The sequence below is a fragment of the Rhodanobacter sp. Root179 genome (assembly GCF_001428465.1).
Classification (GTDB): Bacteria; Pseudomonadota; Gammaproteobacteria; order Xanthomonadales; family Rhodanobacteraceae; genus Rhodanobacter.
This window is the reverse complement of the sequence record NZ_LMHR01000086.1, coordinates 57,672-114,107: the sequence shown is the minus strand read 5'-3', so window position 1 is coordinate 114,107 and position 56,436 is coordinate 57,672. Positions and strand designations below refer to the sequence as shown.

Annotated in this window: 55 protein-coding genes and 1 other RNA gene (2 of these 56 running past the window's edge); 32 read left to right on the top strand and 24 right to left on the bottom strand. The window is 67.7% G+C overall.

Going from position 1 to position 56,436, the window contains the following annotated elements; all coding sequences use genetic code 11:
* From ASD82_RS14340 to ASD82_RS14325, 5 genes are all read right to left on the bottom strand, one after another.
* Positions 1-28, bottom strand: partial view of an EVE domain-containing protein gene (locus ASD82_RS14340; RefSeq protein WP_200950320.1) — the beginning only. 410 nt of this gene lie to the left of the window's left edge; only the first 28 of its 438 coding nucleotides appear in the window; the start codon lies at positions 26-28; its stop codon lies beyond the left edge, outside the window.
* Positions 29-39: 11 nt separating this feature from the next.
* Positions 40-660, bottom strand: a complete 621-nt coding sequence (locus ASD82_RS14335; protein WP_056718492.1) for a 5-formyltetrahydrofolate cyclo-ligase — start codon at positions 658-660, stop codon at positions 40-42.
* 66 nt (positions 661-726) lie between these two features.
* Positions 727-913: non-coding RNA, 6S RNA (gene ssrS / locus ASD82_RS17455), on the bottom strand.
* A 67-nt stretch (positions 914-980) separates the two neighbouring features.
* The gene (locus ASD82_RS14330; RefSeq protein ID WP_056718491.1) at positions 981-1,295 is read right to left on the bottom strand and encodes a cell division protein ZapA; all 315 of its coding nucleotides are present in this window, start codon (positions 1,293-1,295) and stop codon (positions 981-983) included.
* Positions 1,295-1,534 carry a TIGR02449 family protein gene (locus ASD82_RS14325; RefSeq protein ID WP_056718490.1) on the bottom strand — a complete coding sequence of 80 codons (240 nt, stop codon included), beginning with the start codon at positions 1,532-1,534 and terminating at the stop codon, positions 1,295-1,297. Before ASD82_RS14325 ends, ASD82_RS14330 begins: the two co-directional genes overlap by 1 nt.
* 110 nt (positions 1,535-1,644) lie before the next feature.
* Here ASD82_RS14325 and ASD82_RS14320 point away from each other — a divergent pair, with 110 nt between their 5' ends.
* Positions 1,645-2,208 (top strand): UPF0149 family protein, encoded by a 564-nt coding sequence (locus ASD82_RS14320; RefSeq protein ID WP_056718489.1) that lies wholly within the window; start codon positions 1,645-1,647, stop codon positions 2,206-2,208.
* Positions 2,205-3,545 carry an aminopeptidase P N-terminal domain-containing protein gene (locus ASD82_RS14315; protein WP_056718488.1) on the top strand — a complete coding sequence of 447 codons (1,341 nt, stop codon included), beginning with the start codon at positions 2,205-2,207 and terminating at the stop codon, positions 3,543-3,545. Before ASD82_RS14320 ends, ASD82_RS14315 begins: the two co-directional genes overlap by 4 nt.
* On the opposite strand, the gene cydX is transcribed toward ASD82_RS14315, so the two are convergent.
* The 7 genes from cydX to ASD82_RS14280 form a co-directional block, all read right to left on the bottom strand.
* A complete protein-coding gene (cydX, locus tag ASD82_RS14310) occupies positions 3,542-3,682 on the bottom strand; it encodes a cytochrome bd-I oxidase subunit CydX (protein ID WP_056718487.1) in 141 nt (46 codons plus the stop codon). The two genes, ASD82_RS14315 and cydX, sit on opposite strands and share 4 nt — an antisense overlap.
* A 15-nt stretch (positions 3,683-3,697) precedes the next feature.
* Positions 3,698-4,828 (bottom strand): cytochrome d ubiquinol oxidase subunit II, encoded by a 1,131-nt coding sequence (gene cydB / locus ASD82_RS14305; protein WP_056718486.1) that lies wholly within the window; start codon positions 4,826-4,828, stop codon positions 3,698-3,700.
* Positions 4,829-4,945: 117 nt separating this feature from the next.
* A complete protein-coding gene (locus ASD82_RS14300) occupies positions 4,946-6,523 on the bottom strand; it encodes a cytochrome ubiquinol oxidase subunit I (RefSeq protein ID WP_056718485.1) in 1,578 nt (525 codons plus the stop codon).
* Positions 6,520-6,750, bottom strand: coding sequence for a cytochrome oxidase putative small subunit CydP (gene cydP / locus ASD82_RS14295; protein ID WP_056718484.1), 231 nt, complete (start codon positions 6,748-6,750; stop codon positions 6,520-6,522). Before cydP ends, ASD82_RS14300 begins: the two co-directional genes overlap by 4 nt.
* 82 nt (positions 6,751-6,832) lie before the next feature.
* Complete coding sequence (pepQ, locus tag ASD82_RS14290) at positions 6,833-8,149, bottom strand: Xaa-Pro dipeptidase (protein WP_056718483.1); 1,317 nt, start codon at positions 8,147-8,149, stop codon at positions 6,833-6,835.
* A gap of 133 nt (positions 8,150-8,282) precedes the next feature.
* Complete coding sequence (locus tag ASD82_RS14285; protein ID WP_056718482.1) at positions 8,283-8,630, bottom strand: PilZ domain-containing protein; 348 nt, start codon at positions 8,628-8,630, stop codon at positions 8,283-8,285.
* Complete coding sequence (locus ASD82_RS14280; RefSeq protein WP_056718481.1) at positions 8,627-10,993, bottom strand: DUF1631 family protein; 2,367 nt, start codon at positions 10,991-10,993, stop codon at positions 8,627-8,629. Before ASD82_RS14280 ends, ASD82_RS14285 begins: the two co-directional genes overlap by 4 nt.
* A 378-nt stretch (positions 10,994-11,371) precedes the next feature.
* Between ASD82_RS14280 and ASD82_RS14275 the strand changes: the two genes are divergently transcribed.
* On the top strand, positions 11,372-12,217 hold the full coding sequence (locus tag ASD82_RS14275; RefSeq protein ID WP_235580728.1) for a LysM domain-containing protein: 846 nt from the start codon (positions 11,372-11,374) through the stop codon (positions 12,215-12,217).
* Between the two features lie 48 nt (positions 12,218-12,265).
* On the opposite strand, the gene ASD82_RS14270 is transcribed toward ASD82_RS14275, so the two are convergent.
* The 5 genes from ASD82_RS14270 to rph all read right to left on the bottom strand — a co-directional run bounded on the left by ASD82_RS14270 (position 12,266) and on the right by rph (position 17,234).
* Positions 12,266-13,990, bottom strand: coding sequence for a protein kinase (locus ASD82_RS14270; protein ID WP_056718479.1), 1,725 nt, complete (start codon positions 13,988-13,990; stop codon positions 12,266-12,268).
* 10 nt (positions 13,991-14,000) lie between these two features.
* Positions 14,001-14,615: an FHA domain-containing protein gene (locus ASD82_RS14265; RefSeq protein WP_235580727.1), complete on the bottom strand. Its 615-nt coding sequence runs from the start codon at positions 14,613-14,615 to the stop codon at positions 14,001-14,003.
* 69 nt (positions 14,616-14,684) lie between these two features.
* Entirely contained in the window at positions 14,685-15,851 is a 1,167-nt protein-coding gene (gene hemW / locus ASD82_RS14260; protein WP_056718477.1) for a radical SAM family heme chaperone HemW, read from the bottom strand.
* Complete coding sequence (gene rdgB, locus ASD82_RS14255; protein WP_056718476.1) at positions 15,848-16,450, bottom strand: RdgB/HAM1 family non-canonical purine NTP pyrophosphatase; 603 nt, start codon at positions 16,448-16,450, stop codon at positions 15,848-15,850. The genes hemW and rdgB overlap by 4 nt, the downstream gene beginning before the upstream one ends.
* A gap of 52 nt (positions 16,451-16,502) precedes the next feature.
* Positions 16,503-17,234 carry a ribonuclease PH gene (rph, locus tag ASD82_RS14250; RefSeq protein WP_056718475.1) on the bottom strand — a complete coding sequence of 244 codons (732 nt, stop codon included), beginning with the start codon at positions 17,232-17,234 and terminating at the stop codon, positions 16,503-16,505.
* Between the two features lie 91 nt (positions 17,235-17,325).
* On the opposite strand from rph, the gene ASD82_RS14245 reads away from it, so the two are divergent.
* The 7 genes from ASD82_RS14245 (at position 17,326) to ASD82_RS14215 (ending at position 22,548) form a co-directional block, all read left to right on the top strand.
* Positions 17,326-18,186, top strand: a complete 861-nt coding sequence (locus ASD82_RS14245) for a YicC/YloC family endoribonuclease (protein WP_056718474.1) — start codon at positions 17,326-17,328, stop codon at positions 18,184-18,186.
* Positions 18,187-18,306: 120 nt separating this feature from the next.
* Positions 18,307-18,939, top strand: coding sequence for a guanylate kinase (gmk, locus tag ASD82_RS14240; RefSeq protein ID WP_056718514.1), 633 nt, complete (start codon positions 18,307-18,309; stop codon positions 18,937-18,939).
* Positions 18,940-19,013: 74 nt separating this feature from the next.
* Entirely contained in the window at positions 19,014-19,850 is an 837-nt protein-coding gene (locus ASD82_RS14235) for an ATP-binding cassette domain-containing protein (protein WP_056718473.1), read from the top strand.
* Positions 19,847-20,623: a lipid asymmetry maintenance ABC transporter permease subunit MlaE gene (gene mlaE / locus ASD82_RS14230; RefSeq protein WP_056718472.1), complete on the top strand. Its 777-nt coding sequence runs from the start codon at positions 19,847-19,849 to the stop codon at positions 20,621-20,623. The genes ASD82_RS14235 and mlaE overlap by 4 nt, the downstream gene beginning before the upstream one ends.
* 34 nt (positions 20,624-20,657) lie before the next feature.
* Positions 20,658-21,509, top strand: a complete 852-nt coding sequence (gene mlaD, locus ASD82_RS14225; RefSeq protein ID WP_056718471.1) for an outer membrane lipid asymmetry maintenance protein MlaD — start codon at positions 20,658-20,660, stop codon at positions 21,507-21,509.
* A gap of 50 nt (positions 21,510-21,559) precedes the next feature.
* Complete coding sequence (locus ASD82_RS14220) at positions 21,560-22,237, top strand: ABC transporter substrate-binding protein (RefSeq protein ID WP_056718470.1); 678 nt, start codon at positions 21,560-21,562, stop codon at positions 22,235-22,237.
* The gene (locus ASD82_RS14215) at positions 22,234-22,548 is read left to right on the top strand and encodes an STAS domain-containing protein (RefSeq protein ID WP_056718469.1); all 315 of its coding nucleotides are present in this window, start codon (positions 22,234-22,236) and stop codon (positions 22,546-22,548) included. The genes ASD82_RS14220 and ASD82_RS14215 overlap by 4 nt, the downstream gene beginning before the upstream one ends.
* Before the next feature lie 98 nt (positions 22,549-22,646).
* Here the strand turns inward: ASD82_RS14215 and ASD82_RS14210 are convergent, their stop codons facing one another.
* Positions 22,647-23,474 carry a VacJ family lipoprotein gene (locus tag ASD82_RS14210; protein ID WP_007807236.1) on the bottom strand — a complete coding sequence of 276 codons (828 nt, stop codon included), beginning with the start codon at positions 23,472-23,474 and terminating at the stop codon, positions 22,647-22,649.
* 195 nt (positions 23,475-23,669) lie between these two features.
* On the opposite strand from ASD82_RS14210, the gene rpoZ reads away from it, so the two are divergent.
* From rpoZ to ASD82_RS14175, 7 genes are all read left to right on the top strand, one after another.
* The gene (rpoZ, locus tag ASD82_RS14205) at positions 23,670-23,960 is read left to right on the top strand and encodes a DNA-directed RNA polymerase subunit omega (RefSeq protein ID WP_007509529.1); all 291 of its coding nucleotides are present in this window, start codon (positions 23,670-23,672) and stop codon (positions 23,958-23,960) included.
* Between the two features lie 126 nt (positions 23,961-24,086).
* Positions 24,087-26,252, top strand: a complete 2,166-nt coding sequence (locus ASD82_RS14200; protein ID WP_056718468.1) for a bifunctional (p)ppGpp synthetase/guanosine-3',5'-bis(diphosphate) 3'-pyrophosphohydrolase — start codon at positions 24,087-24,089, stop codon at positions 26,250-26,252.
* Between the two features lie 91 nt (positions 26,253-26,343).
* Complete coding sequence (locus tag ASD82_RS14195; RefSeq protein ID WP_056718467.1) at positions 26,344-26,727, top strand: RidA family protein; 384 nt, start codon at positions 26,344-26,346, stop codon at positions 26,725-26,727.
* Positions 26,728-26,822: 95 nt separating this feature from the next.
* Entirely contained in the window at positions 26,823-28,937 is a 2,115-nt protein-coding gene (gene recG, locus ASD82_RS14190; RefSeq protein WP_056718466.1) for an ATP-dependent DNA helicase RecG, read from the top strand.
* A 94-nt stretch (positions 28,938-29,031) separates the two neighbouring features.
* The gene (locus tag ASD82_RS14185) at positions 29,032-29,967 is read left to right on the top strand and encodes a nucleoside hydrolase (RefSeq protein WP_056718465.1); all 936 of its coding nucleotides are present in this window, start codon (positions 29,032-29,034) and stop codon (positions 29,965-29,967) included.
* An 81-nt stretch (positions 29,968-30,048) separates the two neighbouring features.
* Positions 30,049-30,303, top strand: a complete 255-nt coding sequence (locus ASD82_RS14180) for a type B 50S ribosomal protein L31 (protein WP_007807226.1) — start codon at positions 30,049-30,051, stop codon at positions 30,301-30,303.
* Between the two features lie 300 nt (positions 30,304-30,603).
* Positions 30,604-31,899: a citrate synthase gene (locus ASD82_RS14175; protein ID WP_007807225.1), complete on the top strand. Its 1,296-nt coding sequence runs from the start codon at positions 30,604-30,606 to the stop codon at positions 31,897-31,899.
* A 64-nt stretch (positions 31,900-31,963) separates the two neighbouring features.
* Here the strand turns inward: ASD82_RS14175 and ASD82_RS14170 are convergent, their stop codons facing one another.
* The gene (locus ASD82_RS14170; protein ID WP_056718464.1) at positions 31,964-32,638 is read right to left on the bottom strand and encodes a hypothetical protein; all 675 of its coding nucleotides are present in this window, start codon (positions 32,636-32,638) and stop codon (positions 31,964-31,966) included.
* A gap of 66 nt (positions 32,639-32,704) precedes the next feature.
* The gene (locus ASD82_RS14165) at positions 32,705-35,230 is read right to left on the bottom strand and encodes a penicillin-binding protein 1A (RefSeq protein WP_056718463.1); all 2,526 of its coding nucleotides are present in this window, start codon (positions 35,228-35,230) and stop codon (positions 32,705-32,707) included.
* A 272-nt stretch (positions 35,231-35,502) separates the two neighbouring features.
* Here ASD82_RS14165 and ASD82_RS14160 point away from each other — a divergent pair, with 272 nt between their 5' ends.
* The 11 genes from ASD82_RS14160 (at position 35,503) to ASD82_RS14110 (ending at position 47,868) form a co-directional block, all read left to right on the top strand.
* Positions 35,503-36,561 carry a pilus assembly protein PilM gene (locus tag ASD82_RS14160; protein WP_056718462.1) on the top strand — a complete coding sequence of 353 codons (1,059 nt, stop codon included), beginning with the start codon at positions 35,503-35,505 and terminating at the stop codon, positions 36,559-36,561.
* The gene (locus ASD82_RS14155; protein ID WP_056718461.1) at positions 36,561-37,280 is read left to right on the top strand and encodes a PilN domain-containing protein; all 720 of its coding nucleotides are present in this window, start codon (positions 36,561-36,563) and stop codon (positions 37,278-37,280) included. The genes ASD82_RS14160 and ASD82_RS14155 overlap by 1 nt, the downstream gene beginning before the upstream one ends.
* A 2-nt stretch (positions 37,281-37,282) precedes the next feature.
* Entirely contained in the window at positions 37,283-37,942 is a 660-nt protein-coding gene (pilO, locus tag ASD82_RS14150) for a type 4a pilus biogenesis protein PilO (RefSeq protein WP_056718460.1), read from the top strand.
* Positions 37,939-38,481, top strand: a complete 543-nt coding sequence (locus tag ASD82_RS14145) for a pilus assembly protein PilP (RefSeq protein WP_056718459.1) — start codon at positions 37,939-37,941, stop codon at positions 38,479-38,481. Before pilO ends, ASD82_RS14145 begins: the two co-directional genes overlap by 4 nt.
* A gap of 55 nt (positions 38,482-38,536) precedes the next feature.
* The gene (locus ASD82_RS14140; RefSeq protein ID WP_056718458.1) at positions 38,537-40,696 is read left to right on the top strand and encodes a type IV pilus secretin PilQ; all 2,160 of its coding nucleotides are present in this window, start codon (positions 38,537-38,539) and stop codon (positions 40,694-40,696) included.
* Positions 40,697-40,875: 179 nt separating this feature from the next.
* Positions 40,876-41,871, top strand: coding sequence for a MoxR family ATPase (locus ASD82_RS14135; RefSeq protein ID WP_056718457.1), 996 nt, complete (start codon positions 40,876-40,878; stop codon positions 41,869-41,871).
* Positions 41,868-42,803, top strand: a complete 936-nt coding sequence (locus ASD82_RS14130; protein WP_056718456.1) for a DUF58 domain-containing protein — start codon at positions 41,868-41,870, stop codon at positions 42,801-42,803. Before ASD82_RS14135 ends, ASD82_RS14130 begins: the two co-directional genes overlap by 4 nt.
* Entirely contained in the window at positions 42,800-43,306 is a 507-nt protein-coding gene (locus ASD82_RS14125) for a DUF4381 domain-containing protein (RefSeq protein ID WP_056718455.1), read from the top strand. The genes ASD82_RS14130 and ASD82_RS14125 overlap by 4 nt, the downstream gene beginning before the upstream one ends.
* Entirely contained in the window at positions 43,299-44,285 is a 987-nt protein-coding gene (locus ASD82_RS14120) for a VWA domain-containing protein (RefSeq protein ID WP_056718454.1), read from the top strand. Before ASD82_RS14125 ends, ASD82_RS14120 begins: the two co-directional genes overlap by 8 nt.
* Positions 44,282-46,171, top strand: coding sequence for a tetratricopeptide repeat protein (locus ASD82_RS14115; RefSeq protein WP_056718453.1), 1,890 nt, complete (start codon positions 44,282-44,284; stop codon positions 46,169-46,171). Before ASD82_RS14120 ends, ASD82_RS14115 begins: the two co-directional genes overlap by 4 nt.
* A complete protein-coding gene (locus ASD82_RS14110) occupies positions 46,168-47,868 on the top strand; it encodes a BatD family protein (RefSeq protein ID WP_056718452.1) in 1,701 nt (566 codons plus the stop codon). The genes ASD82_RS14115 and ASD82_RS14110 overlap by 4 nt, the downstream gene beginning before the upstream one ends.
* 33 nt (positions 47,869-47,901) lie before the next feature.
* On the opposite strand, the gene ASD82_RS14105 is transcribed toward ASD82_RS14110, so the two are convergent.
* On the bottom strand, positions 47,902-48,420 hold the full coding sequence (locus tag ASD82_RS14105) for an O-acetyl-ADP-ribose deacetylase (protein ID WP_056718451.1): 519 nt from the start codon (positions 48,418-48,420) through the stop codon (positions 47,902-47,904).
* A 71-nt stretch (positions 48,421-48,491) separates the two neighbouring features.
* On the opposite strand from ASD82_RS14105, the gene ASD82_RS14100 reads away from it, so the two are divergent.
* The 4 genes from ASD82_RS14100 (at position 48,492) to ASD82_RS14085 (ending at position 53,902) form a co-directional block, all read left to right on the top strand.
* A complete protein-coding gene (locus ASD82_RS14100) occupies positions 48,492-48,947 on the top strand; it encodes a MarR family transcriptional regulator (protein WP_056718450.1) in 456 nt (151 codons plus the stop codon).
* Positions 48,948-49,154: 207 nt separating this feature from the next.
* On the top strand, positions 49,155-50,267 hold the full coding sequence (locus ASD82_RS14095) for an efflux RND transporter periplasmic adaptor subunit (protein WP_056718513.1): 1,113 nt from the start codon (positions 49,155-49,157) through the stop codon (positions 50,265-50,267).
* Between the two features lie 4 nt (positions 50,268-50,271).
* Positions 50,272-53,397 (top strand): efflux RND transporter permease subunit, encoded by a 3,126-nt coding sequence (locus ASD82_RS14090; protein ID WP_056718449.1) that lies wholly within the window; start codon positions 50,272-50,274, stop codon positions 53,395-53,397.
* Positions 53,398-53,512: 115 nt separating this feature from the next.
* Positions 53,513-53,902 carry a hypothetical protein gene (locus ASD82_RS14085; RefSeq protein WP_056718448.1) on the top strand — a complete coding sequence of 130 codons (390 nt, stop codon included), beginning with the start codon at positions 53,513-53,515 and terminating at the stop codon, positions 53,900-53,902.
* Positions 53,903-54,037: 135 nt separating this feature from the next.
* On the opposite strand, the gene ASD82_RS14080 is transcribed toward ASD82_RS14085, so the two are convergent.
* From ASD82_RS14080 to ASD82_RS14070, 3 genes are all read right to left on the bottom strand, one after another.
* Positions 54,038-55,474, bottom strand: coding sequence for a M20/M25/M40 family metallo-hydrolase (locus tag ASD82_RS14080; protein WP_056718447.1), 1,437 nt, complete (start codon positions 55,472-55,474; stop codon positions 54,038-54,040).
* Positions 55,475-55,688: 214 nt separating this feature from the next.
* On the bottom strand, positions 55,689-56,102 hold the full coding sequence (mscL, locus tag ASD82_RS14075) for a large-conductance mechanosensitive channel protein MscL (protein WP_056718446.1): 414 nt from the start codon (positions 56,100-56,102) through the stop codon (positions 55,689-55,691).
* Between the two features lie 77 nt (positions 56,103-56,179).
* Positions 56,180-56,436 carry the end of a fumarylacetoacetate hydrolase family protein gene (locus tag ASD82_RS14070; protein WP_056718445.1) on the bottom strand. It continues 430 nt past the right edge of the window, so the window shows 257 of its 687 coding nt (coding positions 431-687); the start codon falls outside the window, past its right edge; the stop codon is at positions 56,180-56,182.

The following is a 56,436-nucleotide window of genomic DNA, read 5'->3' as shown; positions in this document are numbered from 1 at the left end:
TCGAGAACGCGTCCGGTTCGGACTTCATCAGCCAGTGGTTCACGCGGGAGTCTCCGGTTCTGAATCAGGCGTGGTGCAGTCGATCAGCTCGCGCTCGGTGGCGATGAAGTCGAGCGGGACATCCCAGTCCTCTTCCTCGACTTCTGGCAATTCCTGGAACGCATAGGCGATGCCGACCAGCAGCGGCTCGGTGGGGCGCACCTGTTCGTTGAGGAAGGCGAAGCTGCGGTCGTAATAGCCGCCGCCGTGGCCGAGCCGGTTGCCGCGGCGGTCGAAACCGAGCAGCGGCACCAGCACCAGGTCGATCTGGAACGGCTCCAGCAATTCGGGCGGATCGACCGGCTCGGGAATGCCGTAACGATTGGGCTGCACCCCGTCGCCAGCCTTCCATGGCGCGAAACGCAGTTGCCGGCCCGCGCCGATCACCGGCAGCAGGAATTGCTGGCCACGCGTGGCCAGCGGCGGGATCACCAGGTTCAACGGCAGTTCGCCGTGGCTGGCCCAGTAGCCGGCCACGCGGGCGTCGGTGAAATACTCGGGCAGTTGCTCCAGGCTGCGGCGCAGGCCCTGGGCGGCGGCGATGCGTTCGGCCGGCGGCAAGGCGCGGCGACGTTCGGCCAGTTGCTGACGCAGATCGCGGCGTTGGGCGTTGACGTCCACGTGGCGCGCGGCTCCGGCGTGATCGTCCCGTTCGTGGCTCGAGGAACGGGACGGGGGAAAGAAGTGGCGCAGACCGCGATGCCGCTGCCCACCGAACGACCTTGATCCAAGATGGATCAGGTGGGAGGGTTACATGGTCTAAAGGCTTTCCGCACGCGGCGGACATGCACAACAACCGATGTGAAACCGACCCGGGGCCGTATGTAGGAACAAGGCAAATGTAAGAGTGTGCTGGCGCACATCGCAGAAAACGCCGGGGGTCATTTTAGGCGCTTGATCCGCAATGTGCCACTGGCGCGATGGATGTCGCAGGCTGCGGTTCAGCGCCTAGGCACTTCGTGCTCGAACGCGTCGTCGAGCTTGCGCTGCAAGATGGCAAGACCGTCGCTCAGGCGCTGTTCCTGGCTTTCGTGCTGCTTGCGCAGGCCGAGGAATTCGTGCGCGACGCTGATCGCGGCCAGCACGGCCAGTCGTTCGAAGCTGGGTGCCTTGGCGTTCGCACGCAGCTCGCGCATCTTGCGATCGAGAAAGCCGGCGGCTTCGAGCAGGCCTTCGCGCTCTTCCGGCGCGCAGGCGATCAGGAATTCTCGGTCGATCAGCCGCAGCGCGACCGGTTCACTGGCGGGTGTGCTCATCAGCTGTTGCTCTCCAGCGACTTCAGGCGCTGGATCATCGCTTCCACGCGGCTGCGGGCCTGTTCGTTGCGCGCCATCAAGCCGGCGCGCTCGCCGGACAGCTGTTCCTGGCTCTGCCGCAGGCTGCGGTTTTCCTCGTTCAGCCGACGCACCGTTTCCAGCAAATGGTCAAGCTGGCGGGCCAGCGCGGCCAACTGCTGGTGGACCGGATCGGACGGGGCGGGATCGGGCGTGCTCATGGCCGAAACTATAGCAGGACGTTGCGGGAAATCTGCGAGCCGGTCGACGGGTGCGGAGGGCGCCGCCCGGTGCATTAAACTGGCCGTCATTCTTGCGAAGGAGCACCGCCATGGCGGCTACCGGGCCGATCGGCCACGACGATATCGATGCGCTGGTCATGCGTCTGCGCCTGGGCACCGAAGCCAGCGAACTGCACGGCTCGCTGTGCGGCTACCTGGCCGGCGGCGCCCGTCCGCAGGGCGGCGACGTGCTTGCCGCCCTGCAGCTGGATGGCGAGGCGACCGACCCCACGACCGAGGATCTTGCGCTGCTGCAGCGGCTGACCCGCCAGTGCGAGCGCGAGCTGGCCGACAGCGAACTCGGCTTCGAGCCGCTGCTGCCCGATGACGACCGCCCGCTGGTCGAACGCGCCGAGGCGGTGGTGGACTGGTGTCGCGGCTTCCTCGGCGGCTTCGGCCTGGCCGGTACCGCGGCGCACGCGTCATTGTCGGAGGAGGCGCAGGAGATCCTGCGCGACTTCGGCACCATCGCCGCCTCGTCGTTCGACTTCAACAACGAGGACGAAGACGAGGATGCGCTGATCGAGGTGCAGGAGTTCGTGCGGGTCGGCGCGCTGCTGCTGCATGCCGAGTGCAACCGGCACGATCCGGCGTCCAGCGGCAGCGTGCATTGATACCGGTCGAACACGGCTCGACCCCTGCGGCGATCGACCCCGAGGAATTCGCCCGTCGCCGTCGCCAGCTGATGAAGATGGCGGGCGAGGATGCGGTGCTGCTGGTCGCCGCCGCGCCCGAGCGCATGCGCAACGCGGACGCCGCCTGGCCGTACCGGCAGGACTCGGATTTCCACTACCTGGCCGGCTTCCCGGAAAGCGACGCCGTGCTGGCGCTGTTGCCCGGGCGCCAGCACGGCGAAGTGGTGCTGTTCTGTCGCGAGCGTGATGCCGAGCGCGAGCGCTGGCACGGCCATGCGATCGGCACCGAACAGGCGGTGGCCGGTTACGGCATGGACGATGCGTTCCCGATCGACGACATCGACGACATCCTGCCCGGCATGATCGAGGGCCGCGCCCGCGTGTATTGCCACTTCGGCCGCGAGCCCCAGTTCGATGCGCAACTGCTGGGCTGGATGCGCCGCCTGCGCCAGTTGCGCGGCGGCGGCGTGGTGCCCAAGGAATTCGTGGCGCTGGGCCACCTGTTGCACGACCTGCGGCTGTACAAGTCGAAGGCCGAGCTGCGGCTGATGCGCGCGGCGGCCGGGATCGCGGTGGAAGCGCACATGGCGGCGCTGGGCGCGGCCACGCCGGGACGCCACGAGTACGAGGTGGAGGCCGAGCTGCTGCGGGTCATGCGCAGCCGCGGCGCGGTGCCGGCGTTCGTGCCGATCGTCGCCGGCGGCGCCAACGCCTGCGTGATGCACTATCAGAACAACCGGGCGCGACTGCGCGACGGCGACCTGCTGCTGATCGATGCGGGCGCCGAATGGGATTGCTACGCCTCCGACATCAGCAGGACATTTCCCGTCAACGGGCGTTACAGCCGCGAGCAGCGGGCGCTGTATGAAGTGGTGCTGGCCGCCCAGCTGGCGGCGATCGACGAGGTCCGTCCCGGCCGTCCGTTCAACGCGGCGCATCTCGCGGCGGTGCGCGTGCTGAGCGAGGGCCTGTGCGAACTCGGCCTGCTCAAGGGCAGCGCCGATGCGGCGGTGGCCGATGGCAGCTATCAGCGGTTCTTCCCGGCCAAGACCGGCCACTGGCTGGGGCTGGACGTGCATGACGTGGGCGACTACCGCATCGACGGCGAGTCGCGCCTGCTCGAGCCGGGCATGGTGTTGACCGTCGAGCCGGGTCTTTACGTGCCGCCGGACGACCGCTCGGTGGCCGAGCGCTGGCGCGGCATCGGCATCCGCATCGAGGACGACGTGGCGGTCACCCGCGACGGCAACGAGGTGCTCACCGCGGCGATGCCCCGCCAGGCCGAGGAGATCGAGGCGCTGCTGGCCGCGCGCTAGCTCAACTCGTCCGGCAGTTCGGCGTCGCTGCGCAGACGATTCGCCTCGTCCGTGGCGTGCACCTCGTACCACATGGCGTTGAGGATGGCGAAGGCGCAAGCTAGGCCCAGGCCGAGGATCCACGAGAAATACCACATCGGTTCGTACTCCTCTCAATAACCGCCGTGCGCCTTGCGCACCTGCTCCAGCGTCACCCGTCCGCGCATCACCCGATAGACCCAGCCGGTATATAGGATGACGATCGGCAACAGCACCGCGGTGACCAGCAGCATCAGTTGCAGGGTGCCGCGACTGGACGAGGCATCCCATACGGTCAGGCCGGAGCGCGGGTCCAGGCTGGAGGGCAGCAGGAACGGAAACAGCGCGAAGCCGGCCGAGGCGATCGTGCTGCCCACCATCAGGCTGCTGGCGATGAAGCCGGCCACGCTGCGTCGGCCGATCAGCGCCTGCACGCCCACGGCCGAGGCCAGCGCCAGCAACGGTGCCACCCAGAACCACGGATACTGCATGTAGCCCGCAAACCAGCTGCCGCCCACCGCGACCTGCTTGAACAATGGGTTGGCCGGGCCGTCGGTCACCACCGGTCCGGCGATGGCAAAACCGGGAACACCCCAGGCCAGCCACACCCCGGCCAGCACGTACAGCACGGCGAACAGCAGGGTGGTCCAGCGTCCGACCGTCACCGCCCGCGCCGCGATCGCGTGGTCAGCCTTCATCGCGGCGAAACAGCTGCCATGCGCCAGCAGCATCGCCAGCGAGACCAGGCCGCACAGCAGCGCGAACGGATGCAGCAGGTCGAAGAAGCCGCCCTGCCAGCTCATCCGCAGATCGCCGTCGAAACGGAACGGCAGGCCCAGGAACAGATTGCCGAACGCCACGCCGGCCACCAGCATCACCACCACGCCGGACGCGCTGAGCACCCAGTCCCACGATGATGCCCAGCGCGGGTCGTGGATCTTGCCGCGGAAATTGAAGCCGACCGGGCGCAGGATCAGTGCCAGCAGCACCAGCGCGATGGCGAAGTACATGCCCGAGAACGACACCGCGTACAGCATCGGCCAGGCCGCGAAGGTGGCGCCGCCGGCCAGGATGAACCACACCTGGTTGCCTTCCCAGGTCGGCTCGATGCCTTCCAGCAGCACCTGTCGTTCCTCGTTGTCGCGGCCCAGCACCTTCAGCAACGCGGCCACGCCGAAGTCGAAGCCGTCCATGATCGCGAAGCCGATCAGCAGCGTGCCGAGGATGGCCCACCAGATCACCCGCAAGGTTTCATAGTCAAACATCGCCGTTCTCCTTTGCCTCCTCTCCCCCTCGGGAAGAGGATTGAGGTGAGGGGCGGGTGCTCGCCATGGTGCTGATCGAAGCACGCTTCAATGTGTGCACGTCGCCAGCCCGGCCCATCATCCCAACCCTCTTCCCGCAGGCGAGGGGGAGCCATCCGTGGACGGCCAGATGCCCAGGCCATCCGGCCCCTTGCGCACGAACTTCAGCATCAGGAACACATCGATGATCGCCAGCGCGGTATAGAACAGCACGAAGCCGCCCAGCGACGTCAGCACCTGGCCCGCGCTCACCGACGACACGCCCAGCGCAGTGGGCAATACGCCCTCGATGGCCCACGGCTGGCGGCCGTACTCGGCGACGATCCAGCCCAGCTCGATCGCGATCCATGGCAGCGGCAGACTCCACAACGCCAGGCGCAGATACCAGCGCTGCGTATCGAGCTGGCGCGTGCTGGCCTTCCAGAACGAGAAGGCGAACAGCGCGATGAAATAGAAGCCGCAGCCGACCATGATGCGGAACGCCCAGAACAGCACCGGCACGTTGGGGATGGTGCTGTCGGCGGCCTTCTGGATGTCTGCCGGGGTGGCCTGGCGCGGGTCGTCCACGTACTTCTTCAGCAGCAACGCATAGCCCAGATCCTTGTCGTGCGCGGCCAGCGTGGCCTTGGCTTTTGCGTTGTCCCGGTCCTGGCGCAGCACCAGCATCGCGTCGTAGGCCTGGATGCCGGTGCCGATGCGACCCTTGGCGGTCTCCACCAGTTCGGCGATGCCGGGCATCGTCTCGTCGATCGAACGGGTGCCGATCAGGCCCATGACCCAGGGAATCTTCACGGCATAGTCCGTGCTGCGTCGTTGCACGTCCGGAAGGCCAAACACGGTGAACGAGGCCGGCGCCGGTTCGGTGTGCCACATCGCCTCGATCGCGGCCATCTTCATCTTCTGGTTCAGCGACACCGTGTAACCCGAGGCATCGCCCAGCACCACCACCGACAGCGCCGCGGCCAGGCCGAAGCTTGCCGCCACCGTCATCGAGCGTTTGGCGAAGTCCACGTTGCGTCCGCGCAGCAGGTACCACGCGCTGATCGACAGCACGAACATCGCGCCCAGCACGTAGCCGGCGCTCACCGTGTGCACGAATTTCTCCTGCGCCACCGGGTTGAAGAACACCTCGGAGAACGAGGTCACTTCCATCCGCATCGTGGTCGGGTTGAACGCCGAGCCGACCGGGTGCTGCATCCAGGCATTGGCGACCAGGATCCACAACGCCGACAGGCTGGTGCCCAGTGCGAGAAACCAGGTCACCAGCAGGTGCTTGATCCGCGAGATGCGATCCCAGCCCATGAAGAACACGCCGATCAGGGTGGCCTCCAGGAAGAACGCCATCAGTCCCTCGATCGCCAGCGGCGCGCCAAAGATGTCGCCGACGTAGTGCGAGTAATACGCCCAGTTCATGCCGAACTGGAATTCCATGGTCACTCCGGTGGCCACGCCCATCGCGAAATTGATGCCGAACAGCACGCCCCAGAAGCGCACCATCTGCTTCCACACCTCGCGCCCGGTCATCACGTAGACGCTCTCCATGATGGCCAGCATCCACACCAGGCCCAGGGTCAGCGGCACGAACAGGAAGTGGTACATCGCCGTCAGCGCGAACTGCAGGCGCGACAGCGTGACGACATCGGCGTCGATGATCATGGGCGGGTTTCCGCGGCGGCGTGGGACGCGGGGGCGAGCCGCTGCGCGATCGCCTCCGCGCTGGTGTCGGGCTTCGGCTGCGGTGCAAACACCACCCACCAGATCAGCGTCAGCGCCGCGATCTTCAGCGCGATGATCGCGAACAGTTCAAGGCTCAATCGCCGCAATGGCCGCGGCGACGTGCCGAAGGTCTCGGCGGAAGTGCTGGAAACCGGGGAGCTGGACATGCGACGAATCCGGGCCTTGCCTGCCCGTCAGCATACGCCGCGGGGATGTCTCGGCCATGTGGACGAATGTCGCAGCGGCGACTTACAGCATGCCGAACGCATCCCGGGTGAGGTTTTCCGGCGCGTCGTCGGTGCACGCCACGTCGTCCTCGATGCGGATGCCGCCGTACTGGCGGAAGTGGTCGACCTTCGCCCAGTCGATGTCGGCCGCGACCGGTTTGTCGCGCAGTTCGGCCAGCAACATGTCGATGAAATACAGGCCGGGTTCGATCGTCACCACCATGCCCGGCTCCAGCACGCGGGTCATGCGCAGGTACGGATGACCGTCCGGACGGGCGATGCTGCCGCCGCGTTCGCCTTGCTGGAAGCCGGCCACGTCGTGCACCTGCAGGCCGATCGGATGGCCCAGGCCGTGCGGAAAGAACGCGCCGGTCACGCCGGATTCGACCGCGCTTTCCGCGCTCATGCGCAGGAAGCCATGCTCGCGCAGCACGCCGGCCAGCACGTGGTGGGCATGGATGTGCAGCTCGGGGTAGCTCTGCCCGGCGCGCACCTTCGCCGCGAAGCCGCGCTGCGCGGCGTCGACACTGTCGATCAGCGCCTGGAATTCGCCCGCCTGCGGCGAGGCGTAGGTGCGGGTGATGTCGCTGGCGTAACCCGCCGCGCTGGCGCCGGCGTCGATCAGGAACGAGCGCGACGCCGCCGGCGGCGTGCGGTCGAAGTGCGTGTAGTGCAGCACCGCGCCGTGTTCGTTCAGGGCCACGATGCTGGCGTAGGGCAACTCGGCATCGATCTGTTTCGCGGCGGCAAGATAGGCCATGTGGATGCCGAACTCGCTTTCGCCGGCGCGGAACGCCGCTTCGGCGGTGCGATGGGCGCGCGTGCCGATGCGGCTGGCTTCGCGCATCAGGGCCAGTTCGTACGGCGTCTTGTAGCTGCGGTGCCAGTGCAGGTAATCGAGCACGGCCGGCGGGTTGTTCGCCTCCACGCCATCGGTGACGGGGCAGGCGGCGGCGATCACCGCGCGCCTGCCGGCGGGCAGTTGCGCGATCGCTTCGGCGGCGCTGCGCACGATCACGATGTCGAAGTGCTCCACCCAGTAGCCGTGCGGCGCCGCAGGCACCACGTGCCAGTAGTCGCGCGGCTGCACGAAGACCAGCTTCGGCTTGCTGCCCGGCGTGTACGCGACCCAGCTGCCCGGCGCGTCGGTCAGTGGCAGCCAGTGCTTGAAGTGCGGATTGACCACGAACGGGTAGTCCTGGTCGTCGAGGAACTTGCCCGGTGACGTGCCGGCGGCGACCAGCAGGTGGTCGTAGCCGCCCAGCGCAAGGGCGTGGTCGGCGCGTTCGCGCACGGTGGCGAGGTGCTGCGGATACAGCGGGGCGAACAAGTCGGACATGGAGACTCCTGCGACGACGAATCGTGGCGCGGCCGCCGCGCGGATGCGGCGGGAGCGAGCGTTTCGCGGTGGACCGGGGATGGGCGGGGCAGGCGTCATGATGACGCCGCCGCGCCGCAACTTCCAGTCAGGGTCAGGCCTGCGCCAGCCAGCTCTCGAGGCGTGCGGCGTCGGCGTCGCTGATCGCCACGATGCGATAACCGGCCCAGATCTGCCCGGAACTGGCGGCCGCTTCGTGCCACTGTTCCTGGATGCCGACCTCGATCGGTTGCGACTGGGTCAGCATCCGGCCCGAGCCGGGCAGGGTCATGCTGACCTGGTACAAGGCCTCGCTGCGCGGCGCCTGGGCGCTGATCAGCAGCATGCCGGTGCTGGAAAGATTGCCGAGGTGGCCGATCGGCAGGCCGCTGATCACGTCGGTGACGATCGCATTGACGGAGGCCCGCTTGCGCTCGGCGCGGCGCTGGTTGCCGGTGCTCATGAGCGGACGCTCCCGGACGGCGGGCGTCGTGGCTGCAGGCTGCCGGTGAGGCTGCGCCATGCGCGGTCGAGCAGGCTGTCCGGCTGGGCCGGCACTTCGCAGACGCGGCCGCTGGCGACTTCATGGGCAAGCTGGGTCAGGCTCATTTCCTCGCCGCGCTGGCCGCGCCGGCTGACCAGCAGGCAGCGGCCGGACATCGGTGAGTACCAGGCCAGCTTGCGTCGGGAGATTTGCCCGCTGGCCGGGTCGATGAACTCGAACCAGCTGCCGAACGGCAGTTCCTTCAGATGCTGTTCGATCCGCCGCACCCGCGGATCGACCGCGTCGTCCTGCTGCTGCGACGTCGCCACGGCGGCCGGCGCGTGCGGAGGCGCCGGTTCGCTGCGGGGCGCCGGCGCGGTCGTGCTCTTGCGCGGGGACGGCGGGGCGGCGGCCGGGCCTGCCATCGTTTCGTGGCTGGACTGTTGCTCGCCCAGCCGCTGGTGCTGCTTCAGGCGCAGCGCCAGGTCGGTGGCGCTGGGCAGCTCGGTGGAAGGGTCCGGCGTGCCGGCGCCCAGCAGCCGCTGGGCCACCTGCACCGCCTCTTCGGCGTGCATGCCGATCTGCTGCAGGCCCGATTCCACTTCCGTCTGCAGGTGCAGGCGGTCGTCGACCGGCAGGCGGCCGAGCAGCTGGTCGGTGATCTTCAGTTGCTCGCGGAACGCCTCGCTCTGTTCGCCGTGGCGCAGCAGGGTCAGCGCCAGCACGTCCGACCAGGCGCGGTCGAGCAGGGCGCGCAGCAGGCCACGCGGTGGCGATTGCGCGAACCGCTCGGCCATCAGCTCGCCGGCGCGACGACGCGCCTGGTCGAGTCGCTCGCGGCCTTGGGCCGCTTCCACGTGGCGCCGCTCGGCGGCCTGCGCCTTGCGCGTGAGCAGGGCCAGATGATGTTCGATGTCGGCCAGCAAGGTGGTGTACAGGCCGGCGCTGGGCGGCTCCTGGTTGGCGCGGCTGACCAGTTGCTCCAGCTTGCTCGCCAGCGGCCGGTTGCTTTCGTCGTCGCTGCCGTCCAGCCAGTCGTTGGCGGCGGCGGTGACGGTGTCCAGCAGCCGGCGTGCCGGGTGCTCGCGTTTCTCGAAGAAGCCGTGGTCGGCCACGGCCATGCGCAGCACCGGCAACTGCAGGTCGGTCAGCAGGTGGCTGGCGTTGCCGCCCTGCTGCAGCTGATGGCCGAGCTGTTCGAACAGGCGCGCGACCAGCTCCACCGTGTCGCCCTGTTCGTCGCTGAGCTGGGTGCGTGGCGCGCCGGCGGGCCTGCCGAAGTTGAGCTGGGCCACCAGTTCCTCGCGCAGGCGGGCGGCGGTGCGCAGTTCGCGGCTGGCCTGGTCGGTGACCTGGGCCAGGTGCTGCTGCAAGGCGCCCAGTGCCGACTGCAGTTCGTCCTCGCTGGCCGCGCGCCCGCCGGAGCCGCCGCTGAGACCGTCCTGGACGGCGCGTTGCTGCGCCAGCAGATCGCGCAAGGATTCCAGTACCTCGATCGGCGCTCCCGGTGCGCCGCCCGATGCATGGGCGGGCGTGGCGCTTGCGCCGGGGCTTGCCGGTGTCGTCGCGGCCTCGCCGGTGGCGTCGCCGCCTGCGCCGGCGGTGCGGGATCGCTTGCCGATGTTCCGCGGGATCGGGATGCTGCGCAGCTGCGGCAGGATGCCGTCGGCCTTGAGCTGGGCGTTGATGTTCTCGTACAGCGGGGCCAGCGGCTGGATCACCCATTGATCGAAGTGCTGCAGCAACAGCAGCTGGTGCTTGAGCGGCAGCTCGAACTCGCCGCTGGCGGCGTGGCAGGCCCTGGCCATGGCGTGAGGACCGAGCGGCAGCGCGGGACCTTCCAGCGGCGGTGCGCCAATCAGCACGGCCAGCCGGTAACCCAGCTCGTACAGGGCGTTGCTGTGGCGGACCTCGCCGCGGGCGCCCAGCTGTTCGAGCGTCATGGCCACTTCCTGCTCGCCCGGGTCGACCAGTTCGAGCACCTGCCACGACTTCTCGTTGCCGGCCGTCTCGGCCGAGTCGGGGTTGCGCTCGTCTACCCGATCGAGCGCGGCGCCAAGCTGCTCCATGAAGCGCTGGGCAAACGCGGCGCGATCCTGCAGCACGCGTTGCCGACTGGCGAAGCAATCCTGCTGGACGCCGGCATTGTGGGCGCGCTCGGCCAGCGCAAAAAGCTGTTTCTCGAATTCGCCCAGGCAGCGCCGCAGGGGTTCCTGCAGTCCTTCCACGCACAGCGTGTAACTGGTTTCGAACAGGCGCTGCGCACGCGCAGGCCAGCGCGCGCTAGTCCTACCGCCCTGATGCGACGCAAACGAGTGACGTCGATCGTGTCCGACATCCATGCAAGTGCCTGTGAATTCCCCCCGGAGCGGCCAGTTTATGCTGGTTCCCGCGGCTATGTCATGCGGAGGCTGGAATCCGGGGGAGGATGATCGACGGGTGCGTGGCGAAAGCGGGGACGCGGCGGTCGCCCCAAGCCGCCGGGGCGGGGCTATATTGGGCGGCCGGAAAGGTTCGCGACGACGTTGCGTTGATCCTCAGTTCGGGCAGGTTGGCGAATTGGCGGGCGATCGCTGCGCCGCGGTGTGTGGCACGGTGGCCGGACAGGGCAGGGAAAACAGGCATTGCAAACAACATCGACAAGATCCTGGCGCCGCCAGCCACGGCAATGGACGACGCCGTGCGCGACGCTTCTGCTGGTACTGGCGGTATCCGGTTGCGTGCGACCGACCCGTTCCGTGGTGGTCAGCCCTTCGGCCCCGCGCGCGTCGGGTGTTGCCCGCACGGTGGGCACCGATGCGTCGTTTGCGACGATCGTCGACGAGCTGCAGCATGGTCATTACGCGGAAGGCGAACAGGCGCTGCGCCAGCATCTGGCGAGGCATCCGGGCGATCGTGCGGCGCAGGCCATGCTGCGCCAGCTCACCGGCGATCCGCAGCAGTTGCTCGGCCGTTCGTCGCAGGCCCATGTGGTGCAGGAGGGTGAGTCCTACAGCTTGCTGGCGGCTCGCCATCTCGGTGATGCCAGCCGGTTCCTGATCCTGGCGCGCTACAACGGTTCGACCAACCCCTCGCGATTGCAGGTGGGCCAGACGGTGCAGTTGCCGATGTCCGGGGCCGCTGTCCCGGCGGATGCGGAGCCGTTGGTGGCTGACACCGGCGAAGCCGGTCGTGGCGGCACGGGCGAGCCGTCGGCACCGGCGCAGGCGGATGCGCGACGCCCCGTGGCGGCAGTCGCGGAATCATCGGCGCAGAAGGCGCGACGGTTGCAGAAGGAAAGCGTGGCCCTGCTCGGCCAGGGGCAACGGCAGCAGGCGCTGGCACGCCTCGACGAAGCGCTGACCATCGATCCGCGGCTGCCGCCGGGCGGGGCCGCGGCAGCGTCCCTGCGCAAGGATCTGCTGGCCGGATGCCACCAGCGGGCCATCGTGCTGTATCGCAACCAGCAGTTGGACCCGGCCATCGCGTTGTGGGACCACGTGCTGGCCATCGATCCGGGCTATGAGCCGGCCACCATCTACCGCGCCCGCGCGCTCGAGTTGAAGCAGCGGCTCAAGCAGTTCTGATCGTCGGGCACGGGCAGTTGGCGGGATGCCTCCGGATCGCGTCGTCGATCAGGATGGGTGGTATGTGTCGTCGTCGCCGTCTACTGCCTGGCCGTCCGCCACCGGCAGGATCAGGGTGGGTCGGGTGACGTCTTCCACGGTGGCGGCAGCCGTTTCTCCGGGATGTCGCCGCCGGCCCTGCAGCGCACCGTTCATCAGGTTGAATGCGGCGAACAGCCGGCCCAGTTCGTCGCGGCGAACCAGCCGGATGCGGTAACGGAAGTCGCCCCGCGCCACCCGCAGCATCGCGTTGCCGAGCAGGTCCAGCAGGGTCAGCAATTGCCGGGACAGCCAGTACGTGGCGCCGATCACCGCGACCAGCGTCACCACCAGCACGGCGATGATGACCCACAGGGTGGTCTTGCGGGCTGCCCGCAGCGGCGCGTCGCTGATGCCCAGATGCAGTTCGCCCACCGTGGCCGTCTGGTAATGGATCGGCACGTCGAACAGCAGCATCTCGTCGCGGCCGGGGGCGCCGGTATCGCTGCCCCGATAGCTGTCGATATCGTCCGATCGCGACAGCGGCTTCTTCCCGGTCAGCGCCGGCAGCCGGGTGCCGACCTCATCCGCCTGCGTGCTGGCGATGATTTCGCCATAACGATCGGCGATGGCCAGATAGTGGATCTGCTGGTTGCGGGCGATGCTCTCGACCAGTGCGCGGGTGGCGGCGCGATCGCCGAGCAGCAGGTTCTCCGCCGATTCGTTGGCGACCATGCGCCCCAGCGAGCTGCCGAAATCCAGCGCCAGGCCGGTGACGGCGGCGTTCTGCTTGGCGTGGATCGCCGCCAGTCCCAGCAGCAGGGTGAGGCTGAGCGTGGCGCCGAGGACGCCGACCCAGCGCAGGCGTAGCGAGGTGATGTGGCTGGTCAGTGGCCGTTCGTGCAGGCGCTCGTACTCGCGTCGGGCCAGCCGCAGGTCGGCGACGACTTCGCTTCCCCGCTGATAGCGCTCCGTTGCCGCGGGCGCCAGCAAGGTGTGCACGATGCCGACCAGGATCGACGGCGCGGACGGATCGCGTGGCTGGATCGACGGGTTGGGCAGGCGCTGGCGCGCATGGATCAGCTGCCGGATGTCGCCGGTCTCCGGCCATGGCAGCTTGCCGGTGAGCAGCCAGTACAACACCACACCCAGCGAGAACAGGTCGCTGCGTGCGTCGGTCGGTTCGCCGCGCAGGTGCTCCGGCGCCATGTAGGCCGGCGTGCCGGCGATCTGGGTGCGCGTGGCGCCGGGCCTGTCTTGCCCGCCGCGTCGTTCGGCGATGCCGAAATCGTTGACCTTGGCGTGTTGCCAGCCCTCGGCCAGCATGATGTTCTCGGGCTTGATGTCGTGGTGCACGACCCCCTGGGCGTGGGCGTAGTCGAGTGCGGCGGCGATCTGTCCGGCCAGCTCCATGATCGCCGGCAGTGAAGGAAAGCCCTCGCGACTGACGCGGCTGGCCAGCGTCTCGCCGGAGAGCCGCTCCATCGCGATGTACGGACTGCCGTCGTCGGTCTCTCCCACGTCGAAGATGGTGACGATGTGGGGATGGGTGAGGTGGCCGGCGGCTCGCGCCTCGACCAGGAAGCGGTCGCGATACACGGGGTCGGCGGCAATCTCCCGGTGCAGGCACTTGATCGCCACCGCACGCTGGATGTCCGGGTCGAAGCCGGCGTAGACGACGGCCATCGCGCCCTCGCCGAGGACGCCGTCGATGCGGTAGCGACCGACCTTCGGCGGGATCTCGCGCGCGGTCACGGCAGCGGGTTCAGATCAGCCACCAGGCCAGCGCGACCACGGCGATGAGCGCCAGCGCCCCGGCCGCGATCCGGCGCCCGTTTGCGGCGCGGCGTACATCGTGTTCGCGGGTCAGGAACACGAACTCCGCGTGACCCAGCCGGATGTGGTCGCTGTGCTTCAGCATCGTCATGTGGATGCGCTTGTCGTTCACGAACGTGCCATTGGTGGACAGCGTGTTCATGATGATGTGGCGGCCCTGCTTGTTGGTGATCCAGGCATGCGAGGCGGACACGCTCGGGTCGTCGACGACGATGTGGTTGTCGTTGCCCCGGCCGATGGTCTGCCTGCCCTCGTTCAGGGTGAAGCGCCGGCCTGCCAGCCCGGGACTGATTCCCTCGAGCACCGGCTGGTGCACGCTGGCCAGGCCATCCAGGGTCGCCTCGGCCTCGCTGGTGTACTGGCGCAGCATCTCGGTCGCAAAGAACCGCGTTCCCTGCGGTCCCGCGGAGTGTTTGTCGGCCGGGTCCGCTGGCGTTTGATTGTGGCCGTTCATGAAGATCCTGGGGACCGATTTCGTGGTCACTATAACCAACCGCCCGACCAAGCGAACACCTCCCGGCGAGGCGTGCCTGCGCAGGTTCACCCCATCATTCAGCAACCGCGTGAGGGTGGTGTCGACGGCTTGCCGAACCCATGCCGCCGGGCGATCGCTTCAATCGAGAAAGCTGGCAATGACATCGTTGAGGAAGCGCTGGCCCAGTGCGGTGGCGTGCAGGCGACCCGGATCGTCGCGCAGCCAGCCGCGCTGGCGGGCGGCGGCCAGGCCGGCAGCGATGCGTTCGGCCGGCAGGCCGGTGCGCTCGGCAAAGGCCGCCATTGGCACGCCATCGATCAGTCGCAGCGCGTTGAGCATGTATTCGAACGGCAGCTCGCTGGCCTCCACCCGGTTGTCGCCACCGATGCGTGCGGGGCCGGCGGCAGCATCCATGTAGGCGCGCGGGCCGCGGGTCTTCCAGCGGCGGTGAATGTCGCCGCTGGCGGCGTCGCTGAGCTTGCCGTGGGCCCCGGCGCCGATGCCGAGGTAGTCACCGAACTGCCAGTAGTTGAGGTTGTGCACGCAGCGCCGGCCGGGCCTGGCATAGGCGGAGATTTCGTACTGGCCGTAGCCGGCGGCGGCCAGACGCGCCTCGCAGGCTTCCTGCATCGCCCACGCATCGTCGTCATCGGGCAGCGGAGGCGGGTTCGCGGCGAACACGGTGTTCGGCTCCAGCGTGAGCTGGTAGTGCGAGACGTGGGTGGGCTGCAGCGCGACGGCGCGTTCCACGTCGGCCAGAGCGCCGTCGAGGTCCTGCTGCGGCAGCGCGTACATCAGGTCGAGGTTGATGTTGTCGTAGCCGGCGTTCTGTGCCGACTTCACCGCGGCCTCGGCCTCGTTCGCCGAGTGGATGCGGCCGAGCCGGCGCAGCTTGTCGTCGTCGAAGCTCTGCACGCCGAACGAGATGCGGTTGACCCCGGCGGCCAGGTAGCCGTCGAAGCGGCCATGCTCGACCGTGCCGGGATTGGTTTCCAGGGTGATCTCCGCGTCATCGGCCAGCGGCAAGCGCTCGCGCACGCCGTCGAGCAGGCGGGCGATCAGCTCCGGCGAAAACAGGCTGGGCGTGCCGCCGCCGAAGAACACGCTGATGACGGGGCGACCTTCCAGCGCCATGGCGAAGTCTGCGCGGTCCGCGTCGAGGTCGGCCAGCAGATGGTCGATGTAGCCGGCGTACGGCGGCGGCTCGCTGCGCAGGCCGTGTGAGTTGAAATCGCAGTACGGGCACTTCTTCACGCACCACGGCATGTGCACGTACAGCGACAGCGGTGGCGCGATCAGGCTCATGCGTGGTGGCGTTCGCGCAGCCGCTCGTGCAGCTTCACCAGGGCCTGGCCGCGATGGCTGAGCCGGTTCTTCAGCGCGTCGTCCATTTCGGCCACGCTTTGCTGGTAGCCCTCGGGCAGGAACACCGGGTTGTAGCCGAAGCCGCCCGTGCCGCGCCCCTCGGTGAGGATGCGGCCGTGCCAGCGTGCTTCGGCGATCAGCGGGGCGGGGTCGTCGGCGTGCTGCAGCAGCACCAGCACGCAGATGAAGAACGCGCCGCGCTGTTCGGTCGGCACGCCGTCGAGTTCGCGCAGCAGCTTCGCATTGTTCGCCGCGGCATCGCCGTGGCCGCCGCTGTAGCGCGCCGAGTACAGCCCGGGTGCGCCGTGCAGGTGATCGACGCACAGGCCGGAATCGTCGGCCAGCGCAGGCAGGCCGCTGGCCTGGGCGGCGTGGCGTGCCTTGAGCAGGGCGTTCTCGACGAAGGTCAGTCCGGTCTCGTCGGCGTCGCTGATGCCCAGGCTGGTCTGCGGGACCACGTCGAGGCCGCTGTCGGCCAGCAGCGCACTGAATTCCTTCAGCTTGCCGGGGTTGCTGCTGGCCAGCACGATGCGTTGCATGGTGATGTGGTTTCCTTGAGTCCGGTTGATTGTCGCGCTGCGCGCGACGGCTTCAATGGGATAAAAGCGCCGCACGTTGCGCGGCAACCAGTTCGCCGATGCCTTTCTCGGCCAGGGCCAGCATCGCGTCCATCTCTTCGCGGCGGAAGGCATGGCCTTCAGCGGTGCCCTGCACTTCGATGAAACCGCCGCCGTCGTTCATCACCACGTTCATGTCGGTGTCGCAGTCTGAGTCCTCGGCGTAGTCGAGGTCGAGCACGGGCTGGCCCTTGTAGATGCCCACCGAGACGGCGGCGATCGCGCCGATCACCGGATTGCGCTTGAGGTTCTCGCGCTTCATCAGCAGGTTCACCGCGTCGACCAGGGCCACGTAGGCACCGGTGATCGCCGCGGTGCGGGTGCCGCCGTCGGCCTGCAGCACGTCGCAGTCCAGCGTGATCACCCGTTCGCCCAGCGCCTGCCGGTTGATGCAGGCGCGCAGGCTGCGGCCGATCAGCCGCTGGATTTCCATGGTGCGGCCGCCCTGGCCGCCGCGCGCGGCTTCGCGCTGCATGCGGGTGTTGGTGGCGCGCGGCAGCATGCCGTATTCGGCGGTGATCCAGCCCTCGCCCTTGCCGCGCAGCCAGGCCGGCGCGCGATCCTCGATGCTGGCGGTGCACAGCACGCGGGTGTCACCAAAGCTCACCAGCACCGAGCCTTCGGCATGGCGGGTGTAGTGGCGTTCGATGCTGACGGCGCGCAGCTGGTCGCTGGCGCGGCCGCTGGGGCGGGAGACGGAATTCATGGGGCGGGTCCTGGGGTCAGCCTGGCCGGATTGGGCAAGCAGGATCGGAGAGTTTACCATTGCGTCCTTTCCCCACGCCCGGAAGGCGCCGATGATCCGCAGCATGACGGCCTATGCCAGCGCCGAAACCACCGGCCCCGCCGGTACGCTCGGCTGCGAGCTGCGCACGGTCAACCACCGCTACCTGGAGCTGAGTCCGCGCCTGCCGGACGACCTGCGCGCGTTCGAATCGCAGTTGCGCGAGCGGGTCGCGAGCAAGCTGTCGCGCGGCAAGCTGGACCTGACCGTGCGGCGTACCGGTGACGGGCGCAGCGAATCGCTGCAGGTGAACAGTGCGCTGCTGGCGCGCCTGTCGGAGCTGAACCTGGACATGGCCGCGCTGTTCCCCGGCCTGCAGGTGCAGTTCACCGAACTGCTGCGCTTCCCCGGCGTGATGCAGCAGGCCGAAACCGATCCCGAGGCGCAGCAGGCCGCACTGTTCGACGTGCTGGACCGCGCGCTGGATGCGCTCACCGCCACCCGCGAGCGCGAGGGCGCCAAGCTGGGCGAGATCCTGCGCGAGAAGCTGGACGGCATCGAGCGCGTGGTGGCCGACGTGCGCGGCTGGATGCCGGAGATCCGCGCCGCGTTGCGCACCCGCCTGGAAACGCGGCTGGCCGACCTGAAGCAACCGGTCGAGCCGGGCCGGCTGGAACAGGAACTGGTGCTGCAGATCACCCGCACCGACGTCGACGAGGAACTGGACCGGCTCAGCACGCATATCGCCGAGACGCGCCGCGTGCTTGGGCTGAAGGAGCCGGTCGGCCGCCGGCTGGACTTCCTGATGCAGGAATTCAACCGCGAGGCGAACACGCTGGGTTCCAAGTCGGTCGACGCGCGCAGCACCAACGCGGCGGTCGAGCTGAAGGTGCTGATCGAGCAGATGCGCGAACAGGTGCAGAACATCGAATGAACATGGGCTTGCTGATCTCGATTCCGCGCAGGCCGTGGCCCCTCACCCTCCGCAAGGGATTCCCTTCGGTCACAACCCTCTCCCCGGAGGGGAGAGGGGGCGAACGTGCTGCGCATCGTCATGAATATTGAGGCGGCGGGCACGCTGTTCGTGGTCGCCGCGCCCTCCGGCGCGGGCAAGTCCACCCTGGTGAACGCGCTGCTCGAGCGCGAGCACGCGATCTCGCTGTCGGTGTCGCACACCACGCGGCCGCCGCGTCCCGGTGAAATGTACGGACGGCATTACTACTTCGTCGAACGCGAGGAGTTCGAGCGCGAGATCGCCGAAGGCATTTTTTTGGAACACGCCGAGGTGCATGGCAACCTCTACGGCACCTCGCGCACCACGGTGCAGGAACTGCTGGCGCAGGGTCGCGACGTGCTGTTGGAGATCGACTGGCAGGGCGCCGAACAGATCCGCCGCAGCAAGCCCGATTGCGTCAGCGTGTTCATTCTGCCGCCGTCGCGGGCCGAGCTGGAACGGCGTCTGCGCGGCCGCGGTTCGGATGCGCCGGAGGTGATCGAGCGCCGCCTGCGCAACTCGCGCGGCGAGATCGCCCACGCCCATGAATTCGACTACGTCCTGGTCAACGACGTGTTCGACGATGCGCTGGCCGACCTGCAGGCGATCGTGCGGGCGGTGCGCCTGCGCAGCGCGCTGCAGTGGCAGCGCCACGAAGCCCTGATCGCCGAACTGCTCGCCCCCGGCGGCTGAAATGCCGGCCGTCGCATGGTCTTCGAACCGCGCATCGGCTACCTTGTCCGCTTTCTCCACGTCGTTTGCCGCCCATGACCGACCCCGTTCGCGCCACACCCGACGACGCCACCCTGGTGCGGATCCGTGGCCTGACCACGGTGCTCAACGGCAAGACCATTTTCGATGCGCTGGACATGGACATCCCCCGCGGCAGGATCACCGCGATCATGGGCCCCAGCGGCACCGGCAAGACCACCCTGCTCAAGCACATCACCGGGCAGATGCGCGCCGACGCGGGCACGATCCACGTCAACGGCGCGAACCTGGCCCAGCTGTCGCGCGAGCAGCTGTACAAGCTGCGCGAGGGGATCGGCTACCTGTTCCAGAATTCGGCGCTGCTGACCGACTTCGACGTGTTCGAGAACGTGGCGTTCCCGCTGCGCCAGCACACGAAGCTGCCGGAGGAGCTGATCCGCAACCTGGTGCTGCTGAAGCTGCAGGCCGTCGGCCTGCGCGGCGCGGCGCGGCTGAGCCCGGACGAGCTGTCCGGCGGCATGGCGCGGCGCGTGGCGCTGGCGCGGGCGATCGTGTTCGATCCGATGCTGATCCTGTATGACGAGCCGTTCGTGGGGCTGGATCCGGTGGCGCTGAACCAGGTGCTGAAACTGATCCGCACGTTGAACGAGACGCTGGGCATCACCAGCGTGCTGGTGGCGCACGAGCTGGAAGCGGTCAAGCGGGTGGCCGACCACGTGTACCTGATCGCCAACGGCAAGGTGGTGGCGCAGGGCGATCCGAAGACGATCGCCGATGACGGCTCGGCGTGGACGCGCCAGTTCTTCGGCGGCGAGGCGGACGGCCCGGTGCCGTTCCAGTATCCGGCTGGCGATTACGCGCAGGCGCTGGGTCTGGCGGGAGTGACGAAATGACCGCGCGCGGGCCACAAGCCAACAATGTCGTGCTCCGCTCGCTGGCGCAGATCGGGGCCAGCGGGCTGTTCCTGCTGACCCTGCTGGCGGCGGTTCCGCGCAGCTTCCGCCACGTGCGCGAGACAATCCGCCAGCTGTGGTTCGTCGGCGCGATGAGTCTGACCATCATCATGGTCTGCGGCCTGTTCGTGGGCATGGTGCTGATGCTGCAGCTGTACCACGTGCTGTCGATTTTCGGCGGCACTTCGGCCAGCGGCATGGTGGTGGCGTTGTCGGTGTACCGCGAGCTGGGTCCGGTGGTCACCGCGCTGCTGTTCGCCGGCCGCGCGGGCACCGCGATCACCGCCGAGATCGGTCTGATGCGCGCCACCGACCAGATCTCGGCGATGGAGATGATGGCGGTCGACCCGATCGCCTACGTCGCCACGCCGCGCTTCCTGGCCGGACTGATCGCGATGCCGCTGCTGTGCTGCGTGTTCTGCGCGATGGCGGTGTTCGGCGGCCACCTGGTCGGCGTCACCTGGCTGGGCATCGACAACGGCACGTTCTGGTCGAACATGACCGCAGTGGTCGACGTGCGCACCGACATCGTCAACGGCGTGCTGTCCAAGAGCCTGGCCTTCGGCGCGGTGGTGTCGCTGATCGCGGTGTTCCAGGGCTTCACCACCGCGCCCACCAGCGAAGGCGTGGCATATGCCACCACGCGCACCGTGGTCGCCTCGTCGATCGCCATCCTGGCGCTCGATTTCGTGCTCACCGCTTTCCTGATGTAACTGCCATGACCCATCGTTTTCCGAGGATTCTGCCGTGAGCCAACCCAGAAGTTCGTATGCCGTCGGCACCGGCCTGTTCATCGTGCTCGGCTTCGCCGCGCTGGCCTACCTGGCGACCCAGACCAGTTCGGTGGCGAACGTCCACCAGGGCGACAGCTACACCATCCAGGCACAGTTCACCAACATCGGCCAGCTGAAGGAGCGCGCGCCGGTGAAGATCGCCGGGGTGCGGGTGGGCCAGGTGCAGTCGATCACGCTGAAGCCCGATCACGACGTGGCCGACGTGACGCTGTCGATCGACAGGAACTACAACCACATTCCGCAGGATTCGGTGGCCACCATCTTCACCAGCGGCCTGCTCGGCGACCAGTACGTGGGCATCGAGTACGGCAGCGCGAAGCAGGCGGTGGCCGGCGGCGGCACGCTGGCTCGGACCAAGTCCACCCAGCCGCTGGAAGAGATGCTGGGCAAGTTCTTCGGCGCCGGCGGCGTGGTCGACAACGTGGGCGGCAGCTATGCGGTGAAGGCGAGCTTCACCAACGTCGGCACGCTCTCGGCCGGCGCGCCGGTGAAGATGGCCGGCGTGGTGATCGGCAGCGTGCAGTCGGTGCACGCCGATCCGGTCAAGCTCAACGCCGAAGTGGTGTTGTCGATCGACAAGCGCTACGACGCGATCCCCGACGATTCGGCCGCCGCGGTGTTCACCAGCGGTTTGATCGGCACCCAGTATGTTGCGATCCAGCCGGGCGGTTCACCCGATGCGCTCAAGGACGGTGACGAGATGATCCTGACCCAGTCCGCGATGCAGCTGGAGGACCTGATCGGCAAGTTCCTGGTGAACGGTTCGTCCAGTGACAAGAAAGACGCCGGCAACGGCAGCAAATAGCCCGCCATCCCTGTCGGCTCGACGAGCCGGTACCGCTTGAGGAGTTACCCATGTTGCGCAGACTGGCTCTTGCCACCGCGATCGCCTTCGGCACCGTCGTCGCCGCCCCCGCGTTTGCCCAGACGCCCGCGCCCGCTGCCGCCGATGCCACGCAGCCGACGCCGGCCCAGGTCGTGCAGACGATCGCCGACCAGCTGGCCTCGGCGATCGAGGGGCATCGCGACGAGCTGAAGAAGAACCAGGAGAAGCTCATCAGCGTCATCGATGAGGTGTTCCTGCCGCATTTCGACCTGGACTACGCCTCGATCCTGGTGCTGGGCCAGCACGCCCGCGAAGCGACGCCCGCCCAGCGCGAGCGTTTCGCCAAGGCGTTCTACAACTCGATCACCCACCGCTACGCCGAAGGCCTGCTCAACTACACCCGCGGCCGGGTCAAGGTGCTGCCGTTCAAGGGCGACCTCAACGACAAGCGCACCGTGGTGCGTACCCAGGTGGTGCTGGACGACGGCAAGCTGGTGTCGATCGACTACGCGTTCCGCAAGGGCCGCAATGGCGACTGGAAGGCCTACGACGTGATCATCGAGGGCATTTCCTATGTCACCAACTACCGCAACCAGGTGGATGCGGAAATCCGCAAGGTCGGCATCGAGCAGCTGATCACCAACCTCGAGACCCAGGGCGAGAAGGCGCTGGAGACGATGGCCAAGGACAACAAGGACAAGCCGTGACGAAGGCCGTCGCTGCTTCCGGCTTCCGCCTGGACGTGGCCTCGCCGGCGACCCTGGCGGTGGCCGGCGAGCTCGGTTTCGACACGGCGAAGGATGCCCTGCAGGCGATGCAGTCCGCACTGGTGGCCGACGTTCGGATCAGCCGGCTCGACCTGGCCGGGGTGACCCGCAGCGACAGCGCCGGGCTGGCCTGCGTGCTTGCCGTGGTGGCCGACGTCCGTGGCCGTGGCCGATCGCTGGAGGTCGACCACATGCCTGCGGGGATGCGGGCGCTGGCCCAGGTCTGCGAAGTCGACCGGATGATGGGCTGACCCGACAGAGCGGCAAAATGAAAAGGGGCCTCGCGGCCCCTCTTCGTGGTCATCCGGTCGCTCCCTTCTTGCGGGACCGCTCGGCGATGCCGGCCCGGTCAGCGCTGGCTCGATTGGCCCGGATGGCTGTTTTCCCACTGATGCTGCTGGTCGAGCAATTCCTCGGGATCGAAGTTCTGCTCGTCCAGGCCCTGCATCTGCTGGATGATCTCCACCGGCGGGTTGCCGTCGTAGATCTTGTACAGGCGCTGCTGCCGGTAGGCGTCGCGGATGAACACGTACGGGTCATAGGCGGACTGCAGGAAGCCCTCCGCGTCGATCGCGCGCGAGCGGATCGTCACCAGGTACATCATCTGCGGCATGTACTGCAGGCCGTTGTAGTGATGGTTGTTGGCGAACAGGGTTAGCGGATCGAAGAAATAGCTGTCCACCGGGCGCTGCCAGATGTCGCGCACGGTGCTGGGACCGAGCAGGGGCAGCATCAGGTAGTCGCCTTCCGGGGCGCCCCAGCGTGCCAGGGTGACGCCGAAATCGTTGTCTTCCAGCGGCAGGCCGAGCTGGCTGGCCGGATCGAAGAAGCCGCCGATGCCCAGGGTCAGGTTGACCAGGAACCGGCCCGTGCTCTGCAGCGCCTGCTTCGGCCGCGCCTGCAGCAGGTCGTTGGCGACCGTGATCGGCATCCGGATATTGGTGAAGAAGTCGCTGAACGAGCGGCGCACCGGCGGATTGGTCACCTTGCGGTAACCCAGTGCGACGGGACGGATCACCGCCTTGTCCACGGCGTCGTTGAACTTGTAGGCGCCGCGGTTGAACTTCTCCAGCGGATCGTCGGTGCGCGGCTTGGCAATCGTGCAGCCAGCCAGCAACGCGATCGCCAGCACGGGCAACCAGCGGCCAAGCAGGGAAGAGCGAAGCGAAGAAGGCATCAGTGCAGGGTTCGCGTCGGGGGACAGTTAAGTGTACTGTCTGGTTTTGTATCTTGCACGGTTTTCGGCAGGTTTTTGCCCAGCGCGTCCATCCGTGGCCAGCCGGCCATGATACGCGCCGTGCGCATTGCCAGCAAAGCATCCGCTCAACTACACTGTCAGACCATATAAGTCTCTATTCCCTAAGGAATTCGCATGGCCCGTATTACCGTGGAGGACTGCCTTGAGGTGGTCGACAACCGTTTTGAACTGGTATTGATGGCGACCAAGCGCGCGCGCCAGCTGGAAAAGGGCGCCGAACCGGCCGTCAATCCGGATCACGACAAGCCCACCGTGCTGGCCCTGCGCGAGATCGCCGCGCGCCGCATCGATCAGGCCACGATCGACCAGATCGACAAGGCCGAGCGCGAGCGCGCCGAGCGTGAGGCGCTGGAATGGGCGGCGGCCGAAGTGGACGACGATCTCTCCAAGGGTGGCGACGACTGATGGATGGCGGTTGCTGTAGCACGTGCTCGCGCGACATCGGCATGGCCGGTGTCATCCAGCGCGCACGTCCGGCAGCCGCACGCTTCACCCGACTCGAGGCAGGCGCCTGAACAGGCGCCGGCAACGATGACTGCGGCCACCCACCCCGCCACGGTCGACCTGTCCGCGCTGCCACCGTATGCGCTGGCCCTGAAGGAACGCATCAACTACCTGCCCGAAGCGCAGGTGACGCGGGTATTGCGCGCGTTCCAGATCGGCGCGCAGGCGCACGCCGGCCAGGAGCGCAAGAGCGGCGAGCCGTACATCACCCATCCGGTGGCGGTGGCGGGCATCCTGGCCGAACTGGGGCTGGATGCCGAGACGATCATCGCGGCCATCCTGCACGACACCCTGGAAGACACCGAGCTCAGCCGCGAGGACATCGCCGCCGAGTTCGGCGAGGTCGTGGCCGAACTGGTCGACGGCGTCACCAAGCTGGACAAGATGCGCTTCGGCACCCGCCAGGAGGCCGATGCGGAAAGCTTCCGCAAGATGCTGCTGGCGATGGCGCGCGACATTCGCGTGATCCTGATCAAGCTGTCCGACCGGCTGCACAACATGCGCACGCTGGGCGCCAAGGACGGCTCCTCGCGCCGGCGCATCGCCCGCGAAACGCTGGAGATCTTCGCGCCGATCGCGCAGCGCCTGGGCATGAACAAGTTCAAGGCCGAGTTGCAGGACCTGGGCTTCCACGCCCTGTATCCGGACCGCTATCGCGTGATCAGCGAGCGCATCCGCGCGGCGATCGGCAACCGACGCGAGGCGATGGGCAAGATCGAGGCGGCGCTGACCGCGCGCCTGCAGGCCGACCACCTGCCGGCCCTGGTGGTGGGGCGGATCAAGTCGCCGTGGAGCATCTATTCGAAGATGCGTGGCGAGCACAAGAGCTTCGCCCAGCTGATGGACGTCTACGGTTTCCGCGTGGTGGTCGACAGCGCGATGAGCTGCTACATGGCGCTCGGCATGGTGCACGCGCTGTACAAGCCGGTCGACAAGCGCTTCAAGGACTTCATCGCGATTCCCAAGGCGAATGGCTACCAGTCGCTGCACACCGTGCTGCTCGGGCCGTTCGGCGCGCCCATCGAGGTGCAGATCCGCACCGCCGAGATGGATTCGGTCGCCGAGAGTGGCGTGGCGGCGCACTGGGCCTACAAGACCGAGAGCGGCCCGGCCAACAGCGCGCAGGCGCGTGCGCGGGAATGGCTGTCCTCGCTGGTCGACAGTTCGGCCAACACGGTGTCGTCGTCGGAGTTCATCGAGAACGTTAAGATCGACCTGTTCCCCGACGAGGTCTACCTGTTCACGCCGCGGGGCGACATCCTGTCGCTGCCGCGCAATGCCACCGCTCTGGATTTCGCCTACGCCGTGCACACCGACGTGGGCGACCACGCGGTGGCCGCGCGGGTCGACAAGCGGCTGCTGCCGCTGCGCACCCGACTGGAATCCGGGCAACTGGTGGAGATCATCACCGCGCCGTCGGCGGTGCCCAACCCGGCATGGCTGGAAGTGGTGGTGACCGGCAAGGCGCGTGCTGCCATCCGCCAGTACCTGAAGCACCTGCAGCACGAGGACGCGGTGGATTTCGGCCATCGCATGCTCGATCGCGCGTTGGATGCCCTGGGCAGCAGCCTCGATGGCGTCCCGGCGGCGGTGCTCGACCGCTTCCTGGAGACCTCCAAGCTCAAGCGGCTGGAAGAGTTGCTGTCCGACATCGCGCTGGGCAACCGCATGCCCGACGTGGTGGCCAGCCAGTTGCTCGCCTCGCGCGGCAAGAAGGCCGGCAAGCCGCAGCTGCCGGTGCACACGCACGAGAAGATCCGCATCACCGGCGCCGAGCGCGGCGTGCTCAGCTTCGCCAACTGCTGCCACCCGCTGCCGGGCGACGACATCATCGGCTACCTGTCCTCGGGCAAGGGCATCGTGGTGCATCGCGAGGAATGCCCGAACGTGTTCGAGCTGAGCAAGTCGCCCGAACGCCGCGTGGCGATCGAATGGGACCGCGACGTGCAGGGCGACTATCGGGCCGAGCTGCGGATCGAGGTGATCAATCGTCCCGGCGTGCTGGCCACCGTGGCCGCCGCGATCGCCGCCGCCGATTCGAACATCGAGAACGTGGAGTACGTCGAACGTGACTCCGCGGCAGCCACCCTGCTGTTCGCGATGGAAGTGAAAAGCCGCAAGCACCTGGCCGACGTGATCCGTCGCGTGCGCCGCACCGGGGTGGTCAGCGGGGCGTATCGGTATCCCTTGTGATTCGGGATCGCGGGATGGGGATTGGGGATTCGTTCGGAGCGCGGACGCGGTAATCTTTCCGGATCCCCCATTCCGAATCCCGAGGTCATCCATGTCCCGCAGCATCATCACCACCGAACAGGCGCCGGCCGCGATTGGTCCGTATTCGCAGGCGGTACGAGCCGGCAACACCGTTTACTTCTCCGGCCAGATTCCGCTGGACCCGGCCACCGGCGCGCTGGTCGATGGCGATGTCACCGCGCAGACACGCCGCGTGTTCGACAACCTCACGGCGGTGGCCACGGCCGCCGGCGGCTCGCTGGCGCAGATCGTGCGGGTGGGCATTTATGTCACCGACCTGGCGAACTTCGCCGCGGTGAACGCGGTGATGGCCGAGTACTTCCAGCAGCCGTATCCGGCGCGCTCCACGATCGAGGTATCCGCGCTGCCGAAGGCGGCCCAGGTCGAGGTGGACGCGGTGATGGTGCTGTCCTGAGCGACATCGGCTGATCCAGCGCGAGGCCGACGCCGACAGCGTGCGTCGCCGTCCGTCTTACGATGGATGAGGATGCTCGGGTAGGCTTGTCGTTCATGGCCACACGTCCCGCCCGCCCCGCAGTCCCCATCGACACCGATCCCGGCCTCACGCCGGTCGGCAAGCTGCCGGGAGTGGGGCCGGCGCTGGTCGCGTCGCTGGCCCGGCTGGGCCTGGAACGGGTGCAGGACCTGTGGTTCCACCTGCCTTTGCGCTACGAAGACAAGACCCGGGTCACCCCGATCGCCGAGCTGCGTCCGGGCGACCGGGCCCAGGTCGAAGGCGTGGTCGAGGCGGTCGAGCGGGGCTTTCGCTATCGACCCCAGCTGAAAGTGGCGATCGGCGACGACAGCCGGCAGACCCTGCTGCTGCGCTTCTTCCATTTCAATCGCGCCCAGGCCGAGCAGTTGCTGCCGGGCGCGCGACTGCTTTGCTATGGCGAGGTTCGCCATGGCGCGCAGGGCCTGGAAATGGTGCATCCGACTTACCAGCGCCTGACCGGCGAGGCCGTGGCGGCCGTCGACGACCTGCTCAGCCCGGTCTATCCGACCACCGAGGGGCTGGGGCCGAAGCGGCTGGCCGGGGTGATCGGCAAGGCACTGGCGCTGCTGCCGCCCGCGGCCCAGCTGGAGCTGATTCCGTCGGCGCTGTGCGCCGAACATGGCCTTACGTCGCTGCGTGACGCACTGCTGTATGTGCATCGCCCGCCGCCGGACGCGCGCCTGGACCAGTTGGTGCTGGGCCGGCATCCGGCGCAGCAGCGACTGGCGTTCGAGGAGTTGCTGACCCAGCACCTGAGCCTGCGCCGCATGCGCGAGGCGGTGCGCCGCCGCCGTGCGCCGAAGCTCGGTGGTGACGGCGGGCTGCGCCGGCAGTTGCTGGCCAGCCTGTCGTTCCGGCTGACGGCGGCGCAGCAGCGGGTCACCGACGAAGTGGCTGGCGACCTCGCACGCAACCATCCGATGCTGCGACTGGTGCAGGGTGATGTCGGCAGCGGCAAGACCGTGGTGGCGGCGCTGGCCGCGCTGGCGGCGGTCGAAGCCGGCCATCAGGTGGCGTTGATGGCGCCGACCGAACTGCTGGCCGAACAGCACCTGCACAATTTCCGGCACTGGCTGCAGCCGCTTGGCATCGAGCTGGAGTGGCTGGCTGGCAAGGTCACCGGCAAGGCGCGCCAGCAGGCGCTGGCCCGGGTTGCCGGCGGTGCAGCGGTGGTGATCGGCACGCACGCGCTGATGCAGGAGGGCGTGGCGTTTGAACGGCTCGGTCTGGTGATCGTCGACGAACAGCACCGCTTCGGCGTGCAGCAGCGACTGGCCCTGCGCGACAAGGGCAGGGACGGGCAACTGGTGCCGCACCAGCTGGTGCTGACCGCGACGCCGATCCCGCGCACGCTGGCGATGAGTGCGTATGCCGACCTCGACGTCTCGTCGATCGACGAACTGCCGCCCGGACGCACGCCGGTGCAGACCATCGCGATCTCCAACGCGCGGCGGATCGAGGTGATCGAGCGCATCCACGCCGCTTGCGGCGAGGGGCGCCAGGTGTACTGGGTGTGCACCCTGATCGAGGAATCGGAGCAGCTGCGTGCGCAGGCGGCCGAAGTGGCGCACGCGGAACTTTCCGCGGCGCTGGTCGGCTTCAAGGTCGGCCTGATCCACGGCCGCATGAAGCCGAAGGAAAAGCAGGCGGTGATGGATGCGTTCAAGGCCGGCGAGCTGGCCGTGCTGGTGGCCACCACGGTGATCGAGGTCGGCGTGGACGTGCCGAACGCCAGCCTGATGGTGATCGAGAACAGCGAGCGGCTGGGCCTGGCCCAGTTGCACCAGTTGCGCGGCCGGGTCGGCCGCGGCGCGGTGGCCTCCAACTGCGTGCTGCTGTACCAGCCGCCGCTGGGCCAGCTGGCACGCGAGCGCCTGCAGGTGATGCGGGAAACCAGCGACGGGTTCCGCATCGCCGAGAAGGACCTGGAGCTGCGCGGGCCCGGCGAAGTGCTGGGTACCCGCCAGACGGGGCAGCTCAGTTTCCGCATCGCCGAGCTCACCCGCGACGCACACCTGTTGCCGGCCGTGCAGCAGGTCGGCGAACGGATGCTGGCGGAGCATCCGCAGCAGACCGGTCAGTTGATCGAGCGCTGGATCGGCGGCGCCGCCCGTTACGCGCATGCGTGAGGGGTGAGGCGGGAATCGGGGCGAAGCGCTGGCTTCTGTTCCCCGTTCCCGGTTCCCTTTAAGCTACCCCGTTGATCTCACCCGACCCGTCCACATGACCAAGCCGCAACTCCTGATCGACACCGATCCCGGTGTCGACGACGCCCTCGCCATCCTGATGGCTTACGCCCATGCCGATGTGGCCGGCCTCAGCATCGCCGCGGGCAACGTGGGCCTGGGCCACACCGTGCGCAATGCGCGCACCCTGGTCGACCTGGTGGGCATGACGACGCCGGTCTTCGCCGGGTGCGCCATGCCGCTGGTGCGCGCACCGGAAGAAGACGCCGCCTTCGTGCATGGCCAGGACGGTTTCGGCGATGTGGGTTTCGCCGAACCCGCCGCCGCGGTGTCGGCCGAATCCGCGGCGCTGGCGCTGTTGCGCCTGACCCGCGAGCGCCCCGGCGAGTTGACCCTGGTGGCGTTGGGCCCGCTGACCAACCTGGCGCTGGCGCTGCGGCTGGACCCGAGCCTGCCCGAACGGGTGGCGCGACTGGTGGTGATGGGTGGTGCGGTCACCGGTCACGGCAACACCGGCAAGGTGCCGGCGGAATTCAACATCGGCTTCGACCCCGAGGCGGCCCACGTGGTGTTCGAGGCGTTCCCGGCATTCGACCTGGTCGACTGGGAAGCCACCCTGCGGCACGCCTTCGACGATGCCGAGTTCGACCGCTGGCTGGCCGCCGGTGACCATCGCGCGGATTTCTTCGGGCGGATCGTGGCCACGGCGCGTCGCTACAACGCCCGGCACGAACGCACGGGACTGGTCGCCGCGGACGCCCTGGCGATGGCCGTCGCGCTGGACCCCTCGATCGTTACCCGCTGTGAAAAGCGGGCGGTGGCGGTGGAGCTGGATGGTCGCCTGACCCGCGGCGCCACCGTGGTCGACTGGACGGCGCGGCTGGGCCGACCGGCCCAGGCGAACATCGTGCTGGAGGTGGACCAGGCCCGCTTTGCGGCGATGGTGAAGCGCGCGCTGGGCGTTCCGGCCTGATCCGCGGGTGGGGGCGACTTGCGCAGCCAGGCGCATCCTCGTTACAATGCCGCTCTTTTCACCACCGCTTTAGAGCCAGCCATGAAGCCTGATATCCATCCGAATTACGTCCCGGTGGTGTTCCAGGACCTGTCGTCCGACTTCTCGTTCCTGACCAAGTCGACCATGTCCAGCAAGGAAACCATCAAGTGGGAAGACGGCAACGAGTACCCGCTGATCAAGGTGGATATCTCCAGCCATTCGCACCCGTTCTACACCGGCAAGCAGAAGACGCTTGACGTGGGCGGCCGCGTCGACAAGTTCCGTCGCCGTTACGCGGGCTCCGTCAAGGAGTAATCGCCGGTTGCTGCGGGCCGGTCGCTGCAGGCGCCTGGCGCCGGTCAGCAGACCCGATCGCCAACGCGGTTCGAAGACACGGGGCAGGCGCAGGCCTGCCCCGTGTCTTTTCGTGTCCGGCATTCGACCATTCGCCATCGAATGCGCGCGTGGCCTTGTGCGATAATGGCGGGTGAGCTGACGCCAAGGCGTTCGTTGCTTCGGCTGTTTTCCCCGGCCGCCGAAGCCAGGCATTCCGCACCGGACGGCATCGCCCATGGCGATGCCGTCCGGTGATGACCCACATGCAAGGAGATTTCCGTGTCCGATCCCAAGATCGTCAAGTTGGTGGATGAGTCGACCAGTCGCAGCAGCGAGCTGCCCCTGGTCAGCGGCACGCTGGGACCAGCGTGCATCGACATCGCCACCCTGTACAAGGACACCGGCCACTTCACCTACGACCCGGGTTTCGGCAGCACCGCCAGCACCAAGAGTGCGATCACCTACATCGACGGTGACAAGGGCGTGCTGCTGTATCGTGGTTACCCGATCGAGCAGCTGGCCGAGAAGTCCAGCTTCCTCGAGGTGGCCTACCTGCTGCTGAACGGCGAGCTGCCCAAGGCGGACGAGTTCGCTGCGTTCGAGCATGATGTCTCGCATCACACCATGCTGCACGAGTCGCTGAAGAACTTCTTCCAGGGCTTCCACCACGACGCGCACCCGATGGCGATGCTGGCCGCGGCCGTCGCCTCGTTGTCGGCGTTCTACCACGACGACCTCAACGTCGATGATCCGGCCGACCGCAAGCTGGCCGCGATCCGCCTGATCGCCAAGATGCCGACGATCGCCGCGGCCTGCTACCGCTATTCGATCGGCTGGCCGTCGCGCTATCCGCGCAACAACCTCGAGTACGTCGACCGTTTCCTGCACATGATGTTCGAGGTGCCGAGCGAGCCGTTGCAGATGAATCCGGTCGCGGCCAAGGCGCTGGACCTGCTGTTCATCCTGCACGCCGACCACGAGCAGAACGCGTCGACCTCGACGGTGCGTCTGGTCGGTTCCACCGGCGCCAATCCGTACGCGTCGATCGCCGCCGGCATCACCGCGCTGTGGGGCCCGGCCCACGGTGGCGCGAACGAGGCCGTGCTCAAGCAGCTCGAGGAAATCGGCAGCCCGGACAACGTCGAGTCGGCGATCCTGCGCGCCAAGGACAAGAACGACAGCTTCCGCCTGATGGGCTTCGGCCATCGCGTGTACAAGAACTTCGACCCGCGCGCGAAGATCATCCGCGAGATGTGCCACAAGGTGCTGGCCGAGCTGGGCGTGAAGGATCCGCTGCTGGACGTGGCGATGAAGCTGGAAGAGGCGGCGCTGAAGGACGAATACTTCATCGAGCGCAAGCTGTATCCGAACGTCGATTTCTACTCGGGCATCATCTACAAGGCGCTGGGCATTCCCACCGAGATGTTCACCGTGATGTTCGCCATCGCCCGCACCGCCGGCTGGATCGCGCACTGGATCGAGCAGCATGAAACGCCTGGATCGCGGATCGGTCGCCCGCGCCAGGTCTATACCGGTGCCGACGTGCGCGACTTCGTGCCGACGACGAAGCGCTGAGCATCTGCGGTTGAAGGAAAGCCCTGGCCATGGTCGGGGCTTTTTTCATGCGGGACAGATCGCTTCAGCGCAGGGCGGCGCTCAACTGCTGCTCGAAATCGTCGGCGGGATCTTCCGCCAGCAGCAGTTCCACCTGGGTCAATGACGCGCGCCGCATCGGCCGGTCGTCGGCACGATCCAGTGGCGCCTGGCGCAGCGCGTCGCGCGGCAGCACGGTGAGGTCGAACGGCAGTTCGTCGGCGGCGAACAGCAGCACCTGATATTCCGGCTGATCCTCGTCGCGGCCGTACCGCAGCCGGCGCACCTGGGTATCGAACGGCACGCCGTGTTCGCGCAGGTAGAGCATCACGGCCTCCGGATCGTCGCTGTAGACGTGCAGGCACACGGCCGAGTGGGCGTCCGCCGTGCCTTCCAGCACCGCGCCGACCAGGCGGGGTTCGAAGGCGGCCAGGAAACGCATCGCGTCGAACGCCGCCTCCCGGCGTTGCCGCAGCAGTTGCGGCTGGCTGTCGCCGAGGAACAGGCGCTGGTGTTCGCGCAAGGCCTGCTCGATTTCCTGGTTGCGGGGCAGCGCCTGGGTGTCGAGGATGCCCAGGCGTTCCGCCGCCTTCAGCTTGGCGTGGTGGAAATCGCGGATGCCGTGCTCGCTCATCAGCCGCGCCGCTTCCTGGGCGATGCGGACACGGTTGCGTTGCAGGCGGTCATGCGTGTGGATGCGGTGGTGCTCGCCTCGTGACATGGACAGGGCGCTCCTCATCATGCGGTAACGGCAGCTTCCGTTGGGCGGGCCGCTGCCGGCGAGGGTTCAGAAGATGTCGTAGGCGTGTTGCTGGTCCTGCTCCTTCTGCTGGGCGGCCTGGCTGCGCAACCGGTCGACGTCTTCCACCTTGAAGATTTCGCTCATGGCATCGGGATCGCCCGCGCCGGAGGGCAGTCCGCTGTAACGGTTGATCATTACCGTACTGATTCCCGGCGGCATCGGCAACGTGCTGGACGGCTGGTCCTTGAGCGCGCTGCCCATGTAGGACATCCAGATCGGCAGCGCCGCCTTGGCGCCGAACTCGCCCCGGCCGAGCGAGCTGTAGTCGTCGAAGCCCACCCACACGGCGGTCGACAGCTCGCCGTTGAAGCCGACGAACCAGGCGTCGCGGTGGTCGTTGGTGGAGCCGGTCTTGCCGGCCAGGTCGTCGCGTCCCAGCGCGCGGGCGGCCGAACCGGTGCCGCGCAGGATCACGTCCTTCATCAGCGACACCATCAGGTAGTCGTTGCGCACCTCGATCACGTGCGGCGCCAGCACCGGGGCGTGCGCACCGGCGCCGTGCGCATCGGCCGGAAGCACGGCTTCGCCCACGCCGTCGACGCTGCTCGACTCGGCCGGCTCGCCGGCCTGGCTGGCCAGGTTGTTGGCCGGCGTCGGATTCATGTCGGCTGGCGGCGGGCCGGGCGGATTGGTGTCCAGCAGGCGCTCCTGGCAATTGCGGCAGGCGCGGGCCGGGTTCGCCACGTAGACCGGCGTGCCGTTGCGGTCGTCGATCTCGTGGATGAAATACGGCGTGACCAGGTAGCCGCCATTGGCGAACACGGCGTAGCCGCGAGCCATGCTCATCGGCGACACCGAGGCGGTGCCCAGCGCCATCGACAGGTTGGCCGGGATGGCGTCCTGCGAGAAACCGAAGCGGGTTGCGTACTCGCGCATGAAGCGCACGCCGATGGCGTCGAGCAGGCGCACCGAGACCAGGTTCTTCGACTGCACCAGCGCCTCGCGCAGGCGCATCGGACCGGCGAACTTGCCATCGTCGTTGGATGGCGTCCAGATGCCGTTCGGTCGCGATGGGTCGGGCAGGGCCAGCGGGGCGTCATTGATGATCGAGGAGGGCGTAAAGCCCCGCTCGAACGCTCCCGAGTACAGGTACGGCTTGAAGCTGGAGCCGGGCTGGCGGGCGGCCATGACCGCGCGGTTGAACTTGCTGCGGACGAAGCTGAAACCGCCCACCAGGGCCTGAATCGAGCCGTCCTCCGGATTCACCGAGGTCAGCGCGGCCTGCGCGGCGGGGATCTGCGCCAGCTGCCATTCGCCCTTGTCATCGCGGGCCAGGCGGATGATGTCGCCGCGCTTGAGCACGGCATCGACCCGCGTCGGCGTGGCTCCGACCCGGTCGTCACTGATGTGCGGACGAGCCCAGCTGAGGGCGGCCAGGTCGAGAATCGCGCTTTCGTGACTGGACAGGTAGACCGTTGCCTGCCTGGCGTCGCTGGCGGTGACGATGCCCGGCTGCATGCCCGAGATGCTGCCGTAACTGCCCAGCAGGTTGTCGAAATCGGCGTCGCCCGCATTCGCGGGCAGGTCCTGGTGGGCTTCCGGGCCGCGCCAGCCGTGGCGGCGGTCATAGGCGATCAGCCCTTCGCGCACCGAATCCACCGCGGCCTGCTGACGGCCGCTCTGCACCGTGGTCTTCACCACGTAGCCCTCGGTCAATGCGTCGTTGCCGAAGCGATCGAGCACCTGCCGGCGCACCATCTCGGCCAGGTAGGGGGCGTCCACCTCGATCGGTTGCTCGTGCGGGAAGGCGTGGTTCGGTTCGGCGATCGCCTGCTCGTAGACGGCCTTGGTGATGTAGTCGTGGCGCAGCATTTCGCCCAGCACCCAGTTGCGCCGCGCAATCGCCCGCTTCTGCCCGTTGATCGGATTGACCACCGAGGGCAACTGGAAGGTCGAGGCGATCAGCGCGCACTCGGCCACGCTGAGCTGGTCCAGGGTCTTGCCGTAGTAATACTCCGCTGCCGCGGCCACGCCGTAGGAACGATGGCCGAGGAACATCTTGTTGAGGTACAGCTCGAGGATCTGGTCCTTGCTCAGCTCGTGCTCGATGCGCAGCGCGATGAAGATCTCGGTGAGCTTGCGCGAATACAGTTTCTCGGGGCTGAGGAAGAAGTTGCGTGCCACCTGCTGGGTGATCGTCGAGCCACCTGGACCCTTGTCGCCGCCGGTCACCACCACATGCCAGCCGGCACGCGCGATGCCGTGCCAGTCCACGCCGGGGTGGTGGTAGAAGTCGGCGTCCTCGGCCGAAAGCACCGCATGCTTGAGCCGGTCGGGCACCTTCTCGATGTCCACCGGGATGCGCCGCGTCTCGCCGAAGCTGGCGATCAGCTTGCCGTCCGCACTGACCACCCGCAGCGGTACCTGCATGGGGTAGTTCTTCAGCTCGGCCACCGAGGGCAGCCGGGGAGAGATCAGCCAATACGCCACACCAACCGCGATAACTGTCAGGAGCAAACCGGAAAAGGCCAGGAGCAGAGCCCAGCGCAACAAGCGTTTGAAAATTTGCATGGTGTGGAGATAGCGAGACCTGAGTCAAAACATGGCAGAGTATAGATGTAGCAGTATTCCTCGCATGAGGCATGGTTTGCCAAAGCTCGAACCGGCCCGCCGAAGCAAGGGTCGAGCCAAGAAGGGGTTTCGCCTAAATGTGGCCCGGATCACGCCAATCACTTGAGAAAGTTTCCGTAGACCGTTGCCATTGCATTAATTTTTCGATTTAATGCCACTGCGCACCCCGCCAGGTTTCTGGCTACGGGCGTCAGCGGCAAGGGGGAAACACCGTGGGGCTCTTTACACCGAAGAAGCCGGCGCTGATTGGTGTCGACATCAGTTCGACTGCCGTCAAGCTGCTGCAGCTAAGTCAGGCGGGTGGCCGTTATCGCGTTGAGCACTACGCGGTCGAGCCACTGCCGCCGAACGCCGTGGTCGAGAAGAACATCGTCGAGATCGAGGCGGTGGGTGATGCGATTCGTCGCGCGCTGGCACGCTCGGGCTCCAAGCTCAAGCACGCCGCTGCGGCGGTGGCCGGCTCCGCCGTGATCACCCGCATCATCCCGATGACCAGCGAGTTGTCCGACGACGATCTGGAAGGCCAGATCCAGGTCGAGGCGAACCAGTACATCCCGTATCCGATCGACGAAGTCAGTCTCGACTACGAGGTACTCGGCCCGGTCCGCGACAACCCCGACATGAACAACGTGCTGCTGGCGGCCTCGCGCACCGAGAACGTCGACATGCGGGTGGCTGCGCTGGACCTGGGCGGGCTCACCGCCGCGGTGATCGACGTGGAGGCGTTCGCGATGGAGAACGCCTTCGCCATGATCGCCGACCAGCTCAATGTCAGCCGTGAGGCGCTGGTGGCCGTGGTCGACATCGGCGCCACCATGACCACCCTGTCGGTACTGCGCAACCAGCGCACGATCTACTCGCGCGAGCAGGTCTTCGGCGGCAAGCAGCTGACCGACGAGATCATGCGGCGTTTCGGCCTTTCCTACGAGGAAGCCGGCCGCGCCAAGCGCAAGGGCGGCCTGCCCGAGTCCTACGAGACCGAGGCGCTGGAGCCGTTCAAGGAATCGCTGATCCAGCAGATCAGCCGCCTGCTGCAGTTCTTCTTTGCCGGCAGTGAATACAGCAAGGTCGACCAGGTCGTGCTGGCCGGTGGCTGTGCTTCGATCGAAGGCCTTGGTCCGATGCTCGAAGAGCAGCTCGGCGTGCCCTGCGTCGTCGCCAATCCGCTGGCCCGCATGTCGCTGTCGCCTCGGGTCCAGGCGCAGTCGCTGGCGCAGGACGCCCCCGCGTTGATGATTGCGGTGGGCCTCGCCTTGAGGAGCTTCGACTGATGGCACACGTCAATCTACTTCCGTGGCGCGCCGAGCGACGCAAGCAACGCGAGCGCGAGTTCTACATGCAACTGGTTGCCGCCTTCGTGGTCGGCATTGGCGCGTTGCTGGTGTGGATGTTCTGGATGGACCAGCGCATCGACAACCAGAATGACCGCAACGCCTACCTGCAGACCGAGATCAAGCAGCTCGACGTGCGCATCGCCAAGATCAAGGAGCTGGAGAAGGTGCGCGAGCACCTGCTGGCCCGCAAGCAGATCATCGAGCAGTTGCAGGCCGACCGCTCGCAGATGGTGCACCTGTTCGACGAACTGGTGAAGACGATCCCGACCAGCGCCCGCCTGACCGGACTCAAGCAGAGTGGCCAGTCGATGTCGCTCGACGGCGTGGCGCAGTCCAACGCCAGCGTGGCCGAATACATGCGCAACATCGAAGTCTCGCCGTGGATGGGCCATGCCGACCTGCGCCAGACGCAGAACACGCATGATGCCTCCCGCATGCCCTACTCGTTTGGCCTGAACGTGCAACTGAGCAAGCCGAAAACCGACGAAGTCGACCCCACCAAGACGCCGTTGCCGCCCGCGGGCAGCAGCTCCAGCGCCGCGCCGGCCGTACCGGCACCGCTGGGTGCGGCGGCCAAGGCAGTGACCACGCCCGCGGCCCCGGTGACGCCGGAAGCCAAGCCGGTCAGTGCGCCGGCTGCGAAGGGAGGTGTCTGATCATGAGTTTCCTCAGTGATATCCAGAACCTCGATCGCAACAACGTCGGTGGCTGGCCGCAGTCGGTAAAGATCTTCTTCACCACGCTCCTGTTCGGCCTGGTATTGCTGGCCGGCTGGTACTTCGTCATCAGCGACCAGCAGGACAGCCTGAATTCGCTGGCCAGCAAGGAAGGTTCGCTCAAGCAGGAATTCGCCACCAAGCAGGCCAAGTCGGTCAACCTCGAGGCGCTGCAACAGCAGCTCGACGAGATGCAGGACATGCTGCGCCAGTTGCTGCGCCAGCTGCCCAGCAAGACCGAGATGCCGGAGCTGCTGACCGACATTTCGCAGACCGCGCAGTCGGCAGGCCTGGAGACCGACCTGTTCCAGCCCGGTCCGGAGACGCCGAAGGACTTCTACGCAGAGCGACCGATCGCCCTGAAGTTCAGCGGCACCTACCACCAGTTCGGCACCTTCATCAGCGGCGTGGCTTCGTTGCCGCGGGTGGTGATCCTCACCCTGCACGACGTGTCGCTGACACCGAAGGCGGCGGGCGACAAGGGCGCGAACGGGCAACTGGTCCTGCAGGGCACCGTCAAGACCTATCGCTACCTCGATGACGATGAGAGCGCGGCATCAGCCAAACCCGCGGGCAGGAACAGGGCGGGGGGCCGGAAATGAACAAGCAGACATTCATCAAGCCGGCACACGCTGCACGCTTCGCGCTGATGCTGGGCGCCGTGCTGGTCCTCGGTGGCTGCACCCGCGGCATGTCCGACCTGCGCAGCTGGGTAGCGCAGGAAAAGGCCAAGAAGGGCGCGCCGATCCAGCCGTTGCCGGTGATCAAGACCTTCGAAACATTCAAGTACGACGACCAGGATCGCCGTGATCCGTTCAGCCCGAGCACGGCCGAGCTGGACAACAACACCGCCAACACCGGTCCCAGGCCGGACGCCAACCGCGCCAAGCAACCGCTTGAGCTGTTCGCGCTGGACAGCCTGAAGATGGTCGGCACGGTCGGAGCCGGCGGCAGCATGGAAGTGCTGGTCAAGGACCCGGGCGGGGTGATCCACCGCGTCCATGTCAACGAGTACATGGGTCAGAACTACGGGCATATCACGGCGATCAGCGAAGACCATATTGATCTGGTCGAGCTGGTATCCAACGGTAATGGTGGCTGGATGGAACGTCCTGCCAGCATCGCGCTCGACGCGAAATAGGTAGACAGGGGCTGATGCAATGAGCAACCAAATCCAATCCGTGCGGGGCCGTGTCATGCGCCATGCAAGCCGTTACATGCTGATGGGCCTGCTGATCGCTGGCGCCACCTGGACCAGCGCTGCGATGGCAGCCACCACCACGCTGAAGAACATCAGCTACGACGCACTGCCCGGTGGCAGCGTGGAGTTGCACATGGACTTCGGCAATGGCCCGGTGCCGGATCCGAAGATCTTCACGACCGGCAACCCGCCGCGCATCGCGGTGGACTTCGCCGACACCGACAACGCGGCGCCGCGCCATCTGGACATCGGCAAGGGCTCGACCTCGGGCGTGTCCGCCGTCTCCGCTGGCGGTCGCACCCGCGTCGTGGTGGAACTGATGCGTGAGTCGAGCTACCGCTCGCGGATCGACGGCAACAGCCTGATCCTGACCGTGAACAACGGCAGCACCGACCAGGCGGTGACCACCGCAGCCACGATCGACCCGACCAAGGCCCTGCCGTCCTCGTCGAACGGTCCGGCCATCTCCAACATCGACTTCCGTCGTGGCCCCAACGGCGAAGGTCGCGTGCTGATCAACTTCAGCGGCAGCGGCGCCAACGCCGAAATGACCCGCAGCGGCGACAAGGTGCTGGTCACCATCGATCACGCCAACCTGCCGGCCAACCTGGCCCAGCGCCTCGACACGCTCGACTTCGCCACGCCGGTGCAGTCGATCGTCACCCGTACCGGCAACGGTGGCGGTGCGCGCATGGAGATCGCGGTCAAGGGCAACGTGGAAACGTCCGCCTACCAGACCGCCGACCAGTACGTGGTCGAAGTGGCGCCGAAGAAGGCCGACGCCAAGCAGGCCCAGCTGGGCAAGCTCGACCAGGAGCCGAGCTACAACGGCAAGCGCGTCACCTTCAACTTCCAGGACATCCCGGTGCGCTCGGCTCTGCAGCTGATCGCGGACATCTCCGGGCTCAACCTGGTCGCTTCGGACAGCGTTGGCGGCAGCGTCACCCTGCGTCTGGTCAACGTGCCGTGGGACCAGGCGCTGGACGTGATCCTGCGTGCCAAGAGCCTCGACAAGCGCCGTAACGGCAACGTGGTCTGGGTCGCCCCGCAGGCCGAGCTGGCCAAGTACGAACAGGATCTGGCCGACGCGAAGCTGAAGGCGCAGGACACCGCCGAGCTGGTGACCGACTACGTGCCGATCAGCTACGGCAAGGCGTCGGACATCGCCACCTTGCTCACCACCGGCAGCAAACAGGGACAGGGCGGTGGCGGCAGCAGCAGCGGCAGCAACACCCAGCGTGGCTTCCTCTCGCCCCGCGGCAGCGTCTCCTTCGACGTGCGTACCAACACCCTGCTGCTCAACGACACGCCGGAGAAGATCCGCCAGTTGCGCGAGCTGATCGCGGTGCTGGACAAGCCGGTGCAGCAGGTGCTGATCGAATCGCGCATCGTGGTCGCCACCGACGACTTCACCCGTGAACTGGGCGCGAAGTTCGGCATCAGCGGCAAGCAGACCAACCCCAGCGGACAGGTGCTGCAGCTCGGCAGCGGCGTGCCCAGCGCAATCGGCAACAACAGCGCCCCGAACACGGTCGGCTCCGGTGGCCTCAACGTGAACCTTCCCACCAGCCTGAAGGGCGGCAGCTTCGGCCTGGCCATCCTCGGCGCGAACTATGCGCTGGATCTGGAACTCTCCGCCGCCCAGACCGAAGGTCGTGGCGAGGTGATCTCCAGTCCCCGCGTGATTACCGCCAACCAGCAGGAAGCGGTCATCCGCCAGGGTCAGGAAATCGGCTACGTGACGTTCCAGAACAGCGCCGGCGGCGGCGCCGGCAGCGGTACCGCCACGGTCCAGTTCAAGGACGCCGTGCTGGAACTGAAGGTCACCCCGACGATCACCGCCGACAATCGCGTCTACCTGATGATCAACGTCAAGAAGGATGCGCTGGCCGGTTACGTCGACGCCCCGGGAAGCGGCAAGATCCCGACCATCGACACTCGTGAGGTCAACACCTCGGCGTTGGTCGACAACGGTCAGACCGTCGTCCTCGGTGGCATCTACGAGGTCAACAAGTCCAACACCATCACCAAGGTGCCCGGTCTGGGCGACATCCCCGGCATCGGTGCCCTGTTCCGCAGCACGTCGCGGGTCAACACCAAGGCCGAGCTGCTGATCTTCGTGACGCCGCGGATTCTCAGCGACACCTTGCAGTAAGTTCTGGCAGTACCACGAAAAGAGGCGGCTTCGGCCGCCTCTTTTTTTATGCGTGACGGCTGGCATGTGCCCGGCGATGGAATTTCCGGCATGGTTGATGGTCTGTAGCACGCCGAGCGAACTTGAGGTCCGGTCGACCCAACGATCAGGCCGCCTTCGCCTCAACCACGGAACGCCTCATGGATACACCCGAAACCGGGCCTTCGAGCCACCTGCAATCATCCTTTGCGCAGCTGCGCGACGATCTGCAGCAATGCATCATCGGCCAGCCGCATCTGGTGCAATGCCTGCTGGTGGCGCTGCTGGCGGATGGCCACCTGCTGGTCGAGGGCGCACCCGGGCTGGCCAAGACCACCGCGGTCAAGGCGCTCGCGGCACGGATCGAGGCAGACTTCCATCGCGTGCAGTTCACCCCCGACCTGTTGCCGGCGGATCTGACCGGCACCGATGTCTTCCGTCCGCAGTCGGGCAGCTTCGAATTCGAGCGCGGTCCGCTGTTCCACAACATCATCCTTGCCGACGAGATCAACCGCGCGCCGGCCAAGGTGCAGTCGGCGCTGCTGGAGGCGATGGCCGAGCAGCAGATCACCGTCGGCCGCAGCACCTGGCAGCTGCCCGAATTGTTCATGGTGATGGCGACGCAGAACCCGATCGAGCAGGAAGGCACGTTCACCCTGCCCGAAGCCCAGCTCGATCGTTTCCTGATGCACGTGACGATCGGCTATCCCGACGCCGCCGCCGAGCTGGCCATCCTCAAGCTCGCGCGCGAACAGGCGAGCCGTCGGGCCCATCCGGTGGCCGCTGCTCCGGCGCTGTTGAGCCAGGCCGACGTGTTCGCCGCGCGCGATGCGGCGATGGCGGTGCACATGGCGCCGGCGCTGGAGGAATACCTGACCCAGCTGGTGCTGGCCACGCGCGACGCCGGGCACTACGGGCCGGAGTTGAAGCGCTGGATCGCCTGGGGCGGCAGTCCGCGCGCCACCATCGCGCTGGATCGCTGTTCGCGGGCCCAGGCGTGGCTGTCGGGGCGCGATTACGTGCTGCCCGAGGATGTGCACGCGATTGCCCATGAAGTGCTGCGCCATCGCGTGCTGCTCAGCTATGAGGCCGAGGCCGAAGGCGTGCGGCCCGACCAGGTGATCGGGCGCCTGCTGGATCTCGTGCCGCTGCCGTGAGCGCCGTCGTCTCCCGAGCCGCCGACGGCGATGGACTCAGCCGGGTTTCGCTGTCCGAACTGATCGCCCTGCGCGCCAGGGTCGGCAAGGTGCGCCTCGCGCCCATGCCGAGCCGTGCCGCCCGCAGCGGCCAGCAGTCCAGCCGTCTATACGGCCGCGGCATGGACTATGCCGAATCGCGGGTCTACCAGGCCGGCGACGACGTGCGTCGGCTCGACTGGCGGCTGACCGCGCGCAGCGGCAAGCTGCATACCAAGCTGTTCCAGGAGGACCGCGAAGGCTGCCTGCTGATCCTGCTCGATACACATGCCAGCATGCGTTTCGGCACCCGCGTGCGCTTCAAGTCGGTGCAGGCCGCGCGCGCGGCGGCGGCGGCGGCCTGGTGCGCGGTGCGCGCCGGCGAACGCGTCGGCGTGATGGCGTTCGGACATGCCGATCAGCTGGTGCGGCCACAGGCTGGTCCGCGTGGCGCGCTGGCGGTGTGCGGCGCCATGGCCGAGTGGGATGCGCACGCTGCACCGGATCGGCTCGAACCGCTCTCCGATGCGCTGGCGCGCGCCGGCCGCGTCCTGCACGGCGCCAGCCGCGTGCTGCTGATCAGCGATGGCTTCAGTTGCGACGATGCGGCACGCAAGCGGCTGCTCGATCTGGGCCGCCATGCGCAGGTCAGCGTGCTGGTAGTGGCCGACGTGCTGGAACTGGCGCCGGCGACGCCGGGTCGTTACCCGCTGGAGCACGCCGGCGAACGCTGCGAGGTGATGCTGCATTCCGAGCGACAGCGTGGCGATTTCCAGCGCGTGCTGGGGGCCGGGCAGGCGCGACTGGGTGAACTGGCCCGTTCACTGGGGCTGCGCTGCAGCAGCATCGACACCACGACGGATGCGTTCGATGCAGTGGGCGGCCTGCTCGGCACGCGAAGGAGCGCCCGATGATCCCGCTCACCGGCCCGCAACTGCGCGACATCCATCTGCCCGCCGAGCCGGCTTGGTGGCCGCCGGCGCCGGGCTGGTGGGCGCTCGCGCTCATCGCGCTGCTAATCACAGGCGTGGCGATCGCGTTCGCCCGCAAGTATCGCGGCGTGCTGCGCCAGCGACGGGAGGTGATGCACGAGCTGGAGCGGATGGCCGCGCAATACGATCGGGATGCCGACGCGGCGCGACTGGTCGGCGGACTGCATCAGCTGCTGCGCCGGGTCGCGCGTCGTCACGATGCGCGTTCCACCCGGCAGCGTGGCGAGGCCTGGCGACGCACGCTCGCCCGGGTGCCGCTGGATGCGGCGACGATGGCGCAGCTGGCGGAGCTGGAGCAACACCTCTATCGACCGCCGACGGCGTTCGACCACGTCGCGACGATTGCCGCCGTGCGTCGCTGGCTGCAGCAGGCGCTGCAGCCGCGACGCTGGAAGCCGCTGCCCGCGGAGCAGGCCGATGGCTGAGTTCGCCTGGCCCTGGGTGATCGTGTTGTTGCCGCTGCCGTGGCTGCTGCGGCGCTGGCTGCGTCCCGTCGCGCCCGGCCAGGCATTGCATCTGCCGCAACCTGGCGTGCGCCTGGCCAGCGTGGCCGGCAAGCGCGCGAGTGGACTGACGCCGTGGCTGCTGGCGCTGGCCTGGCTGTGCCTGCTGGCGGCCGCGGCGCGACCGCAGTGGGTAGGTCCGCCGCAGGCCCAGCAGCGCAGCGGACGAGCGCTGATGCTGGCGGTGGACCTGTCTGGCAGCATGCGCACCGGCGACATGCAGCTGGCCGGCCAGCAGGTCAATCGCTTCGCGGCGGTCGAGGCGATTGCCGGCGACTTCATCGCCCGCCGCAACGGCGACGAGATGGGCCTGATCCTGTTCGGCAGCCAGGCCTTCTTGGTCACGCCGCTGACCTACGATCTTTCCGCCGTGCGTGCGCAGCTGCAGGGCGCGGCGGTGGGGCTCGCTGGCACCGAAACAGCCATCGGCGACGCCATCGCGGTGGCGGTCAAGCGCCTGTCGGCCTTGCCCGAGCAGGCCCGCGTGCTGGTGCTGCTCACCGACGGCGTCAACAACGCGGGCAGCATTGCGCCCCGCGACGCGGCCCGTGCGGCGAAGGCGGCCGGCGTGCGGATCTACACGATCGGCATCGGCGCCACCCGGCTGCGCATCCCCGGCTTCTTCGGCAGCCAGCTGGTCAATCCTTCGGCCGACCTCGACGCCGACATGCTCACCGACATCGCCACGCAGACCGGCGGCCGTTTCTTCCGCGCCACCGACAGCAGCGAACTGGCCGCAGCATACCGGGCGATCGACGCGCTGGAGCCGATGCCGCAGCATGGCCCGGCGCTGCGCCCGCGCCACGAGTTGTTCCGCTGGCCGTTGCTGGCGGCCATTGCGCTGCTGTTGCTGGTGGTGCTGCCGCAGCGCTTTTCGCGCGTGCCGGAGCGGATGGCATGAACGAGTTGCTGCAGCAGTTCCATTTCCTGCGGCCGGGCTGGCTGCTCGGCCTGCTGGCGTTGCCGCTGATCGGCTGGTTTGGCACGCGCCGCGATGGCGGACAGGTGGCGTTGTCGCATCTGGTCGATCCGGCCCTGCTGCCACACCTTTTGCGCGGTCGCGCCCGTCACGCCCATCTGCCGGTGTGGCTGTTCGCGCTGGCCTGGACCCTGGCCGCGCTGGCCCTGGCCGGACCGACCTGGAGCCGCATCGAACAACCCCTGTATGCCAGCCGCCCGGCGCAAGTGGTGGCGATCTCGTTGTCGCAGCACATGCTGGCCCGTGATGTCGCGCCCAGTCGTCTGGATCGCGCGCGCTACAAGGCGCGCGACCTGCTGCAGGCAAACCGGGACGGTCTCAACGCGCTGGTCGGCTACGCGGGCGAAGCCTTCGTGGTGGCGCCGTTGACCGCCGATGCACACAGCCTGGATGACCTGCTCGACGCGATGGCGCCCGACACCATGCCGGTGGATGGCGACAACGCCGCCGCCGCGATCGAACGTGGCGCGGCGCTGATCCACGATGGCAAGGCGGGCGGCGGTTCGCTGGTGCTGATCACCGACCACGCCGATGCGGCGGCGCAGGCGGCGGCGCGCAAGGCAAACGCCGCGGGTGTGCACGTGTCGGTGCTGGGCGTGGGCACGCCGGCCGGCGGTCCGGTGCCCTCGCCGGATGGCGGCTTCCTGCGCGACGCGGGCGGCAACATGGTGCTGTCGCGCCGCGATGACGCCGCGCTCGGCGCACTGGCCGCCGCCGGCGGTGGACGCTACGTGGTGATGAGCGCCGACCCGGCGGACATCGACGCGCTGCACGGCGAGCTGCGCCACACCCGCGCGACCCTGGCCGAAGGCCAGGTCGGCGACGAGTGGCAGGATCGCGGTCCGTGGTTGCTGCTGCCGCTGTTGCTGATCGCCGCGATGGCGTTCCGTCGCGGCTGGTTGCTGGTCGTGCCGCTGCTGGTGCTGCCGCTGTTGCCCGGCACCGCTTCGGCCACCAGCTGGAAGGACCTGTGGCAGCGCCCCGACCAGCAGGCGGCGCAAGCCCTGCGCCAGGGCGACGCGAAGCGCGCCTTGCAACTGGCCCGCGATCCCGCATGGCGCGGCGCCGCCGCCTATCGTGCCGGCGACTACCAGGCGGCGGCGCAATCCCTGCATGAGGTTCCCGGCAGCGACGGGGCCTACAACCTTGGCAATGCGCTGGCGAAACAGGGCGAATACAAGCAGGCGATCGCCGCTTATGACGAAGCCTTGAAGCGCGATCCGGCCAATGCCGACGCCAAGGCGAACCGGCAGGCGGTCGAGGACTGGCTGCGCCAGCAACAGCAGTCGCCGCAGGACCAGAAGGAACACGAAGGCCACGACGGCAAGAAGAACCAGTCGTCGGCGGGCGAGCAGGGCAAGGCTGGCCAGCAGGGTTCGCAGGGCCAGCAGAAGAATGGCGAGGGCCAGGATCAGCCGTCCGGACAATCCGGCAAGGGCGACAAGCCGCAGGACGAAAACGGCAAGCGCGATTCGTCGCAGGAGCCGTCCGGCAAGGAAGGCGAGAACCCGGCCAAGCCACAGACCGCGCAGGAACAGGCCGAACAGAAGGCGCAGGCCGAACGTGCGCAGCAGGCGTTGAAACGGCAGATGGACGAGGCGCTGGCCGGGGAGGCCGGGGACAAGAGCAAGGACGGCCACCAGCTCGGCGCGCTGGCCAAGGACGATCCGCAGGCGAAGCTGCCGGCGGATCTGCGCCACGCGCTGCAGCGCGTGCCGGACGACCCCGGCGCGCTGTTGCGGCGCAAGTTTCAGCTCGAGTACCAGCAGCGCCACGGTGGCGCCACGAACGAGGATGGAGAACCGTGATCCTGCGAAAGTTCATCGGCGGATGCCTGCTGGCGCTGGCCTTGCTGCCGGCACTGGCACTGGCCGGCGACGTCTCCGCGACGCTGGATCGAAACGATGTCCAGCTGGGCGAGACGGTGACCCTCAACGTGCGGGTGAACGGCCAGGGCATGGGTGTCGCCGCGCCCGACCTGGGTGCGTTGAACCGGGACTTCCAGGTCCTCGGCAGCTCGCAGAACAGCAGCTACAGCATGGTCAACGGCAAGGCCAGCGCCGAGCTGACCTTCGGCATCGCGCTGCGCCCGCGGCACACCGGCGTGCTGCAGATTCCCGCGCTGAGCGTGGCCGGCAGCCAGACCACGCCGCTGCAACTCACGGTGACCGCGCCCGATCCGAATGCGGCCAGCACCTCGTCGAAAGACGTGTTCATGGAATCGCAGATCAATCCGGCGCGGGGCTATGTCGGCCAGCAGTTCACCTACGTCACGCGGCTGTATTACGCCGCCCGCATCGGTGGTGACGCGCCGCAGCCGCCGCAGGTCGCCGGCGTGGAAATCGTGCCGCTCGGCAAGGGCCTCAACTACGACACCGAACGCGGCGGCCGCAGCTATCACGTGCTCGAACAGCGCTACGCGGTGACGCCGCAACACGCGGGCAAGGTGGAAATTCCGCCGGTCGATTTCGAAGGCCAGGCGGCCGATCCGCGCGACCCGGACAGTTTCTTCGGCGCCACCGTGCCGGTCAGCGCCAGCGCCCCGGCGCAGACGCTCGACGTGAAGGCGGCGCCAGCGGACTTCGGCGGCAGCGCATGGCTGCCCGCGCGCGAACTGAGTCTGAGCCTGGATGGCTGGCCCACGGCGCAGGACGCCGCGCCGCGGGTCGGCCAGCCGTTCGACCTCACGATGAATCTGCAGGCCACCGGACTGTCGCAGGAAGCCCTGCCGGCGCTGAGCCTGCCGCCGCTGGACGGTGCCACCGTCTATCCGGACAAGCCGGTGAGCGGCAATCGGCAGGACGGCGAATGGGTCACCGGCCGGCGCCAGCAATCGTTCGCGATCGTGCCCGAACGCGCCGGCCCGCTGACCATTCCCGCCACCACGCTGAAGTGGTGGAACGTGGTCAGCGACAAGATGGAAGTGGCGCGGATACCCGCCCATACGATCGACGTGCTGCCCGCCGTGGGCGCGCCAGCCACGCCACCGGCAGCAGCGGCAGCCACGCCGGCGGTGACGGGCGATCACACTGCGGCCACCGGCTCGACGAACGGGGCGGCAAGCACGCCGTGGCGCTGGATCGCGCTGGCCAGTTTCGGTCTGTGGGTGCTCAGCCTGGCGGTCTGGTGGTGGTGGCGTCGCCGTTCCGGTGAGGCGGCGACGTCAGTCGCGCCCGCGCGGTCGTCCGCCCGAAATGCCCAGCTGGCGTTCCTGGCCGCCGCACGCGGCAGCGATCCGGCGGCGCAGGCGCGCGGTCTGCTGGCATGGGCGCGGGCGGAACGCCCGGCGATCCAGCATCTGGGCGATCTGTCGGCGGCGCTGGATGATCCGCGCCAGCATGCGGCGATCGCCGCGCTGCAGCGGCGACATTACGCCGGCGCCGCCGTGCCGGAGCCCGACGCGAACCTGGCCGAGGCATTCAAGCGCGGCTTCGCGTGGCGTGCGGCGAGTGCGGCAGGCAAGGACTCCGGGCTGGCGCCGTTGTATCCGTTCAAGCTGGACTGACCGCTCCGGCACCGCGCGGCGATGGCGGTGTCCCTACGTGGCAAGCGCCTGTGCGAACACCGCGCGCATCGCCTCGCTGAAGCAGCACAACGTGACATCGATGCCTTCGTCGTCGGCCCGCTCCTCGCGCAGCGTGCGCACCGCCACCGCGGCGGCCAGTTCGCGCGGGTAGCCGTAGACGCCGCAGCTGATCGCGGGAAAGGCGATCGTCCGCAGTTCCCGTTCGCGCAGCAGGCGCAGTGCGTTGCGATAGCACTGGCCCAGCAAGCGCGCTTCGTCATGGTGGCCGCCATGCCAGACCGGTCCCACCGTGTGGATCACGTGACGCGCGGGCAAGTCGAAGCCCGGTGTGATGCGTGCCTCTCCGGTGGGGCAGCGCACGCCGGGCGCGGACTGGGGAAGCACGCGACAGGCAGCCAGCAGGCCGGGACCGGCGGCGCGATGGATCGCGCCGTCGACACCGCCGCCACCGAGCAGGCCGGGGTTGGCCGCGTTGACGATGGCATCGACGTCGAGGCGGGTGATGTCGGCGAGGAGGGTGCTGATCGGCATGGCTTCGCGCAATGTGCGGCTTGCCCTATGCTGCAGGCAGGCATTCTGAAGCGCTGAGGTTGCAACGCATCATGGCGAAAACGGAAGACATTTCCTTCGGTTACCTGCTCAGCGACGTGACCCTGCTGTTCCGCAAGCACTTCGATCGTCGCGCGGTGAAATTCGGGCTGACCCGCGCCCAGTGGCGTGCCACCAAGATGTTGTACCACCGCGAGGGCCTGCGGCAAAACGAGCTGGCCGAGTTTCTGGAAATGGAACCGATCGCGGTGGGCCGCGTGATCGATCGCCTGCAGGCCGCCGGTTTCGTGGAACGCCGGCCCGACCCGAAGGATCGCCGCGCATGGCGCCTCTACGTCACCGATCAGGCGAAGGTGATCGTGGGCGACATGGAAGTCATCGCGCGGGAGCTGCGCCGGGACGCCACCCGCGGCATCGACCACGACGAGCTGAAGCACGCGCTGGCGGTGATCAACCAGATCAAGGAAAACCTGCAGGCGCTGGAGCAGGGCCCCGGCGCCGACGATTGATCATCCCGCGGCTGACCAGTGCCATCAGTCGCGGTCATGACTTGCGTCATGCGGGGCATAGTGGGCGGTGTCCCGCCACCGCGGGGTCAACCGCAGGCGCGCTGCCGCGTTGAAACGTGGCCGCGCCAGCATCAGCCAGTGACCCGCTTCGCCATCGAGCGATCCGCCGTCGTCGCATCAGGCAAGAAGATCGAGAATTCACCGCGCATGTCCTGGAAAAAAATCGCCCTCGTGCTGGCCGCCCTGCTGGTGGTCGCGGTCGCCGTCCACTTCGGGCGCGGCGGTGGAGGCGGGGCCGACCCGGTTCGCGCGCCCGCGGCGGTGCCGGTGGAAGTGGCGACGGTCACGCAGGGCGACATCGAGTTGTCGTTGAAGCTGGTCGGTCGCGTCGAGCCGTGGTCGACGGTGACCTTGCGCGCACGGGTGTCGGGCCAGTTGCAGTCGCTGTCGTTCACGCCCGGCGCGGTGGTGCGCAAGGGCAGCGTGCTGGCGCAGATCGACCCGGCCCTGCTGAAGGCGCAGCTGGACCAGGCGCGTGGCAACGTGGCGCGTGACCAGGCGCTGTTGCAAAAGGCCGAGGCCGACCAGCGGCGCTATGCCGACATGCTGGGCAAGGGTTTCGTCTCCAGGGCCGACTACGACCTGTACCAGGCCAACCTTGCCGTGGCCAAGGCCAACCTGCAGACCGATCGCGCCGCGCAGGAACTGGCACAGACCCAGCTGGACTATGCGCGGATCGTGGCGCCGTTCGATGGTATCGCCGGCGCGCCGCTGGTATACCCCGGCGCGCAGATCAGCGCCGACAGCACCGACATCGTGCTGCTCAACCAGGTCGAGCCGGTACGCGTGGCGTTCAACATTCCCCAGGACAGCCTGCCGGCCGTGCGCGCCGCGCGGCAGAACGCTCCGCTCGAGGTGCAGGTGGCGATCTCGGGCGATCAGGCCGCGCCGCTGACCGGCGCGCTGGACTTCATCGACAACGCGGTCGACACCAGCACCGGCACCATCGTGCTGAAAGCGCGCTTCGACAACGCCGGACACCGGCTCACGCCGGGCCAGTTCGTGCAGGTGATGTTGCCGACCACGCGGCTGACCCACGTGGTCAGCGTGCCGGTGCATGCGCTGCAGAGTTCGACCAGCGGCAGCTTCGTGTTCGTGCTTGGCGCCGATGGCAAGGTGCAGCAGCGTACCGTCACCACCGGGCCGACCAGCGCGGGGCGCACGGTGATCGACAAGGGCCTGAAGGCCGGTGAGAAGGTGGTGACCGAAGGCCAGATGCTGCTGGTCGACGGCAGCGCTGCCGTGGTCAGAAAGGGTTGAGCCGGTGAACATCCCCGAGCTCTGCATCCGCCGCCCGGTGATGACCACGCTGTTGATGACGGCGCTGCTGGTGTTCGGCCTGGTCGCCTATCCGCAATTGCCGGTGAACGAACTGCCGAACGTCGACTTCCCCACCATCAGCATCAGCGCCAGCCTGCCCGGCGCGTCGCCGGAGACGATGGCGTCGGCGGTGGCCACGCCGTTGGAAGGCAAGCTGTCGACGATCGCCGGGATCAGTTCGATGAGCTCGACCAGCGCACTGGGTTCCACCTCGATCACGCTGACCTTCGAGCTCGATCGCAACATCGACGCGGCGGCGCAGGACGTGCAGTCGGCGATCTCCTCCGCGTTGCGCCAGTTGCCGAAGGAGATGACCACGCCGCCGACCTTCCGCAAGGTCAATCCGGCCGACTCGGCGATCCTGTACCTGGCGATGAGTTCCTCGACGATGCCGCTGACCCAGGTCGACGAATACGCCGAGACCGAGTTGGCGCAGCAGCTGTCGATGATCGATGGCGTGGCCCAGGTCAGCGTGTACGGCTCGCAGAAGTACGCGGTGCGGATCAGCGTGGACCCGGACCGGCTCGCCGCCGCCGGCATCGGCATCGACCAGGTGCAGAGCGCGATCGCCGACGCCAACGTCAACCAGTCCACCGGCTCACTGTACGGATCGCGCCAGCAGCTGCCGATCCGCAGCGACGGCCAGCTGCAGCGCGCCGCCGCGTACAACGACGTGGTGGTCGCGTATCGCAACGGCGCGCCGGTGCACGTGGGCGACATCGGCGTGGCGCGCGACAGCGTGCAGGACGACCAGAAGTCCAGCTCGTACAACGGTACCCGCGCGATCGTGCTGGCGATCCAGCGCCAGCCCGGCGCGAACACGGTGGCCACGGTGGACCGGATCAAGGCCGTGCTGCCGAGCTTCCGCGCCAGCCTGCCGCCGTCGGTGAAACTGGAAACGCTGTACGACCGCTCGCAGTCGATCCGCGCCTCGGTCGACGACGTGCAGTTCACCCTGCTGCTGGCCGGCGCGCTGGTGGTGTTCGTGATCTACCTGTTCCTGGGCAGCCTGTCGGCCACACTGATCCCCGCGGTGGCCCTGCCGATCTCGGTGCTGGGCACGTTCGGCGTGATGTACGCGCTGGGCTACAGCCTGGACAACCTGTCGCTGTTGGCGTTGACCCTGGCTGTGGGTTTCGTGGTCGACGACGCGATCGTGATGCTGGAAAACATCGTGCGTCACATGGAAGCCGGCGTACCGCCGTACGAGGCCGCGCTCAAGGGTGCCGGCGAGATCGGCTTCACCATCTTCTCGATGACGCTGTCGCTGATCGCCGTGTTCATCCCGGTGATGTTCATGGGCGGCATCGTGGGCCGGCTGTTCCACGAATTCGCGATCGTGATCAGCGTGGCGATCCTGATTTCCGGCATCGTGGCGATCACGCTGACGCCGATGCTGTGCAGCCGCTTCGTCAAGGCGCACGGCCATGGCGATGCCGACAGGAGCAGGAAGAACTGGCTGGTCGGCGGCTTCGACCGCGGGTTCAACGCCGTGCAACGCGGCTATGGCGACAGCCTGCGCTGGTGCATGGACCGGCCCCGGCTGGTGCTGGCCGCATTCGGCCTCAGCCTGCTGGCCACCGCCCTGCTGTTCTACGTGGCGCCGAAGGACTTCATCCCGGCCGGCGACAACGGCACCTTGCACGTCAACACCGAGGGGCCGGAGGATGTCTCCTTCGACGGCATGCTGGCGCGACAGCAGAAGCTGGTCGACATCGTGGCCAAGGATCCGAACATCGCCGGCTACATGTCCAGCATCGGCGCCGGTGGCTCGCGCAGCACGGTCAACAACGGCTCGATCCTGCTGCTGCTGAAGCCGGCGAACCAGCGCAAGCTGGACGTGGACGGGGTCACCGCCGAGTTGCGCCGGAAGCTGGCGGCGGTCACCGGCATCCGCGCCTATATCCAGAACACGCCGGCGATCCGCATCGGCGGTCGCCAGTCCAAGGCGCAGTACCAGTACACCTTGCAGTCGATCGACATGCCGGCGCTGTACGACTGGAGCGGTCGGGTTACCCGCGCGTTCGCTGCCTTGCCGGGCTTCGAGGACGTCACCAACGACCTGGACCTCAACAGTCCCTCGATCGTGGTCAAGGTCGACCGTGCCAAGCTGGCGCCGCTCGGTCTCACCATGGCCCAGGTGCAGACTGCGCTGGGCATCGGCTTCGGCGAAAACCAGGTCTCCACCATCTACGGCTCGTCGACCCAGCACTGGGTGATCCTGCAGGTCGAGCGCAAGCTGCAGGACGATCCCTCGGTGCTGTCGCAGCTGTACGTCACCTCGGGCAGCGGCGCGCTGGTGCCGCTCAGCGCGGTGGCCAGCTTCAGCCGCGAACCGCAGGCGCTGACCGTGAATCACCAGGGCCAGCTGCCGGCGGTCACGGTATCGTTCAACCTGGCCCAGGGCGTCAGTCTCAGCGACGCGGTGGCCAGCATCGACGGCGCGATGCAGACTATGGGCCTGCCGGCGACCATCAGCGGCAGCGTGCAGGGCACCGCGCAGGCGTTCCAGCAATCCCTGCAGGGCATGGGCATGCTGCTGCTGCTGGCGGTGTTCGTGATCTACCTGGTGCTGGGCATCCTGTACGAAAGCTTCATCCACCCGCTGACCATCCTGTCCGGCCTGCCGGCGGCGGCGGTCGGCGCGCTGCTGACCCTGGTGATCTTCCACGCCTCGCTGGACCTGTTCGCCTTCGTCGGCATCGTGATGCTGATCGGCATCGTCAAGAAGAACGCGATCATGCTGATCGACTTCGCGCTGGAGCGTCAGCGCGAGGAAGGCATGCCGCCGGCGCAGGCGATCTTCGAGGCCTGCCGCGTGCGTTTCCGCCCGATCATGATGACCAGCATGGCGGCGATGGCCGGCACCCTGCCGATCGCGCTGAGCATCGGCGCCGGCGCCGAAGTGCGTCGCTCGCTGGGCCTGGCCGTGGTCGGCGGGCTGATCTTCTCGCAGGTGCTGACGCTGTACCTGACGCCGGTGATCTACATCTACATGGATCATCTGCAGCAGCGCTTCGGGCGCAAGCCGCACGTCGATGCCGCCGCCTTGCCGAACGGATCGCGCTGACGCGACGAATATGGCCCGCACGCCCGCTCGTCCGTGAAGGGGGCGCGGCGGCATCTACACGACAACGTCGCCCGGGTTGCGCTAGGGTCACCGCGACCTCAACGGGAGTCATGCCATGTCACGCAACAGCATCCTCGTATCCGCCGCCTTCGTCGCCCTGCTGAACGCCGGTTGTGCCGTTCGCGCCAGCGAGCCGGGCCAGCTGGACGCCGCGGCGCTGCAGGCACAGGCCGCCAGGCCGTGGGACAAGGCCAGCCTGATGCACACGACCGTAGTTCTGGGCAGCTATCGCGGCGTGCCGGTGGTGGCCGAGCATCCCTGTTCGGACGTCTGTCCGCAGTACACCGTGCGCATCATCCACTACCAGCTGCCGGCGGATGCATCGTGCGCCAGCGTGGGCGGCGTGGAAAAACAGGTGCTGGTGCCGATCGCGATCGCGGTGCGGCCGAAGACGTTCTGCGTGCCTGATGCGCTGGTGGAATCCGGGGCGTATTACGCAAAGTAGGCGATGCTCCTGCTCCCTCCCCTGCAACGCAGGGGGAGGTTGGGGAGGGGGTTCGCTTTTGATGTTTGATCCTGCGGGAAGAGCGACCCCCACCCCAGCCCTCCCCTGCGTTGCAGGGGAGGGAGCAAGGCAGGGCTACTCGCCGGCGCCGTCTTTCGCGAATGCGCCGGGCGCCGAACCGAAGTCGCCGTCCGCCTGGGCGGCCATGTACGAGAACGCGGCGTAGACCGCCACGTTCTGGGCCAGTTCCTTCGGGTCGATCTTGTCCAGCGTGTCGGCGGCGGTGTGGTGCCAGTCGAAATACTTCGTGCCGTCCTGGGTCAGCGACAGTGCGGCCATGCCCTTGCCGTGCATCTGCGACAGGTCCGAACCGCCGCCGCCGGGACGCTTGGCGTCGTAGGTCACGCCGATCGGCGCCAGCACCCTGGCGATCTGTCCGATGGCGCCGCGCGCTTCGGGCTTGACGCTGGCGCTCATCCGCCAGACCTTGCCCGCGCCGAAATCGGATTCGGTGCCGAGCTGGAATTTCGCCACTTCGTCCGCGTGCTTCTCGGCATAGGCGCGGCCGCCCCACAGGCCCATTTCCTCGTTGGCGAAGGCGATCACCCGGATCGTGCGGTCGGGGCGCTGCGGCAGGTCGTGGATCAGCTTGCCGGCGGCCATCGCGATCGCCACGCCGGCGGCGTCGTCGATCGCGCCGGTACCCGGGTCCCACGAATCCAGATGGCCGCCGATCGCGACCACCTGGTCGGGATGCTTCGCGCCGGTGACCTCGCCGATCACGTTGGCGCCGGTGTATTCACCCTCGATGCCGCAGTCGAGGTCGAGCCTCACCGTCACCGGCTTGCCGTAGGCCAGCACGCGTCCGAGCTGGTCGGCGTCGGGGTTGGATATCGCGGCGGCGGGGATCGTCTTGGCCGGATCGCGGAAGCCTGTCACGCCGGTGTTCGGCGTGCGGCTGTGCGGGTCGGTGCCGGCGGTGCGCAGCAGGTAGCCGACGGCGCCCTTGGCCTGCGCGATCACCGGACCCTGGGTGCGGATCGGGGAGCCGACGCCGTAGTCGTGGCCGTCCCGGTAGCGCTGCATGCGGTAGTCGACGAACACGATCCTGCCCTTGATCGTGGCCGGGTCGGCGGCCTTGAGCGCGTCGAGGCTGTCGAACTTCACGACCTGCGCGGTGAGCCCGCCCTTGGGCGTGCCCGGCGAATAGCCCAGCGCGGTCAGCACCATCGGCTGCGGGAACGGCGACACGATCGCGCCGTGCTCGCTGCGACGCACCCACTTCGGATAGGTCACCGGCTCGGTGTAGACCTTGTCGAAGCCCAGCGCCTTGAACTTGGCCACCGCCCAGTCCACGCCGCGCTGGTCGGCCTCGCTGCCGGCCAGGCGCGGGCCGACTTCGGTGGTGAGCGACGTGACGATGCGGTAGCCGGTGTCATCGTGCATCGCCTTGTCGCGCAACTGTTCGGCCGTCTTTACGGCCGTGGCGGGAATCGTGGTATTGGCGGCGCTGGCGATGCCGCTGGCCAGCAGCAGGCTGGCGGCGAGCAGGGTGAGGGGAAGACGGCGCATCGGGAGACTCCGCGGAGGAAAGCCCGATTATGGCGGCGTGGCCGCCGGCTGCTTAGGCCAGAAGTCATGGTTGGGGAACGGGGAACAGGAACGGAGCAGCGCCGTAGGGCGGACATTGTCCGCCGCCCTTGCTTGGCCACGTCGGCAGGAGCCGGCGGGCAGTGCCCGCCCTACGAAGCTGTTTGTACCCCGTTCCCCGTTCCCGCTTGTCCGGTCAACCCGGCCGATTCTTCAGCAGATCGCGGATCTCGGTCAGCAACGCCACGTCGGCGGGCGGCGCGGCGGGTGCCTCTTCCTGCTTGCGGCTGAGCTTGTTGATGGCCTTGACCACCATGAAGATCGCGAACGCGATGATGAGGAACTGGATCAGGGTGTTGATGAAGGCGCCGTACTGGATCGCCACCTCGGCCACCTTGTGCGCCGGGTCGCTGACGTCGGCGGGCTTGAGCACCCATTTCAGATCGTTGAAGTCGATGCCGCCGGTGAGCATGCCGATCGGCGGCATGATGATCTGGTCGACCAGGGAAGTGACGATCTTGCCGAACGCGCCGCCGATGACCACACCGACCGCCAGGTCGATGACGTTGCCACGCATGGCAAAGGCCTTGAATTCGCTGAGCATGCTCATGTGTCTGGTACTCCCTTGGTTTGGCCGGTTGGCTGGTCGAATGTAGCGCAACCCGACGGACTCAGGGGTGGCGGCGATCAGGCGATGCGTCCGTCCAATTCCGCCACGCCGACCAGTTCGGCGTGGAAGCGGTCGCCCCGCTGCAGTGCGGCGACACCGGCGGGCGTGCCGGTGAAGATCAGGTCGCCGGGCTTCAGTTCGAACAGGGTGGACAGCGCCGCGATGATCTGCGGCACGCCATGCACCATCTCGCCCAGCCGGGTCTGCTGGCGCAGCTCGCCGTTGACGGTGAGTCGCAGCACGCTGTCGTCGTCCAGTGCCGCCTCGTTTGCCG

Coding starts and splice junctions, on each gene's coding strand:
- ASD82_RS14280 (WP_056718481.1), bottom strand. CDS start 10,993: ATGGATGTCGGACACGATCGACGTCACTCGTTTGCGTCGCATCAGGGC.
- rph (WP_056718475.1), bottom strand. CDS start 17,234: ATGAATTCCGTCTCCCGCCCCAGCGGCCGCGCCAGCGACCAGCTGCGC.
- hemW (WP_056718477.1), bottom strand. CDS start 15,851: ATGAGCCTGATCGCGCCACCGCTGTCGCTGTACGTGCACATGCCGTGG.
- ASD82_RS14105 (WP_056718451.1), bottom strand. CDS start 48,420: ATGCCGATCAGCACCCTCCTCGCCGACATCACCCGCCTCGACGTCGAT.
- cydX (WP_056718487.1), bottom strand. CDS start 3,682: ATGTGGTATTTCTCGTGGATCCTCGGCCTGGGCCTAGCTTGCGCCTTC.
- ASD82_RS14125 (WP_056718455.1), top strand. CDS start 42,800: ATGATCCCGCTCACCGGCCCGCAACTGCGCGACATCCATCTGCCCGCC.
- ASD82_RS14115 (WP_056718453.1), top strand. CDS start 44,282: ATGAACGAGTTGCTGCAGCAGTTCCATTTCCTGCGGCCGGGCTGGCTG.
- ASD82_RS14245 (WP_056718474.1), top strand. CDS start 17,326: ATGATCCGCAGCATGACGGCCTATGCCAGCGCCGAAACCACCGGCCCC.
- ASD82_RS14170 (WP_056718464.1), bottom strand. CDS start 32,638: ATGTCACGAGGCGAGCACCACCGCATCCACACGCATGACCGCCTGCAA.
- ASD82_RS14120 (WP_056718454.1), top strand. CDS start 43,299: ATGGCTGAGTTCGCCTGGCCCTGGGTGATCGTGTTGTTGCCGCTGCCG.
- recG (WP_056718466.1), top strand. CDS start 26,823: ATGGCCACACGTCCCGCCCGCCCCGCAGTCCCCATCGACACCGATCCC.
- ASD82_RS14285 (WP_056718482.1), bottom strand. CDS start 8,630: ATGAGCACCGGCAACCAGCGCCGCGCCGAGCGCAAGCGGGCCTCCGTC.
- ASD82_RS14085 (WP_056718448.1), top strand. CDS start 53,513: ATGTCACGCAACAGCATCCTCGTATCCGCCGCCTTCGTCGCCCTGCTG.
- ASD82_RS14220 (WP_056718470.1), top strand. CDS start 21,560: ATGTTGCGCAGACTGGCTCTTGCCACCGCGATCGCCTTCGGCACCGTC.
- ASD82_RS14135 (WP_056718457.1), top strand. CDS start 40,876: ATGGATACACCCGAAACCGGGCCTTCGAGCCACCTGCAATCATCCTTT.
- ASD82_RS14155 (WP_056718461.1), top strand. CDS start 36,561: ATGGCACACGTCAATCTACTTCCGTGGCGCGCCGAGCGACGCAAGCAA.
- mscL (WP_056718446.1), bottom strand. CDS start 56,102: ATGAGCATGCTCAGCGAATTCAAGGCCTTTGCCATGCGTGGCAACGTC.
- ASD82_RS14100 (WP_056718450.1), top strand. CDS start 48,492: ATGGCGAAAACGGAAGACATTTCCTTCGGTTACCTGCTCAGCGACGTG.
- ASD82_RS14235 (WP_056718473.1), top strand. CDS start 19,014: ATGACCGACCCCGTTCGCGCCACACCCGACGACGCCACCCTGGTGCGG.
- pepQ (WP_056718483.1), bottom strand. CDS start 8,149: ATGTCCGACTTGTTCGCCCCGCTGTATCCGCAGCACCTCGCCACCGTG.
- ASD82_RS14210 (WP_007807236.1), bottom strand. CDS start 23,474: ATGCCTTCTTCGCTTCGCTCTTCCCTGCTTGGCCGCTGGTTGCCCGTG.
- cydP (WP_056718484.1), bottom strand. CDS start 6,750: ATGTCCAGCTCCCCGGTTTCCAGCACTTCCGCCGAGACCTTCGGCACG.
- rdgB (WP_056718476.1), bottom strand. CDS start 16,450: ATGCAACGCATCGTGCTGGCCAGCAGCAACCCCGGCAAGCTGAAGGAA.
- ASD82_RS14140 (WP_056718458.1), top strand. CDS start 38,537: ATGCGCCATGCAAGCCGTTACATGCTGATGGGCCTGCTGATCGCTGGC.
- pilO (WP_056718460.1), top strand. CDS start 37,283: ATGAGTTTCCTCAGTGATATCCAGAACCTCGATCGCAACAACGTCGGT.
- mlaE (WP_056718472.1), top strand. CDS start 19,847: ATGACCGCGCGCGGGCCACAAGCCAACAATGTCGTGCTCCGCTCGCTG.
- ASD82_RS14165 (WP_056718463.1), bottom strand. CDS start 35,230: ATGCAAATTTTCAAACGCTTGTTGCGCTGGGCTCTGCTCCTGGCCTTT.
- ASD82_RS14195 (WP_056718467.1), top strand. CDS start 26,344: ATGTCCCGCAGCATCATCACCACCGAACAGGCGCCGGCCGCGATTGGT.
- ASD82_RS14185 (WP_056718465.1), top strand. CDS start 29,032: ATGACCAAGCCGCAACTCCTGATCGACACCGATCCCGGTGTCGACGAC.
- ASD82_RS14180 (WP_007807226.1), top strand. CDS start 30,049: ATGAAGCCTGATATCCATCCGAATTACGTCCCGGTGGTGTTCCAGGAC.
- ASD82_RS14095 (WP_056718513.1), top strand. CDS start 49,155: ATGTCCTGGAAAAAAATCGCCCTCGTGCTGGCCGCCCTGCTGGTGGTC.
- ASD82_RS14330 (WP_056718491.1), bottom strand. CDS start 1,295: ATGAGCACACCCGCCAGTGAACCGGTCGCGCTGCGGCTGATCGACCGA.
- gmk (WP_056718514.1), top strand. CDS start 18,307: ATGAATATTGAGGCGGCGGGCACGCTGTTCGTGGTCGCCGCGCCCTCC.
- ASD82_RS14300 (WP_056718485.1), bottom strand. CDS start 6,523: ATGATCATCGACGCCGATGTCGTCACGCTGTCGCGCCTGCAGTTCGCG.
- ASD82_RS14080 (WP_056718447.1), bottom strand. CDS start 55,474: ATGCGCCGTCTTCCCCTCACCCTGCTCGCCGCCAGCCTGCTGCTGGCC.
- cydB (WP_056718486.1), bottom strand. CDS start 4,828: ATGTTTGACTATGAAACCTTGCGGGTGATCTGGTGGGCCATCCTCGGC.
- ASD82_RS14325 (WP_056718490.1), bottom strand. CDS start 1,534: ATGAGCACGCCCGATCCCGCCCCGTCCGATCCGGTCCACCAGCAGTTG.
- ASD82_RS14320 (WP_056718489.1), top strand. CDS start 1,645: ATGGCGGCTACCGGGCCGATCGGCCACGACGATATCGATGCGCTGGTC.
- ASD82_RS14145 (WP_056718459.1), top strand. CDS start 37,939: ATGAACAAGCAGACATTCATCAAGCCGGCACACGCTGCACGCTTCGCG.
- rpoZ (WP_007509529.1), top strand. CDS start 23,670: ATGGCCCGTATTACCGTGGAGGACTGCCTTGAGGTGGTCGACAACCGT.
- ASD82_RS14200 (WP_056718468.1), top strand. CDS start 24,087: ATGACTGCGGCCACCCACCCCGCCACGGTCGACCTGTCCGCGCTGCCA.